This is a genomic window from Alteromonas sp. S015 (assembly GCF_036864485.1).
In the GTDB taxonomy this organism is placed as follows: Bacteria; Pseudomonadota; Gammaproteobacteria; order Enterobacterales; family Alteromonadaceae; genus Alteromonas.
In genome coordinates this window covers 1-57,671 of record NZ_JAZETO010000002.1, presented here as the reverse complement: position 1 = coordinate 57,671, position 57,671 = coordinate 1, and the positions used below count along the sequence as shown (strand labels likewise).

At 45.7% G+C, this 57,671-nt stretch carries 47 protein-coding genes (1 of these 47 running past the window's edge); 24 read left to right on the top strand and 23 right to left on the bottom strand.

Annotated elements, in window-relative coordinates; all coding sequences use genetic code 11:
* The 6 genes from rapA to V7R42_RS04325 all read left to right on the top strand — a co-directional run.
* A protein-coding gene (gene rapA, locus V7R42_RS04350; protein WP_334018989.1) for an RNA polymerase-associated protein RapA crosses the window boundary here: on the top strand, positions 1–1,260 show its 3' end. The gene continues 1,602 nt to the left of window position 1, outside the view; only the last 1,260 of its 2,862 coding nucleotides appear in the window; its start codon lies beyond the left edge, outside the window; its stop codon occupies positions 1,258–1,260.
* A 49-nt stretch (positions 1,261–1,309) separates the two neighbouring features.
* Positions 1,310–2,026 (top strand): bifunctional tRNA pseudouridine(32) synthase/23S rRNA pseudouridine(746) synthase RluA, encoded by a 717-nt coding sequence (rluA, locus tag V7R42_RS04345; RefSeq protein ID WP_334018988.1) that lies wholly within the window; start codon positions 1,310–1,312, stop codon positions 2,024–2,026.
* A 152-nt stretch (positions 2,027–2,178) separates the two neighbouring features.
* Positions 2,179–3,066 carry a DUF3530 domain-containing protein gene (locus tag V7R42_RS04340; RefSeq protein ID WP_334018987.1) on the top strand — a complete coding sequence of 296 codons (888 nt, stop codon included), beginning with the start codon at positions 2,179–2,181 and terminating at the stop codon, positions 3,064–3,066.
* 142 nt (positions 3,067–3,208) lie between these two features.
* Entirely contained in the window at positions 3,209–3,532 is a 324-nt protein-coding gene (locus V7R42_RS04335; RefSeq protein ID WP_334018986.1) for a hypothetical protein, read from the top strand.
* 85 nt (positions 3,533–3,617) lie between these two features.
* Complete coding sequence (locus V7R42_RS04330) at positions 3,618–4,922, top strand: AmpG family muropeptide MFS transporter (protein WP_334018985.1); 1,305 nt, start codon at positions 3,618–3,620, stop codon at positions 4,920–4,922.
* 85 nt (positions 4,923–5,007) lie between these two features.
* The gene (locus V7R42_RS04325) at positions 5,008–7,191 is read left to right on the top strand and encodes a response regulator (protein WP_334018984.1); all 2,184 of its coding nucleotides are present in this window, start codon (positions 5,008–5,010) and stop codon (positions 7,189–7,191) included.
* A gap of 4 nt (positions 7,192–7,195) precedes the next feature.
* On the opposite strand, the gene V7R42_RS04320 is transcribed toward V7R42_RS04325, so the two are convergent.
* From V7R42_RS04320 to rppH, 7 genes are all read right to left on the bottom strand, one after another.
* Positions 7,196–8,179 (bottom strand): sensor domain-containing diguanylate cyclase, encoded by a 984-nt coding sequence (locus V7R42_RS04320; protein WP_334018983.1) that lies wholly within the window; start codon positions 8,177–8,179, stop codon positions 7,196–7,198.
* On the bottom strand, positions 8,176–9,246 hold the full coding sequence (locus tag V7R42_RS04315) for a response regulator (RefSeq protein ID WP_334018982.1): 1,071 nt from the start codon (positions 9,244–9,246) through the stop codon (positions 8,176–8,178). The genes V7R42_RS04320 and V7R42_RS04315 overlap by 4 nt, the downstream gene beginning before the upstream one ends.
* Before the next feature lie 9 nt (positions 9,247–9,255).
* Positions 9,256–10,089 carry a thymidylate synthase gene (locus tag V7R42_RS04310; RefSeq protein ID WP_334018981.1) on the bottom strand — a complete coding sequence of 278 codons (834 nt, stop codon included), beginning with the start codon at positions 10,087–10,089 and terminating at the stop codon, positions 9,256–9,258.
* Between the two features lie 8 nt (positions 10,090–10,097).
* A complete protein-coding gene (lgt, locus tag V7R42_RS04305; protein ID WP_334018980.1) occupies positions 10,098–10,910 on the bottom strand; it encodes a prolipoprotein diacylglyceryl transferase in 813 nt (270 codons plus the stop codon).
* Between the two features lie 4 nt (positions 10,911–10,914).
* Positions 10,915–11,721 carry a sulfite exporter TauE/SafE family protein gene (locus tag V7R42_RS04300; protein WP_334018979.1) on the bottom strand — a complete coding sequence of 269 codons (807 nt, stop codon included), beginning with the start codon at positions 11,719–11,721 and terminating at the stop codon, positions 10,915–10,917.
* A gap of 3 nt (positions 11,722–11,724) precedes the next feature.
* Positions 11,725–14,016 (bottom strand): phosphoenolpyruvate--protein phosphotransferase, encoded by a 2,292-nt coding sequence (gene ptsP / locus V7R42_RS04295; RefSeq protein WP_334019364.1) that lies wholly within the window; start codon positions 14,014–14,016, stop codon positions 11,725–11,727.
* Positions 14,017–14,139: 123 nt separating this feature from the next.
* A complete protein-coding gene (gene rppH / locus V7R42_RS04290; RefSeq protein ID WP_334019363.1) occupies positions 14,140–14,682 on the bottom strand; it encodes an RNA pyrophosphohydrolase in 543 nt (180 codons plus the stop codon).
* A gap of 113 nt (positions 14,683–14,795) precedes the next feature.
* On the opposite strand from rppH, the gene mutH reads away from it, so the two are divergent.
* Complete coding sequence (gene mutH, locus V7R42_RS04285; RefSeq protein ID WP_334018978.1) at positions 14,796–15,473, top strand: DNA mismatch repair endonuclease MutH; 678 nt, start codon at positions 14,796–14,798, stop codon at positions 15,471–15,473.
* A gap of 28 nt (positions 15,474–15,501) precedes the next feature.
* Here mutH and V7R42_RS04280 read toward each other — a convergent pair whose 3' ends face one another.
* Both V7R42_RS04280 and V7R42_RS04275 read right to left on the bottom strand, forming a co-directional pair.
* Positions 15,502–16,584 carry a DNA mismatch repair protein gene (locus V7R42_RS04280; RefSeq protein ID WP_334018977.1) on the bottom strand — a complete coding sequence of 361 codons (1,083 nt, stop codon included), beginning with the start codon at positions 16,582–16,584 and terminating at the stop codon, positions 15,502–15,504.
* A gap of 76 nt (positions 16,585–16,660) precedes the next feature.
* Complete coding sequence (locus tag V7R42_RS04275) at positions 16,661–18,166, bottom strand: CYTH domain-containing protein (RefSeq protein ID WP_334018976.1); 1,506 nt, start codon at positions 18,164–18,166, stop codon at positions 16,661–16,663.
* A 216-nt stretch (positions 18,167–18,382) separates the two neighbouring features.
* Here V7R42_RS04275 and V7R42_RS04270 point away from each other — a divergent pair, with 216 nt between their 5' ends.
* Positions 18,383–18,985 carry a TIGR04211 family SH3 domain-containing protein gene (locus V7R42_RS04270; protein WP_334018975.1) on the top strand — a complete coding sequence of 201 codons (603 nt, stop codon included), beginning with the start codon at positions 18,383–18,385 and terminating at the stop codon, positions 18,983–18,985.
* A 128-nt stretch (positions 18,986–19,113) separates the two neighbouring features.
* On the opposite strand, the gene V7R42_RS04265 is transcribed toward V7R42_RS04270, so the two are convergent.
* The 6 genes from V7R42_RS04265 to putA form a co-directional block, all read right to left on the bottom strand.
* On the bottom strand, positions 19,114–20,463 hold the full coding sequence (locus V7R42_RS04265) for a sensor histidine kinase (RefSeq protein ID WP_334018974.1): 1,350 nt from the start codon (positions 20,461–20,463) through the stop codon (positions 19,114–19,116).
* Positions 20,457–21,197 (bottom strand): response regulator transcription factor, encoded by a 741-nt coding sequence (locus V7R42_RS04260; RefSeq protein WP_334018973.1) that lies wholly within the window; start codon positions 21,195–21,197, stop codon positions 20,457–20,459. The genes V7R42_RS04265 and V7R42_RS04260 overlap by 7 nt, the downstream gene beginning before the upstream one ends.
* The gene (locus V7R42_RS04255) at positions 21,169–24,396 is read right to left on the bottom strand and encodes an efflux RND transporter permease subunit (RefSeq protein WP_334018972.1); all 3,228 of its coding nucleotides are present in this window, start codon (positions 24,394–24,396) and stop codon (positions 21,169–21,171) included. Before V7R42_RS04255 ends, V7R42_RS04260 begins: the two co-directional genes overlap by 29 nt.
* Positions 24,386–25,870, bottom strand: a complete 1,485-nt coding sequence (locus tag V7R42_RS04250) for an efflux RND transporter periplasmic adaptor subunit (RefSeq protein ID WP_334018971.1) — start codon at positions 25,868–25,870, stop codon at positions 24,386–24,388. The genes V7R42_RS04255 and V7R42_RS04250 overlap by 11 nt, the downstream gene beginning before the upstream one ends.
* Complete coding sequence (locus V7R42_RS04245) at positions 25,867–27,321, bottom strand: TolC family protein (protein ID WP_334018970.1); 1,455 nt, start codon at positions 27,319–27,321, stop codon at positions 25,867–25,869. The genes V7R42_RS04250 and V7R42_RS04245 overlap by 4 nt, the downstream gene beginning before the upstream one ends.
* 285 nt (positions 27,322–27,606) lie before the next feature.
* Complete coding sequence (gene putA, locus V7R42_RS04240) at positions 27,607–31,404, bottom strand: bifunctional proline dehydrogenase/L-glutamate gamma-semialdehyde dehydrogenase PutA (RefSeq protein ID WP_334018969.1); 3,798 nt, start codon at positions 31,402–31,404, stop codon at positions 27,607–27,609.
* A 445-nt stretch (positions 31,405–31,849) separates the two neighbouring features.
* On the opposite strand from putA, the gene V7R42_RS04235 reads away from it, so the two are divergent.
* From V7R42_RS04235 to rpoS, 10 genes are all read left to right on the top strand, one after another.
* Complete coding sequence (locus V7R42_RS04235) at positions 31,850–33,472, top strand: methyl-accepting chemotaxis protein (protein WP_334018968.1); 1,623 nt, start codon at positions 31,850–31,852, stop codon at positions 33,470–33,472.
* A gap of 302 nt (positions 33,473–33,774) precedes the next feature.
* Positions 33,775–35,490: a TIGR03545 family protein gene (locus V7R42_RS04230; protein ID WP_334018967.1), complete on the top strand. Its 1,716-nt coding sequence runs from the start codon at positions 33,775–33,777 to the stop codon at positions 35,488–35,490.
* A gap of 98 nt (positions 35,491–35,588) precedes the next feature.
* On the top strand, positions 35,589–35,879 hold the full coding sequence (gene ftsB, locus V7R42_RS04225; RefSeq protein WP_014997231.1) for a cell division protein FtsB: 291 nt from the start codon (positions 35,589–35,591) through the stop codon (positions 35,877–35,879).
* Between the two features lie 5 nt (positions 35,880–35,884).
* Positions 35,885–36,616 carry a 2-C-methyl-D-erythritol 4-phosphate cytidylyltransferase gene (ispD, locus tag V7R42_RS04220; RefSeq protein ID WP_334019362.1) on the top strand — a complete coding sequence of 244 codons (732 nt, stop codon included), beginning with the start codon at positions 35,885–35,887 and terminating at the stop codon, positions 36,614–36,616.
* 14 nt (positions 36,617–36,630) lie between these two features.
* Entirely contained in the window at positions 36,631–37,104 is a 474-nt protein-coding gene (ispF, locus tag V7R42_RS04215) for a 2-C-methyl-D-erythritol 2,4-cyclodiphosphate synthase (RefSeq protein ID WP_334018966.1), read from the top strand.
* Complete coding sequence (gene truD / locus V7R42_RS04210; RefSeq protein WP_334018965.1) at positions 37,101–38,186, top strand: tRNA pseudouridine(13) synthase TruD; 1,086 nt, start codon at positions 37,101–37,103, stop codon at positions 38,184–38,186. Before ispF ends, truD begins: the two co-directional genes overlap by 4 nt.
* A gap of 81 nt (positions 38,187–38,267) precedes the next feature.
* Entirely contained in the window at positions 38,268–38,903 is a 636-nt protein-coding gene (locus tag V7R42_RS04205; RefSeq protein ID WP_334018964.1) for a protein-L-isoaspartate(D-aspartate) O-methyltransferase, read from the top strand.
* Positions 38,900–39,478, top strand: a complete 579-nt coding sequence (locus V7R42_RS04200) for a YqaA family protein (protein WP_334018963.1) — start codon at positions 38,900–38,902, stop codon at positions 39,476–39,478. Before V7R42_RS04205 ends, V7R42_RS04200 begins: the two co-directional genes overlap by 4 nt.
* A 1-nt stretch (position 39,479) precedes the next feature.
* Positions 39,480–40,349: a peptidoglycan DD-metalloendopeptidase family protein gene (locus tag V7R42_RS04195; protein ID WP_334018962.1), complete on the top strand. Its 870-nt coding sequence runs from the start codon at positions 39,480–39,482 to the stop codon at positions 40,347–40,349.
* A gap of 72 nt (positions 40,350–40,421) precedes the next feature.
* On the top strand, positions 40,422–41,414 hold the full coding sequence (gene rpoS / locus V7R42_RS04190) for an RNA polymerase sigma factor RpoS (RefSeq protein WP_334018961.1): 993 nt from the start codon (positions 40,422–40,424) through the stop codon (positions 41,412–41,414).
* Positions 41,415–41,545: 131 nt separating this feature from the next.
* On the opposite strand, the gene folA is transcribed toward rpoS, so the two are convergent.
* Positions 41,546–42,043 carry a type 3 dihydrofolate reductase gene (folA, locus tag V7R42_RS04185; RefSeq protein WP_334019361.1) on the bottom strand — a complete coding sequence of 166 codons (498 nt, stop codon included), beginning with the start codon at positions 42,041–42,043 and terminating at the stop codon, positions 41,546–41,548.
* Between the two features lie 182 nt (positions 42,044–42,225).
* Between folA and V7R42_RS04180 the strand changes: the two genes are divergently transcribed.
* The 3 genes from V7R42_RS04180 to V7R42_RS04170 all read left to right on the top strand — a co-directional run bounded on the left by V7R42_RS04180 (position 42,226) and on the right by V7R42_RS04170 (position 43,660).
* On the top strand, positions 42,226–42,591 hold the full coding sequence (locus V7R42_RS04180) for a hypothetical protein (protein WP_334018960.1): 366 nt from the start codon (positions 42,226–42,228) through the stop codon (positions 42,589–42,591).
* Positions 42,592–42,874: 283 nt separating this feature from the next.
* A complete protein-coding gene (gene sodN / locus V7R42_RS04175) occupies positions 42,875–43,372 on the top strand; it encodes a superoxide dismutase, Ni (RefSeq protein ID WP_334019359.1) in 498 nt (165 codons plus the stop codon).
* Positions 43,373–43,660: a S24/S26 family peptidase gene (locus V7R42_RS04170; protein WP_334018959.1), complete on the top strand. Its 288-nt coding sequence runs from the start codon at positions 43,373–43,375 to the stop codon at positions 43,658–43,660.
* Between the two features lie 263 nt (positions 43,661–43,923).
* Here V7R42_RS04170 and cgtA read toward each other — a convergent pair whose 3' ends face one another.
* From cgtA to rplU, 3 genes are all read right to left on the bottom strand, one after another.
* The gene (gene cgtA / locus V7R42_RS04165) at positions 43,924–45,102 is read right to left on the bottom strand and encodes an Obg family GTPase CgtA (protein WP_071816947.1); all 1,179 of its coding nucleotides are present in this window, start codon (positions 45,100–45,102) and stop codon (positions 43,924–43,926) included.
* A 259-nt stretch (positions 45,103–45,361) separates the two neighbouring features.
* The gene (rpmA, locus tag V7R42_RS04160; protein ID WP_012517170.1) at positions 45,362–45,619 is read right to left on the bottom strand and encodes a 50S ribosomal protein L27; all 258 of its coding nucleotides are present in this window, start codon (positions 45,617–45,619) and stop codon (positions 45,362–45,364) included.
* A gap of 15 nt (positions 45,620–45,634) precedes the next feature.
* Positions 45,635–45,946 (bottom strand): 50S ribosomal protein L21, encoded by a 312-nt coding sequence (rplU, locus tag V7R42_RS04155; protein ID WP_012517169.1) that lies wholly within the window; start codon positions 45,944–45,946, stop codon positions 45,635–45,637.
* A 908-nt stretch (positions 45,947–46,854) separates the two neighbouring features.
* On the opposite strand from rplU, the gene ispB reads away from it, so the two are divergent.
* The gene (ispB, locus tag V7R42_RS04150) at positions 46,855–47,829 is read left to right on the top strand and encodes an octaprenyl diphosphate synthase (RefSeq protein ID WP_334018958.1); all 975 of its coding nucleotides are present in this window, start codon (positions 46,855–46,857) and stop codon (positions 47,827–47,829) included.
* 222 nt (positions 47,830–48,051) lie between these two features.
* On the opposite strand, the gene V7R42_RS04145 is transcribed toward ispB, so the two are convergent.
* From V7R42_RS04145 to V7R42_RS04135, 3 genes are all read right to left on the bottom strand, one after another.
* A complete protein-coding gene (locus V7R42_RS04145) occupies positions 48,052–48,768 on the bottom strand; it encodes a ZIP family metal transporter (RefSeq protein WP_334018957.1) in 717 nt (238 codons plus the stop codon).
* Positions 48,769–48,965: 197 nt separating this feature from the next.
* Positions 48,966–50,297 (bottom strand): Xaa-Pro dipeptidase, encoded by a 1,332-nt coding sequence (pepQ, locus tag V7R42_RS04140; protein WP_334018956.1) that lies wholly within the window; start codon positions 50,295–50,297, stop codon positions 48,966–48,968.
* A 167-nt stretch (positions 50,298–50,464) separates the two neighbouring features.
* Positions 50,465–52,528 carry a transglycosylase SLT domain-containing protein gene (locus V7R42_RS04135; protein WP_334018955.1) on the bottom strand — a complete coding sequence of 688 codons (2,064 nt, stop codon included), beginning with the start codon at positions 52,526–52,528 and terminating at the stop codon, positions 50,465–50,467.
* Between the two features lie 495 nt (positions 52,529–53,023).
* On the opposite strand from V7R42_RS04135, the gene fadB reads away from it, so the two are divergent.
* Together fadB and fadA are read left to right on the top strand one after the other, a co-directional pair.
* Complete coding sequence (gene fadB / locus V7R42_RS04130) at positions 53,024–55,174, top strand: fatty acid oxidation complex subunit alpha FadB (RefSeq protein ID WP_334018954.1); 2,151 nt, start codon at positions 53,024–53,026, stop codon at positions 55,172–55,174.
* Positions 55,175–55,192: 18 nt separating this feature from the next.
* Positions 55,193–56,356, top strand: a complete 1,164-nt coding sequence (gene fadA / locus V7R42_RS04125) for an acetyl-CoA C-acyltransferase FadA (protein ID WP_334018953.1) — start codon at positions 55,193–55,195, stop codon at positions 56,354–56,356.
* A 78-nt stretch (positions 56,357–56,434) separates the two neighbouring features.
* Here the strand turns inward: fadA and V7R42_RS04120 are convergent, their stop codons facing one another.
* Positions 56,435–57,403: an integron integrase gene (locus tag V7R42_RS04120; protein ID WP_334018952.1), complete on the bottom strand. Its 969-nt coding sequence runs from the start codon at positions 57,401–57,403 to the stop codon at positions 56,435–56,437.
* Between the last annotated feature and the right edge of the window lie 268 nt (positions 57,404–57,671).

Sequence of the window (57,671 nt, the reverse complement as noted above, 5' to 3'; positions counted from 1 at the left end):
GAGCGCGACAAGGCGGCCCATTATTTTGCCGATGAGGAAGACGGCGCACAAATTCTACTGTGTAGTGAAATTGGTAGCGAAGGCCGTAACTTCCAGTTCGCTCACCATTTGGTGCTGTTCGATTTGCCTATTACGCCAGATCTGCTTGAACAACGTATTGGTCGTCTTGACCGTATTGGTCAAACCCAAACCGTACAAATTCACGTGCCGTATTTGGCGAAAACCGCGCAGCACGTATTACTAGATTGGTATCACGAAGGGCTGAATGCCTTCGAAAAGACCTGTCCCACGGGCTCTGGCGTATTCGATGACGTTAAGCCTTTGCTTATTGGTGCCTGCTTACACCCTAACGATATGAGCGCGCGTGACGAGCTAGTTAACATGAGTGTTACGCTTAATAGCCAGCTAGTGGCGCAGCTTGAAGCCGGTCGCGATCGTCTTCTAGAGCTTAATGCCTCGGGTGAAGGCCGCGTAGAACAACTGCTTGAAGACATTATTACCCTTGATAGCGAACAAGATTTGTCGCGCTTTATGGGTCGTGTATTCGATGCTATTGGTGTTCAGCAGGATGAAAAAGGCAATGACTGCTTTATTCTCATGCCAACCGAGTCGATGGTGAGCCAGCTTCCAGGTCTTGACCCAGAAGGCATGACAGTCACTTACAAGCGCCGTGTTGCCACCACGCTAGAAAACGTGCAGTTTTTAAGTTGGGATCATCCACTTGTGCATACCGCTATTGACGTAGTACTTACTGACGTACACGGGAAAAGCAGCATGGGCTTTATTGCCGAGCCTTCTTTGCCAAAAGGCGCTTATTGGATAGAAACGCTGTTTGTGCTGCAGGCGCAAGCGCCTAAAGCGCTTCAGTTAGGTCGCTTCTTACCGCAAACGCCTGTGCGAGTTTGTTTAGACGCACAAGGGAATCCGTCTGAGTTAAGCTTCGACGTTAAGCGTAAGATTGGACGAAAGATCTCGGCTCAGTTGTTAAAAGCCTTACAGCAACCGCTTGAGCTTGCTATTGAAAAAGCGCGTAAGCTTGCCCACCAGGAAGCTAACCAAAAACAGCACGATGCACTTAGCAGCATGCATAGCACGCTCAATGAAGAAATACAGCGTTTACGAGACCTTCAAAAGCGTAATCCAGCTGTTCGCGACAGCGAAATTGAGTTTATCGAAACACAAATGAATGCACTAGATAAAGTCATTCAAGAAGCTGACGTTCAGCTAGACGCCATTCGCATTGTGGTAAATAACCCGTAACCTTAAAAGGTTAAACATTCAAAAGCGTCTGTGAAGTAACGAGTACATAATGGCGAACCCAAGTTTTGTCTATAACCCACCGATGACACCTTATCTTGATATTTTGTATCAAGATGAGGATATGGTGGTTGCGCATAAACCTAGCGGGCTATTGAGCGTTCCGGGGAAAGCACTAGCGCACCGCGATTCGCTGATTAGCCGAGTGAATCGCGTCTATCCCACCGCCACGGTAGTGCATCGCTTAGACATGGCGACATCGGGTATTTTAGTGCTGGCACTTAATAAAGATAGCCACCGTCATATATCAAAACAATTTGAGCTCCGTCAAACTAAAAAGCGCTACTTCGCCCGTGTACATGGGCATGTAGAACAAGACAGCGGAGAGGTTAACCTTCCACTCATTTGCGACTGGCCAAACAGGCCAAAGCAAATGGTAGACTTCGAGCGCGGTAAAAAAGCAGTGACGCACTTCGATGTTGTCGAACGCACGCAAGATGACAAAGGGCTGCCCTACTCTTTAGTTGCCCTTTATCCCATCACCGGGCGCTCTCACCAACTGCGTGTTCATATGCTAGCCTTGGGTCATCCTATTTTGGGGGATAGACTCTATGCCCACGAAGAAGCGTTATCCATGGCATCTCGCTTACAGCTTCATGCGGAAAGCTTAAGTTTTTCACATCCAACACATGGGCACTGGCAGCACTTCCAAATTCCAATCCCTTTTAGCCAATATCGTCCCAACGCACTTGCTTTAAATGTTGAATAGCGTTTTAGCGCTAATCAACATTTTCATGAGACTTCATTTTAGTTTGGAAACAACCTGCCGATAACCTCTAGTGTAAGGCTTGATGTATGAATTGAATTGATGCGATCCAGAACGCACGATTCCAGATTTAGGTAAAGGCAAACCACTTTTTTATGAAAAGGCACGCTCTCCCTTTAATATTTTCAGTTATTGCTTCGCTGCTGCCTATCACAGCGCACTGTGACTTTTTCACAGATGTTAGTCACGCCTATCTACCTGGAGAAGTTAAACCCTTGATGGTTGGGGAAGTAGAAACCCCCATTATTGAAGTTGAAGCTCAAACACCGTTACCTTTGGGCGTTGCTATCATTCTCACTGAAGCATTTCCCTCTAGTCTGACTCTCGCACAGGGAGATAGTTTAGCCAGCATACTTGCCGAAAAGGGCTGGAATGTAGTGATAAGCCCATTCAATCTGCCCGTTAATGCGGTTAAACAACAAAGTCCACCTGAAGAATCGACAGACACCGTGTCTTCAGATCCTGAAACTGCGTCAATGTCAGCTTTCAATATTCACCCCAGAAGCAATCAACTTACGCAGTATCTTAGTTTTGAATCGGCAACGTCGGCGATGAACTTACAGCTCAACGCATTGGATAATTATCTACAAAATAGTTCAGGCTACCGTATGGTTATCGCACAAGGCATGCTTGCCACAACTTACTTGTCTGTGGTTGAGCAACAGCCTCAACTTCACCCAGACACATTCGTCGCAATTTCACCTTTTTGGCCTGAAGCATCAACAAATACATTAGTTATAGATAATATAGCGCGCTCCACTTTTCCGATTTTAGATTTGTCCCTAAGTGGATTTAACGATTGGGCGAATAGCACTACACAAAAACGGAAAGTGAGCGCAAAAAACGCGCTAAAAATTCACTATCGGCAAATAATTATCCCAAAAAACTTATTAGCCTTTAGTATAAAGGAGTTTCAAAATTCCCCTTATATTCAAATGGTTGCAAATAGCACTATCGGTTGGACGCGTCACCTAGGCTGGTAATTCTCTCGTTAACCCATTACGCTTAAATAATATCCAAATCCATTACCTACATTTAATAATGTAAATAGCAAGCCTCTGCCTTAAGCAGTTGAATGGTTATGAACTATAATACTTTCAGTAAACATAAACGGTTGAGTTATTTGTGAGTGTTCAAGATTTCGTAGATAACAAAGCAAAGCAGCTATGTTTCTATTTGAGAGCTTTTTGGCAAGGTGAACTTCCTATCGAGGAAATCGAGCTGTTTTTTTGGGATAGTATGGAAGAATGGGGTCAAATTAATTGCACCTTAACCCAGCCCTATACACAAAAAGAACGGGTTTTTTGGCACCTACTTCACCAAGTTCACTACTGGAATGAAGACAAGCTGATTAACGATCAGTTCCTTGTAGATGAACTAAACAACTGCGTACAATTCCTTGAAGGTTTGGGTCACTGTCCACTTGACTGCGTCGGTATTCGTCCGTAGTAACACTTTCACTTTAACGCGTTATTGCTTATCACTGTGGTTCGTGGCTCAATAAGCTTTTGTATTCTAGCCTAAGGCCGCAGTTTTGCTTAACGCATTAAAAACGTTCAACGACAAACGATATCTCAGCATTTTTCTCTTCGGCATTTCCAGTGGCTTTCCTTGGATCATGATTGGTTCAGTGTTATCCGCTTGGCTTAAAGATGAAGGCTTGTCTCGCTCGGCCATTGGCTTATTCGGCATTATTTTCGCAACTTATTCATTTAATTTTCTCTGGTCTCCCCTTGTTGACAAAATCAAGCCTCCTTTATTAGGGCAACGGCGCGGTTGGATTTTCGCTATGCAAGGCTGTGTAGTTTTACTGTGTTTTGTTATGTCTCAACTCACCGCAGACCAAGATTTGTTTTATGTCGCTTTAATTGGGCTGCTCATAGCCGTTGCGTCAGCCACACAAGATATTGCCATTGATGGTTTTCGCATTGACTGTATTGCCCAAAACGATAAAGACGGTATGTCTGCGGCTTCTTCAGTAGCCACCGCTGGATGGTGGACAGGCTATGGCGGGCTTGGTGCTATTCCATTCTTTCTGGCTGACCTTACTTCTTGGACCTGGCCTAACATTTATCTATTACTCAGTGTTATTATGGCTCTGTTGATGTGCGCTACTTGTTTGGCAAAAGAGCCACACATAGATAGAGACGCACTACTCAAAAAGATAACTGCTGTCGAGGCGGGAACATCACCTGTTCTTCACTGGTTACAAACTACCTTGGTCACGCCATTTGCCGAATTTTTCAATAGAAATGGCGTTAAATTAGCAGCATCATTTTTATTGTTTATTTTTCTTTTTAAAATCGGTGAAGCCTTTCTAGGTAGAATGAGTATCGTTTTCTACAAAGAAATTGGCTTTTCCAATAGTGATATAGCCACTTACTCAAAGCTACTTAACTGGTGGGTAACGATTGTATTTTCACTGTTAGGTGGATTGGTTAATATTCGCTACGGTATTTACCGTGGGTTAATGACTGCGGGTGTCGCCATGGCTGCGTCAAACCTGTTGTTTGCACTAATTGCGCAAACAGGCCCTTCCACGTCGCTTTTAGCCGTGACAGTTATTGTCGATGGCTTTACAGGTGCTTGGAGCACGGTTGCGATGGTCGCTTTCATTTCACTTTTATGCAATCGAGCGTTCAGTGCAACCCAATACGCTCTCATGGCTTCTTTGAGTGTAGCAGGCAGAACGTTGGTTGCCTCTAGCAGCGGCTTTGTAGTAGATAGCCTTGAAGGGAATTGGAGCTTGTTCTTTATTCTCACTGCCGTTATGGTAATTCCAAGCCTTTACTTCTTATATTCTATCAGACACCACATAAAGCGCGTTGAATCTGCGTAATTTTCTCTACTTCCTTGCAAGTTAACGTGAGTTGCCTACATTTAAGGTAAGTGACTCTACCGCAATATACTTGCAAGGATGAACGTTGAGCTCAAACCCGGCTGGCCAGTCGCAGCGCAAATCATCAATCTCGCGTACATTCGCATCTTCGAAAGTGAATGTTACAGCGCTGCTTATCGCGATCACAGTCATCGTGGTTTTAATCGCGCTAATGAGCAAGCAACAGGCACTGATTGAAACCTTGAAGCATCAAAGTTATCTAGAGGATAATATTCTCGCTACGGAGTCCCGTATCAATCAGTTTAAAATTCAAATTGAGAACAGCCCGTTCCCTGAGGCTATTCCTTATACTGGGCTAAAGCTAGAGCTACAGGTTACTTTTCAAGGTATATCCGAATATGTGCGCAACCATGAAAACCTTGATGTCGTGCCCACTGCTTTGTCGCAAGAAGACTTTTTGAGAGCACAGGAAAGTCTCAATAGTGCATCCGCGAAACGTATCACTACAACAACGCTAGACCTACTCTACACGCTTATTGAAGTACCGGTAGCCGACGCCACCCAATATATTCAACTGCACTTCAGTCTTTTCCCTATGTTTAAAGCGATACAGGCAAAAGAAAATGCAATGCTCCTTAGCATACAGAGTTTGCGTCATAAAATGTTGCTCACTACCGTCTCGGGCGCAATTTTTGTTGTAATTTGGTATTTCATTGTATGGCTTTTCAACAAGAGTAATACACAGAAAATATCTAAAAAGTTTGCAAGATCTAAGCTGAGGCTCTCCGTCGTAGATGACGAACGGGATTTGCAAAACAAAAGGTTTCTACAACTTATTAGTCATGAATTCAGAGCCCCAATAAGCGCAATTATTAGTGCCCTAGAACTTATTCCTAACATGGAAGATCAACGTGGCAGGCTAATTCAACAGGCCGAGCAATCAAGCTACCGACTCCTCAATCTAACCAACAACCTTACCGAGGTGTTGTCCAATAACATCGAAGACGACTTACACCTTTCAGATGTTGATTTAATCAGCCTGCTTGACGAATGTATCTCGCCGTTTTCTGTAAGAGTAAAAGATAAGAAGATTGAGTTTAATATGCACTGTAGTCACAGTGTGCCGCAATACGCAGAAACTGACGCTATGGCTCTTTCGAAAGTGGTGACGAACATACTTGACAATGCTGTTAAATTTACGGCCAACGGTCTGATCGATGTCACTGTCACTACGCTGGTAAAAAACCAAGGTATTTTTCTTGTCATCATTATCAGTGATACAGGAATAGGTATTGATGAAGCGACGCAAAAACGGATGTTTGAACGCTTCTATCGCGGTGAGCATTCAACTGGACAGCGGTACCCTGGAGCAGGCATTGGCTTATCTGTCGCTAAACGCAGTATCGATAAGCTGGGCGGTTCACTGCAGGTTTCAAGTACCGTGGGCGTTGGCTCAGAATTTAAAGTTTCAGTGCCTCTAAAACCCGTTGAAGACCTTACTGCTACGAATTCAGCACCGTCTAATGCCACTTTCGCTGTGGTAGACGATTTGGAGATATCACGGCTGCACTTACAGTCAATTATTACAAAAGAAGGCTTTGGTGCGCGCACATTTTCATCTGGCGCAAACTTGCTTAACCTGCATGAAGAAACACTCCAGTTTTCAGGTATCATTGCCGATTTATATATGCCGGGCATGAATGGTCTTGAACTGGTGAGGACGCTCAAAGCGATTTTTGGGCAACGGGTACCGCCAGTAATTGTACTATCAGCGACGCCAGATATTGCCAATATTATTGCCAATAGTGAATTACCCATCTATCAGAGCTTTGTTAAACCTATCGATAGAAACAGGTTTGTAGATGCGCTACATCACCTCACCGCAAGTAACGCAAAAGTTATCGAAGCCGAGAAAAAAGCCAACGTATTACTGGTGGAAGATGAGCCCATTAATGCCGAAATGGTTGGGTATATGCTTCAATGTATGGGCCACCAAGTCACCGTGAGTTATACTGGAGACGATGCGATAATTAGAGTAAGTGAGAGTGCGTTTGACTGTGTGTTACTAGATATCAACTTGCCGGACATTAACGGTTTGGAAGTCGCTAAAATAATGAAAGAAGGGCGCCCTGATCTCCCTATCATCGCGCTTACCGCCAATGCTCACAGGAATGATAAAGAAGCGTCTTTGCAGGCAGGCATTCGTTACCATTTGGTAAAGCCCGTTACTTTTCAAGAGCTAAAAAACACCTTACGTCTGGCTCTTTAGCCTACTAGCTGTTGGGAGCCCAAATACAATATTGATTTCGGCCATTTTCTTTTGCTTTATAAAGCGCCTGATCGGCGCATTCAAGCCATGCCATCGCTCCTTTAAAGCCAGGAGAAAACTGTGCTAGCCCTAAACTAACTGTAAAGCTTATCGACTCACCCTCGTGTTCAACAACTAAGCGTTCTGCGAATTGACGGATGCGCTCAGCAACGATCTTTGCATCTTCGACCAAAGAGTCATTAAGAATAATGGCAAACTCCTCGCCGCCATAACGCCCAGCAAGGTCGGTTTCCCTTACACAGCGCTTAATCAGCGCTGCTAACTTCTTAATCACCTTGTCCCCTGCTTGATGGCCGTATGTATCGTTAATTCGCTTAAAATGGTCGATATCAAGCATAAGCGCAGTACTTGGCTTTTCTCTGCGTACGCAAAGTTTGTGCATCTCATCAAAGCGTTCCTGCCAATAACGACGATTAAATAGTCCTGTAAGGCCATCCATACGACTTGCTGTCTTCAGCTCTTCGTTTAATTGCTCCATTCCAAGTTTACCAAGTGCCTGCTCGGTAACGTCGTAAACAAGCATGCAAAACCGCTCTGCATTACCGCGCTTGTCGACAATAGGGAACATAGTTACATTCTGGTACATAAACTCTGCAGCGCCGGTGACAGGACGATTACAGCCAAACTTAAACAAATAAGGACGCTGTTCCCAAATAATAAATACAGGACTATTTAAGTTAAATACGGGATCAACTTTGGTTCTTAGCCATTTTTCTTCTATTTCCGGGAAATGGGAAAAGAGAGTGTCTCCAATGATTGCTTCCGCTTTTTTTGCACCATAGTTTTCAAGAAACTTGTTCCACACTTGAACATTGAAGTTGCGATCTAGCACCGCAATGCCCACCTCAATTGAGTCGAGAAGCTCTGCGGGTACTTGTGATGAATTAACTAAAGCGTCTGTGGAGAGGTCTTCTGTTTGCGTATTCATAGACTATCCTTGTCTTGTGTCGCAGCGTCATCGTCGAGCAACCTAGCGTAAATGTGATTCACGGCGTCACCAGGGAATAGCAGCAATAGGTCGAATGAAATATCTCTGGCTTTAATTGCATAACCTATTTCGATAGCCATTAGTTTACCCCAGCGCTGCACATTATCACTTAAAAGCGTAGATAAACCTTGATGCTGTCCCAGTAGCACGGGATGTGTATGGCTAAAGGCCACATTTAATTGTTCAGATAAACCATTTAAACAGGCACCGATAAGAATATTTGAAACATCCATTAGCGCTTCTAGCGCTAATTTATCAGACGAGGCCGACGGTGGATATTTTAACAATTCAACAATGTTTTGGGAGTTTGTATCGTTAAAGATTACCAGCGCTTCGCCACATATCCCTTCACTAATAAAGCCCTTTGATACTGCTGAGACACTGTCGTTACGATTAATTTCTGCAATCGCCATAGACAGTTCGTTACTTTCGATTAAGTTAACGTTGGGTATGGGTAAATCAATAAATTCACCTAAGAGTTGAGCTAGGTCTTCACCCGCTCTTCCCATGGCAACATTAACCATTTCACGACATGCGTCTAATTGATCTTCTTTGCTCATTTGGCGCTTGACTAAAACTGCATTCGCGCCGCTGTCGTCTTGTGCTTTTTGTAAGCTCGCACCTGAAGAATGACTCTCGCCACTGTAAATCCCGTACGAGGCTAAGATGTGGCTGAGCTTCTCATTATCAATTGGCTTTCGTATGAAGTCCAAAGCGCCAAGAGCAAGCATTCTCTCCCGCGCTTGCGCCTGCACATCACCGGAAACCACTAGCACCAAACAAGGAAGATCCTGTTGGCGAATAGCTTGCATGGTTTGATATCCATCCATCACCGGCATGTTCAAGTCGAGGAACACCACATCACCTTTACCTTCGCGAACGAGCTTCAGAGCTTGCTCACCGTTCTCGGCAAAAGAAATATTTACGTCCCAACCATCAGGTAAACTGCGCGCCATCTGACGCCTAGCGAAACCTGAATCGTCGCATATTAATATCGGAGTACTCATGGTAACGCCCTATATGGCAACAGGGGCTTTAATGTGTGGGTGAGACTGGTAGTTTTTAAGCGTAAAGTCGTCGAAAGAGAACCCAAAAATATCCTTAATCTCTGGATTAAGTTTCATAGTTGGACGCTCAAACGGTTCGCGACTAAGCTGCAACTCTACCTGTTCAAGATGATTTGAGTACAGGTGCGCGTCACCTAAAGTATGGATGAAATCCCCAGGCTCCAGGTCACACACTTGGGCCATCATCATTGTTAGCAGGGCGTAGCTTGCAATGTTGAATGGCACGCCCAAGAAAATGTCGCCGCTACGCTGATAAAGTTGGCAGCTAAGCTTACCGTCAAGTACGTAAAACTGGAAAAGCGTATGACAAGGAGGTAGTGCTTGCTTGCCCATCGCTGCATTTTCTTTAGGAGAATAATTGGTATCAGGGAGTACCGCAGGGTTCCAGCCGCTAACGATAAGTCGGCGAGAGTCTGGATTGTTTTTAATTTGCTCTACTACCTCGGCAATTTGGTCTACCGAGGTGCCATCACCGCGATCCCAGCTACGCCACTGATGTCCATAAACCGGACCAAGCTCGCCTTCTTCGGTAGCCCACTCGTCCCAAATACTCACACCGTGCTCTTTCAAATAAGCGATGTTTGTTTCGCCTTTAAGAAACCAAAGTAATTCGTGAATAATGGATTTAAGGTGACACTTCTTTGTTGTCACCAAGGGGAAACCTTCCTGTAAATTAAAACGCATCTGATAGCCGAATACACTTAACGTACCTGTACCAGTTCGATCTTCCTTTTTCACACCCGTATCACGTACATGGCGCATTAATGCGAGATATTCTTTCATCGTTATTCTTATATTTTTTGCTGTTCAACATGGTCTTTTCCGCGCATGTAAGCACGGACTATTAATCCTATTCCTAAAGCTATCATAGGTAAACAAAGAAGTTGCCCTTGGCTTAGTCCCATTTGATATAAGCCAATATGTGCATCGGGTTCTCTGAAGTACTCTACGACAAATCGGAAGGTTCCGTAACCAAGTAAGAACAAGCCGCTGACTGCCCCTACCGGACGCTTTTTGGCAGAATAAAGCCATAGGATAATAAAGAGTAGTACGCCCTCAAGCGCAAATTCGTATAATTGGGACGGGTGCCGAGGAATATTACCCGCGTTAGGGAAAATGACCGCCCAAGGTACATCAGTGCTGCGCCCCCAAAGTTCAGCGTTTAAGAAGTTACCAATTCTACCAGCACCTAAGCCAATAGGGACTAGCGGGGCAACGAAATCACCTAAACGAAGGAAGGTGGTATTCATACACTTGGCGCGCCAGAATAAGGCTGTTAGCACCCCTAAAAGCCCACCGTGGAAAGACATGCCGCCAGCCCAAATTTTGAATAGATACAAAGGATCGTCGAGGAACATGCCAAACTGATAAAAAAGTACATAGCCTATGCGGCCACCCAGGATTACGCCCACAAAACTCCAAAAAAGCAGGTCGCTTAACTGCTCACGGCTCCAAGTGGTTTGTGAAAGGCGCTTTTGTGCCAACAAATAAGCGGCGATAAAGCCCACCAAATACATAAGGCCGTACCAGCGTACACTTAATGGTCCGACACTGAAGATAACGGGGTCGATACTGGGAAATACCAGATAACTGCTCTGTTCCATTACTTTATTCAATTCCTAAAATCATTCTAATGCTTACCAAAACCAGTAAACACGCCAACATCGCTTTTAACACGCGAACATTTACCCGCTGCCCAAGCTTTGCCCCTATGTTTGCCGTAAACATAGAGGTGGCAACAATACCAGCTGTTGCGGGCAAATACACATAACCTAAACTATGTTCTGGTACATCTGTCGCATTGTAACCAGCAACGACAAAACTCGTGGTACCAAAAACGGCAATAATAAGTCCGCAAAAAGCGGCACAGCCAATTGCCGCGCGTACATTAACACGAAACCATACCAGCGCAGGGACCAACAAGGCGCCGCCTCCAATCCCCATAAGTGCACTAAGTAAACCAGCGCCACCACCAACGGCCGCAAGCGTACTTTTCGATGCTTCATTTTCTGAAGCTTTCTGCTTACCAAATATCATCTGTATCGCTATAAGAATAACCAGCACGGCAAACACATCTTTAAGTAATTCACCCGAAATATGGCTAGCTACCTGCGCACCGGCAAATGCACCAAACGCAATGCCTAAGCCAGTATAAAGCACAATGTGTCTTTGAATATTACCCAGCTTGTAATGGGCGAAGGCTGACGACATTCCCGTAAAGATTATGGTAGACAAAGAGGTGGCGATAGCCACAGGCATTACGGTTTCAGTAGTCATACCCAAAAAATGAATAAGCAGGTATGACAGCACGGGCACGATAATTAATCCGCCACCGATCCCTAACATTCCGGCCAGAATTCCAACCACAGAGCCTAAAATCAGACAACTGACAATAATCACAACGAAAGCATCCATTTTTTAAGCACCTGCTCGGATAAGGCCTCCCAGGCCCTTAGTTTCAAGATATTGATTCAAGTGCACAAACACTTCTTCTTGGCTTACAGAGGTGAGTGCCAATGATAATAACTGTTTACATTCACCCAGCGTGACTTTTCGGATTAGCCAGTTTATTTTTCTTAAGTTAAAGCCGTTCATGCTCAAACGGCGATACCCCATTCCCATGAGCAGCAATGCGCCAGCAGGCTCACCTGCAATTTCACCACAGATAGTCACAGGCACTTGGCTCTGATTGGCTTTTTGAACCACATCGTAAAGTGCGCCTAACACCGCAGGGTGATAGCTGTTATAGAGCCCTGCCACTCGCGTATTATTTCTATCCACGGCTAGCAGGTACTGGGTCAAATCGTTACTGCCTACCGAAAAGAAATCCACATGCTTTGCTAATTGAGGTAGCTGATACAGTACCGACGGTACTTCTAACATAATTCCTAACTTAGGCTTGATTAGCGTTTGTCCTGATTCCGAAATTTCATCACAAATTTCATAAAAAGCCTGATTAATTAGTCGCTTAGATTCCTGCACTTCAGATACAGTTGAGATCATAGGCAGCATGATTTGCAAATTGCTTAAGCCAACACTGGCACGCAACATTGCGCGAACCTGAACCAAGAAAATTTCTGGATGGTCAAGGGTTAGGCGTATACCTCGCCAACCCAAAAAGGGATTTTCTTCATTAATTGGGAAGTACGGTAGTGGCTTATCGCCGCCTACGTCGAGAGTACGCATAGTGATAGGCAAAGAAGGCGCGGCCTCAAGTACTTGGCGGTACAGCTTTACTTGCTCTTGTTCTGAAGGAAAACGCTCGCGCAGCATGAAGGGGATCTCGGTGCGATAAAGCCCTACACCCGCGCCAATTTGTTCAGCGTTTAGCTCGACTTCAGCTGAGAGGCCTGCGTTGATATACAGTGACATTCTGCAGCCATCGACACTTTCACAAGGTTTATCAGCCTCAGCGTCAATTTTCTCTGCGATGGCCGACTCTTCTTCAATAAGCTGTATAAATTCAGACTTGATGTTACGTTCAGGCGATACAATGACCTCACCTGAATACCCATCGAGCAAAATCTCTTTGTCTTCGAGTAGCGCTGGCGTAACGTTTTGACAGCCCATAACTGCAGGCACGCCCATGGCTCTGGCCAAAATTGCCGCGTGAGAGTTATTTGAACCGCGAATAGAAATAATGCCCTTTAGCTTCCCTCGCGGGAATTCAGCAAGCATAGGCGCTGAGACTTCATCGGCAACAAGAATACTGGCTTCTGTGATGGTTTTTTCGTTAGCTTTTTTGCCGTTCGCTTCGTATAAAATGTTAGCAAGAATACGGTCAGACAAGTCGACAATATCAATGGCACGTTCTTGCATGTATGGGTCGTCCATGGCCTGAAAACGCGCAGCATAACCTTCTACAACCATTTTCAATGACGACGCGGCATCCCAACCTTGGCGAATTTTTTCTTCTACTTCCCGCCCTAAACTGTTGGCATCCAGCAGGTGATGATATAGCTGAAAAATGGATTTAACGTCATCGGGAATGCCATCATCTAACCGCTTCGATAGCGCATCGACATGCCCTCGCGTGACTTCAACGCCTTTTCGATACAGTCGAATTTGATCTTGAGGGGATTGCGTGCGCTTTACGATCCAGTTTTTTAGATTAATAGATTTATCAGGTGACACTCCCTTGCCAATAGCAAGGCCCGGAGAACCGGCAATACCACGCACATTTTTTTGCCGCGCAGTATTATCATTCGAATTTGACAGCGTCAAAGCCCCACGAATATCAGCATTGGTTATTTCTAACGCAAGCTGCGCAGCAAGGGTGACTAAGAATGCTTCTTCGTCTTCACTGAAGCGTCGCATTTGCGATTGCTGAAGGGTAATAACACCAAGCACACGCCGCTGGTTGATAATGGGCGTACCTAAAAAGGCGTTATAGTTTTCTTCCTGAACTTCGGGATAATGTTTGAATCGAGGATGGCTATGAGCATTAACAATATTAAGGGGCTCTTCCCGCTGACCTACTAATCCGATAAGCCCTTCTGAGAAGCCAATACGTACCTGCTCGACTGCATCGGGATGTAGTCCATCAGTGGCTTTAAGGATAAATTCTTGGGTATCGTAATCGGCAAGATAAATGGAACATGAGTCGACATCTAAGGTCTGCTTAACTCGAGAAGCCAGTCTAAACAACGCCGTATCGAGAGCAGGAATTTGATTCATTTCCTGCACGATACGTTTTAACGTGGTTAACATTGTTCCTTGCTGGCTCTGAGGGCTCACCGGCTTTTCCTTTTTTACTCGCAGTTTACTCGCTGCTTACTTCGCACACCGCAATATTGCACACCTCTGTTTTGCGTACCTGAACTTCGCATACGCTTATCCTCGCCTGCGTTTTTTACCACGTTTATGTGGCGCTGCATTTTGGCGCTGTTGAGGTCGATGCTGCGCAGACATAACTACAGGCGAGAACTCTTTCATTACTCGTCTGTATACATCACGCTTAAACGATACAACGTTTCTTATGGGATACCAGTAGCTTACCCACCTCCAGTCATCGAATTCAGGATGACCTGTTTTTAATACGTTAACGTCCCTCTCATTGCAATCGAGCTGCAACAAGAACCATTTTTGTTTTTGCCCTATACAAACAGGGTTGCTGCCTTGTCGAATTAATCGCTTCGGCAGCTTATATCTAAGCCAGTTACGGGTCACACTTAAAATAGTGACATCTTTCGGTGTCAGCCCTACTTCTTCGTGAAGCTCGCGGTACATAGCTTGTTCAGCAGATTCCCCTTCATCAATTCCGCCTTGAGGGAACTGCCATGAATGTTGACCATAACGTCTTGCCCAAAATATTTGACCCATTTTGTTGCAAATCACTATGCCCACATTCGCACGGAATCCATCGGCATCTATCACATAGACTCCCGGGCACACTATACTGTTATATGTTTTCATTCTTCCACAAACTATGCTCCAATCATAGTCTTAATATTTACACTTGCTTTTCGAACAGGAAATTTGCCGTATTTATGCAGCCACCAACGTCTCCCCCTTCATCTCCAGATAGCCTTTTAGCTCGGTGTCATGCGATAGCAGGCTTGACGCTAGGCGAACTTGCTGACATGGCGAATGTTGCCATACCGGCTAATTTGCAACGTCACAAGGGATGGCCGGGGATGTTGATTGAAAAATGGTTAGGCGCAAGCGCGGGTTCAAAGCCTCAACAGGACTTTCCTGAACTTGGTATTGAACTTAAAACGATCCCTATAGACGCCCATTTTTCACCTTTAGAGACCACTTACGTATGTTTTGCCCCACTCTTAATAACGCCCGGTATTACGTGGGAAACATCAAATGTGCGAAATAAGCTTCAACAGGTATTGTGGCTACCCATTGAAGGCGACAGGGCAATTCCGCTAGCTCATAGACGCGTAGCAACAGGGTTTTATTGGCAACCTAATGAAAGCGAAGATGCGTTACTAAGACACGACTGGGAAGAGCTGATTGAGCAAATTGTAACTGGGCAGATTGAATCCATTACATCTCGCCAAGGAGAAGCCTTGCATATACGCCCCAAGGCGGCAAACGGAAAAGTACTCACCGATGCGTTAGGTCCTGAGGGTCAACGCATTAAAACTCGCCCTCGTGGCTTCTATTTGCGCAAAACCTTTACTCACCAAATATTGATAAATGCATTTGGCGGCTAACGCTTACTTGACGCTTTGCACATCATCTCTATTTTCTTAACGAAGTAGCGTCTACGTGCTTTACAAAATACTCACTTAAGAACTTTTCTGAATTTATTCCCATGCGTTTAGCCACCGCTTCAAGTCTAGCGTCGCTGCGAAGCAGCACGTTATTAGCGTATTCTAAGCGGTAGTGGAAAATGAAACGCCTAAAGTTCTTCTTTTCAGTAAGTTGCAACGCTAACGCGAGCGAAGTGGGGTCAATATCCGCGCCTTTGCAAAACTCAATTAGGGTAAGGAAGCAGACTTTGTACGCCTTTGACTCTATGGTGTAGCGTTCTGCTTTGGAAATAATACTACTAATTTCATAAGGCGTTGCTTTGCCATCATCTAAGCGTTCATAATCAAGCGGTGACGGAGATGTACGACGTACAAAAGTTAACGAAAATAATACGATTAAAATTGCCGTCCCAATCATCAGATGGTGAAGCTCCTCCCAAAAAGGAACGGAAAAAAAACCGAATGTCGCGGCCGTGACAAGCAGAATGCTCATAAATGCAACGCCTACCAAGCCCCCCATTACCGCAGCCAACCTTGGCATTTTCAGGTTTTTAATATCCACGGCCTGCTCTGGCAAGTGTCTATGGTACATTTGAATATGTTCGGTAATAAGAATACCTATAAGCAACACACTAAACCCTGTTAACAACGGCGCCATATAAGCGGGCCACAATAATAGAGGTTGCCCGTGAGGCGACGATAAAAGCCATTGCTGCTTGTCGTCTACAGGTAAAAAAAGAATGGTGCACTGAAAAGCGCCGGTCACCATTGCAGGCCACCACAACCGCTTTCTTGCTGTAGGATGAAGCAACAGCATAGGCTTTATTGCGCGATAACAACATGTAATAGCAATAACAGCAAAGACTTCTGATAATCCATAGATGCCTGCCAGCTCTGTGGCGTTTGCCATACGAAGCCACTCGTCCAGCATAAATACGGGCCAACACAAGAATGCTGCCGTTAGCCAGCGTCCACTGCTCAAGTTGACTTTTTGCGCAAACAAACGCACAAAGCCAATCGCGTAAAGGCCAAGCAGTGCGTAAAGAAAATAGTTATTTATGGCTGAGGTCATCAGCGTCCTCCATCCTTGAGATTCGAGTTGCCCTCACCGTGAATGTATACAGAAATCATGCGTACATAAAAGCCAACTACCAGTAGATATCACGCTGCATAGCTACCTTGCGTGTTCGTTCCATTATGCGAATCAATGTACTGAGCTTTTCTGATGTCCATTTGCGCACCTCGTCATGAGCATCTACTTCCGCATCATCTATAGACTGTCTTAACATAAGAAGCGCGTTCAGCTCATCTATACCGGTGAGTAAGTCTAACCATGGCGCGCGAAAATTACCTCTCTCTTCAACAAACAAATCGCCTAGCAAAAAACCACTCCAAAGTGTTTGTCTAAGCATAACTTCTACTGCGCTGTAATTCGCAGGCCCCATAGTTTTACTCAACGGCATGCTTTGCTGAACCGTTTGCCAACCTTGCGACAGCCAGCCTTTTGCATGATCAAGCACCGGGTGATCAAACCCCGTTGCGACCTTTTGCCAGGGCTTATTTTGAATAAGGCTTATCGCGTGCAGTTTAATATCTGTCGCGTCGTTATCGAAGAACAGCTTTTCAGGCTCATGGGCCTGCATTAGGCCCGTTTGTCGTCCCTGCAGGTAGCTTACTACCGCAGGGTGTTTGCTGAGTGTTTTATTAAACATGCTCTTTTTAGAGAGCAAGTAACGCAAACTCTGTAAGTCGTCTTGCCAGCCCCACTTTTGCGCATGGGTGACCAGTTTTTTATGTAGAGCCAGTAGCTCAGGGCACTGCAGAACAGGCAAGTAGAGCGACACACTCTGAAGTAACAGGCGTACGCTTTTGGCGACTTCAGCGAGCATTTTTATCGAGCCGCTTTCGCAAAACACATGCTCATGATGCTGCCAATGCGCCAGCGCAGTTTGGACCGCGAGACTGAATGCTTCTTCCGTGGTAGCCGTGTCCTCCAAGGCGAGGAAGTCTGGCAGATGGTGAACTTTCGCGTTAAAGCCGTGCAGTAATTGATATCCCTGCGCCGCCTTTGATACGTCACTAAGGCGTACAGGCATGTTGTTGTTTATTAATACTGCCAAAGAAAACAAACTATTGATATCACCTGACATCAATTCAAGCTCTATTTCGTTTATTGGGGCGTTGGCTTTTTCGGTACTTGCCTCACCACAATCCAATACAATTTCAACCACACTTTCATCTACACTAACCACATAAGCATTTCGAGTAAAGTGAGTACTAAACTGTTTAGATAGACGAGCATTTTTGGCTGCTATATCCCAATCTTGGGGCCAGGCGCTGGCTTCAAATAACGTAAGATCGGGCCTTGAATTATCAAGGCTCACATTGAATTCCATACGTTTGTGCAGGCCACCGTTGACCACGCCGTTTGTTTTAAGCGTTTGTTCGTATTCACCATTGTTACCACGAACACGGAAACCCATTTTATTGGTTTGAAAATCGAGCTTATCCGTATCGTAATAGTCGTTCTCAAGGCGCATTTCACGATGAGAACTAACTTGAATACTGTTTTTTTCGAAAAGTGGAAGTACACGTTGCGTAAACGCTTGATGAGCGTTGTCACCCGTTACAAATTTTAATTCTATTTCTGACATGGTTGCGCTAAGCACAGCTTATGATGCTGACACCTTACCTTTGTCGCTCACTTTTCGCAATGCTGGCGCTGTTAAACGAGCCGCTTAAATAAGGGCCTGCTGGTCTTTTCTGTACATCAAAGGTCAACAGACCCTAAACTAAAGTGGAACAAACTTGCCTTTATCGCGGTCAACCAATACCATCTTCACGTTTTAAATTCTAAAATTGGACTTCATATGATTCGAAAGTGGTTAGCAGCAGCCCTTATTGCATGCTCTTTTCAAGCATTTTCGCTACAAGATACCGCTGATTTAGAAGCATCTTCTTCGCATTACATAAGAGATGACTTGTTTATCTTTCTACATACTGGACCTGGTCGTAACTACCGTATACTAGGCTCAATTGAAGCAGGCACGCCTATTACAGTGCTTGCCCGCGATAACGAAGCTGAATTTACGCAAATTACCGACAACGATGGTCGCGAAGGCTGGGTTGAAAGCCGCTTTGTGTCAAATACCATGTCGCAAGCAGAGCAATTACCTATCATAAGCGAGAAGCTAGCTGAGAGCCAAAACGCTCTTCAAGCAGCGCAATCTGAAAACGCAAAACTTCGCCAGCAGCTAAACGATTCGCGTCAGCAGGTATCGAAGCTCACAACGACCAGCGAGGAACAAGCCTCTGAGATAACCCGTCTCACCGCCAAAGTAGATAGCGCGAATAAAGATGAGCTGGTTACTTGGTTTACACGCGGTGGTATGGTGGCCGGTGTGGGTATCTTACTGGGCGTAATGTTGACCTACCTTCCCAAGCGAAAACGCAGAAGCAGCGAGTGGATGTAGTGTTTATAACTGGACGCTATAAAACGAAAAAACGCCGATGCTAACATCGGCGTTTTTTATTGGACTCGTTTCGGTAAATGGATTAGAAGTGACAAAGTGCAAACACTTTGATGAGGCATATGCGCCTATTATCGTACCGTAAGCACCACTCTATACCCTCTTGTCATAAGAGAAACATCACCTTGTTCATCATGTGAACCTCGGGCTGTTATCCTCTCATGTGCATAACCCCATCTAAGCTTCGAACAAAGCTTATCAATGAGTTTTAACCCGATTCCAAATCCGCCATCTAATTCACTGATAGTCGGCGCAGATAAAGTCGCTTGACCTTTTTCGTTAAGCGCCTCTTCTTCAAGGCCGTCCTCTTCGTTGAGCACGGTGAGCGTTGCATCTGAAAGACTAATTGTGACTTTCCCTTGCTGTGTGTGCTGATAAGCGTTTCGTATCACATTTCCTATCACAATTTCGCTCGCCGTTTTCGCCAGCGTTAACTCACAATCGCTCAATTGCAGCTGCACACTCACGTCTTTTCCCGACAGCAAATACATTAAATCTTGGCTTAGAGACTCAACCATTGCTTTAAGGTTAACCTTTTCTTTGGGTAAAGCAGCTTCTTCATTTCTTCCTAACCAAAGTAAAGTTTCGGTCAAATCTGCCATAGTTTTTGAGGCATGATCCACCCGCGCAAGCGCGTTATTGCCTTTAGTATTTTCACTATCGATCACTCTGTGCAGTAATGCCGCGCTACTTCTAATGACGGCAATCGGCGTTCTAAGCTCGTGACTCGCGTGGTTAACAAATTCCCGTTCTCGATTTAGGGTGTTGCGCACGTTTTGCAAACTGCCATGTATCATCCCTGCTAGCGCGTTAAGTTCCTTATAACGAAACTCCGGGATAGGCTTATCGAGCTCTTGTTCATCCAAAGACGCCGCCCACCTCTGCAATGACTCTATGGGGCGAGACACGCTGCGCATAAGAAAAAGCAAGGCGACAAAAAACGAAACCAGTGCAACTACGCCCACAATGGCGCTGTAAATAACATGGTTAATTCTAAAGTGTTTTTTGCCGTCAGAAGGTGGCGCGACAAACACTTGGGTAACGTATCGCGATTCTCCATTTTCTAACGGAACTAACACGGCAAAGTGAGCCGAAATAGGACGGGAAAACCAATCAGGTTTGTTGATATCTTTCATAAGTGAAAACGGTATAAAGCTCTCTTTGGAAAAGCTCTGCTTCACTTCGTCAGGCAAACTCTCGTAGTTCGCAAAAACATCTAAATCGAGAATTTGAGCATGCTTGTTGTCTTCAAGCTCTGCGCTTTCTGCCGCCCGTATCATGGTATTTCTCAGCATGCCGTCCATACCATCGAAAAAGCTATCGCTGCTTTGTATTGAAAAGAGCACGATAACTACGGCAGCCAAACTTAATAGCGACCATAGGACGTAGCGTCTTAAGCTGATGCGAAGGCCATTTACCACTGATCGTTTCCTTTATTTGTACTTTTTGGTTCCGCGCTTGTACTTTGCACTGAACTGGACTGTTCTGGTTTTAACGTCACACAAAAGCCTGTGCCGGCTACTGCTTTTACCTCAATGCTGGCATTCGCTTGCACCAGTGATTTACGCAAATTATGAAGATGCACTTTAAGCGCATTGCTCTCTGGCGCATCTTCTCCCCAAACCGCATCGAGAAGACGCTCCCGTGGCAGAACTTTTCCTTGTTGCTGTAACAATGCCTTTAGCAGCGTAAATGCTGTGGGGCTTAACTTAATAGGCACGTTCTCAACACTTACTACGTCGCTTCCCATTGCTAAACTTACGTTGCCAAAGCGCAGCTTTTTCACTTGTGATGAACGCCTGTACGCCAGTGCAAAAACCCGGGCAACCAGTTCGGGCATGTCAAACGGCTTCACTAAATAATCATCGGCGCCTTTTTGAAACCCTTCTAGCTTGTTTTCCAACTGGTCACGGGCGGTTAGCATAATAATAGGCGTATCGTTGCCATCTTCCCGCACCCTCTCACATACGCTTAAGCCATCAAGTCGCGGTAAATTAATGTCCAACACCACAACATCAAACGGATGCTTTTGGATAAGAGACAGCGCGGCTACACCGTTTGCAGCGTGGTCACAAACCATGTCTTCAAGCTCTAAATAGTCGATAATATTGCCCGCTAGGCCCATATCATCTTCCACTAGTAACACGCGGATCATTAGCCGTACTCTCCGTTAAAGGTTTAACCAAATGCTTTGCCATTAAACGGCTTACATCGTCATAAATTAACAGTAATGCGGGTATTAATAAAAGTGTGATGACGGTGGCAAACAATATACCGTAACCCAGCGAAGCAGCTGCCGGAATTAAGAACTGCGCTTGTACCGAAGTTTCGCCCAATATGGGATATAAGCCTACAAAGGTGGTAATTGAGGTCAACAACACAGCCCGCAAGCGACTGGTACAAGCTTCGATGACTGCCGTTTCCACCGGCACACCTTCTTCTCGCAAAGCGTTGAATCGTGAAACCAACAACAAGCTGTCGTTAACCACTACACCGCTAAGCGCCAATATGCCGTTCAGCGAGAGCAGACTTATCATTAATCCATTCGACCAGTGGCCGATAATGGCTCCGACTATACCAAAGGGGATGGCGGTCATAATAATAAGCGGCTGTACGTAGGATTTAAGCGGAATCGCCAACAACGCAAAAATAGACAACAAGGCTAATATAAACACGCTCTGAATGGAGCTTTGCGTTTCAGCTTGCTGCTCAGCCTCACCGGCAAAATAAAGCGATAAGTCCTGATACTGACGCGATAGCTGAGGAACAAACTCGTTGTTTAAGTAATTCACCAGTTCGGTAGAGGTAATAACATCGCTATCCACCGACGCGCTAACCGTTAGGGCGCGTAGGCCGTCTATACGTACCACCTGTTTTTCTTGTACATCATGAATAACGTTAGCCACTACAGAAAGCGGTACTACGGTGCCATCGTCCAAACGCACTTGCGTGTTCATTACATCAGACGGATTCATTCTGTCTTGTTCAGGATAACGCACCCGCACTTTTACTTCGTTTTTATCGCGCAAATAGCGCTGAACAATTTCGCCACCAAATGCTTTTAACAGTTGCTGCGATAGGCTTTGCGTATTCAACCCCAACGCTCGTCCTTCGGGGGTAAGTTCAAAGCGCATCATGGCTTCGCCGGGTGTCAGCGAACTCTCAACTGCATATACACCATCGATATTGTTAAGTACTTCAATAAAGGCATCGTTAGCCGCCGTCAGGGTATCGTCGTTAATGCTTTTAATTTCAACGTTAAACCCGTCGACCATCTCTCGGCGTGAGCGTATTTTTAGACTTTTTACGCCTTCTAAATTGCCAGTTAACGCATTCCAGCGTGCCGACAATTCATCAAGAGAATAAGAGGAGTCTTTATCAAGTGAAATGGTGATTGTGCCGCTTTGATCGCCACTCGCCGTTACTTGCAAACTGCTAATGCCACTTTTATCTGCGCCATTTTCTTGGGTTAATTGGCGGTCTGCCTCTAGCGCATTTTTCTCTAGCAGCATTAAGTTGCGTTCGTTCTGTCCATAGCTGGCATCGCTGTAAAGCGACATATTGGCCGAAACCGTGTCGCCCTGCATGCTGGGGAAGAAGCTTACTCTTACCGCACCTGTAAGCGGTAGGCTAACCACCATGACAAATAAGGCGATAAACAACAATACAGCGGCATAACGGTAGGCTACAGTGACTTTCAGCAGGCGCTGATACACGCGGTAGTTAAACCACTGAAGTCCACCATCCGCTTTTTGCTGCACTTTGTTCCATACGCCACCTAAGCCCCTCCGCGCCTTTTGCTTGGTTGGCAGATGGGCTAAATGAGAAGGTAAGATTAGCTTCGATTCCACCACCGACAGCAACAAACACAAGGTAACGATAGTGCCAAACTGAGAATAAAGGGTACCTAAGCCACCCGATACGTTCGATAATGCGAAAAAAGTGGTCACTGTGGTTAGCACACCAAACAGTGTGGGAACCGCCACTTTATGGGTACCTAAAATAGTGTTTTGAAGCGTGTCGCCATGCTGTTTACGCGTGGCGTACACGCTTTCCCCCACCACCACGGCATCGTCCACCACAATGCCAAGGGCCATGATAAAACCGAATGTGGTCATCTCGTTTAACGTCATCCCCGTATAGCTGTCGGTCATGAAGTACAAGGTGCCGAAGAAGATAAAGGGCAACCCAGCCGCCACCCAAAATGCCACGCGTAGATTTAGAAACACGGCAAGAGTAACAAATACCAACACAATGCCCATAAGCGCATTACTGGTAAGTAACGTCAATCGCTCGGTAATAAGCGTGCTTTTGTCATACCAGGTTTCAAGCTCTACGCCTTCAGGTAGCAAGCCTTTTTCGTGCCATGCGTCCACTACTTCGTGAGCTTGCTGTACCATTTTTGTTACGTCACCATATTCATCCATAAGCACCTGGATACCATACCCATTGGTACCGTTGTAACGTGACAAGTGATAGCTGTCGTCGGCAAACATATCGCGCACTGTAGCAACATCGCCAACGGTGAGTATGATGCCATTGGTATCGGTGATGAGGGGAATGTTGGCAAAATCTTTCGCCCAGTAAGACTGTTCAGACGCTTTTAAACGAATCACTTTTTCTTTGTTGCGCAAGCTGGTTGTAAGCGCGGTATTCGACTCCTGGTTAACGGCATCAGCCACGTCTGACAGGCTTAATCCGTAGGCTTGAAGCTTACCTTCGTCTATTTCAATAGACATCATAGGGTCGACAAAGCTGCCTGCACTGACTTCGCGAATGTCGTCTGTTGCCAGTAAATCTCGCTCTAATTGCTCACCCAAGTACTGAAGCGAAGCGTGGTCGACGTCACCATAGAGTTGCACCCAAATAGCGTGTTCTTGTCGGCGTGCTTTGCTTATAACAGGATTTTCAGCATCAGATGGGAAGTTAGAAATACTATCTACTTCGGTTTTGATGTCGTTGAAAAGCGTGTCTAAATCGTATTCGGTTTCTTTTTCTACCTGCACACTTGCGCCGCTGGCGTTCGAGGTAGACGTAATTCGCTTAATCCCCGGGATTGCTTCCAGAGCGGTTTCAATTTTGATAGCTATCCCTTCTTCTGCTTGTTTAGGATCACCGCTATCGTATGTCATTGAAATGGTAACAAAGCGTGGCTCCATACTTGGAAATGCCTCTTTGCGGATATCGTTCATGGAAACCAAGCCAAGCACGATAAGGCTGACCATGAGCAAATTGGCCGCTACTGAGTTCTGCGCAAACCAAGCGATAATTCCCCGGGAGTTATTCCCACCATTCCTATTGCCTTTCGGACTCTCGCCCCCGTCAAACGGCGCGCCGTTTCGATTATTTGTCATCAGCTTGCCCTCCTGTTTGTCCTTCCACTACAGGCAATACTTTGGTATTCACCAGATAGCTGTTTAAAGGGCGCGCAACCACCAGCGCTTGGCGTATTTCGCCAACCTGTTCTGACATGCTGTTGCCGCTAGCGTTACCCGAGGTTTTACCCGCAACATTACTCACAATATCGCCCGTAACTTCACTGGTTTTTGGTGGGGTGATGTAGGCATAACCTTCGCTTTCAAACAAAACCGAAGGCGTGAACTTTGCCAACTGCCCGGTAGATGGCATTACTAACCATACTTCTTGCTTTTGCGAGATAGCAGAAGCCGGCAGTTTCCAGACATTGTCGAGAGCTTTTCCTTCAATGTCTGCCTGCACAAAGCTGCCGAATAAAAGAGGCGTTGCGTATGCTAACGGCTTTTCAATAACCGTAATGGCGTTACGCTGTCGCGTTGTATCGCTTTGATGCCATTCAGCGCGAACGATATTGGCAACCCAGGTATTTCCCGTAGTGGTATCGGTAAGCGTTACCGGCCAGTTAAGGGAGGCATCACCAGACAATTGCCTTTCATCACCAGAAGGTAGTTGAGCCCATTGGCTAGGTGAAAGACCAATAGCCACTTCGGCAATATCTGCAGAATAAAGTGTGGCGACCGCACTGCCAGCTTGAACATAGCTCCCTAGCGCAATGTCACGGCTGACCACCAATGCATTAAAAGGTGCACGTAACGAGGTAAACGCCAAATCTCGCTTGGCTGAATTTACACTTTGCTCAGCTTCATCCAAAGTGGCCTGAGCCGCCTTTAGCTGTGGCTCACGCAGTACTAATGCCGATAAAGGTTCACCATCAAGCCCTGAACGTGTCCATTCATCTTTCGCTTGAATACCCTGTAATCGCTCTTCTTCTAGACTTACCACAGCCGCTTGATAGGTAGCATTTGCACTTGCTAACGCCTGTTGATAGTTGGTGTCATCAATACGTGCCAATACCGTGTTATTTGCCACTAGGGCACCAGTTTTAAAAGACGAAGATATTTCAGTAACTTGACCACTAACCTGTGCGACTAAGCTCAAGCTATCTTGCGGAACAACCTGACCATACCCCCTCACCTTAGCGCGATAGCTGTCGGCGGTTACATCAATAACGCCTACTTGAGCCAGCTGAGCATTGCCGCTTTGTTCTCCCTTTGGACTGCGATTAGTGGCATTCACTGATGACCTGTCGCTTGCCTTGTTAAGCCTGTTCACACCGCTATCGGCAGTAGGTAATGCTGCTGGCCTTTCACCACCTGCAGGTTTCTTTGCCTGAGCGCCATTTTGTGGTTGCTCAGCATCCTCGGAAATTGCTGGAGACGTAGGCTTTGATTCGGTCTGCGGTTTTGCGCCAGGATCAGGATGTTGGGCGCCCATATTCATCATGGTATACATAACCGCTAGCGCAATACTTGCAGCGGCGAGTAAGGTTACAATAATTCGTTTGTTTCTCATTGTGACACTCCAAGGCCAAGGGCTAGGCCTAAGTCAATTCGGTTTTGTAATTTCTGGGCGTGCAGCTCAACTGCCTGAGCTTGTAGGTTAAAGCGCGTGTCATATACGGAAAGTAAATCCAAGATGTCAGCAAGGCCCTGTCGATATTGACCTTCAATGGTAGAGACGCTGCGCTCTGCATTTGCTAACGCCACGTTGGTGTGGCTAATTCGAGCACTCAACGCAGTTTCGCTATCCAGCGCATTTTGGGTTTCCTGTACCGCCGTTAATAACGTTTCGCGATACTGCCACCAGGCATTGGCTGAGGTTAGCTTTGCATCTTCAACTTGCGCCCTTAAAGCGCCCCCCTGAAACAGTGGCGCGGTCATCTGTCCAAGCAAACTCCATAAAGGGTTAGTAAACAAAGCTTGTGAAGGTGTAGAGGCACTATCAGAAAGTGATGCAGACAAGCTAATGCTTGGCAACAGGGCTTTGTACGCCACATCGACTTCAAACTCTGTTGCTTTTAACGCATAAAAGGCCGCCTGAAGATCGGGTCTACGTGCCAGATCCTGTTTCGGCAAAGTTGTTAGCGGCAATAACACGTCGGGAAAACTAACTTGAGTGTTGAGCTCGTTTAGCGATTGGTTTTGTCTGCCTAAGAGTACGGCCAAGGTGCGCTTTGCTGTTAAAAGTGCATTTTCATATTGGGCAATAGTAGCGCGAGTATTTGCACTGCTTGTACGCGCAGTATCTAAATCGTCTAGGCTTCCCAGCCCGGTGCTATAGCGCTTTAAAATAACGGCTTCGTTATTTTCTATTACCGTTAACCGAGACTGCTCAATATTCAGTAATTGCTGCTGAGTGAGTACGTCGATATAGCTTCTTACTACGTTAGCGACCAGAGAATCTCTGGCAGATTGATAGCTGGCTCTGGCACTTGCTGCATCTAAGTTTGCTGCACTAATTCCATCGCTGATTTTTTGCCATAGGTCCAGCTCCCAACTGACGTTCATGCTCGCGCTATAGCTCGGACTGCTCGAATTAGAGCTCGTACTGGAGTTGGTATTTGAGCTGGTAGATGCACTGCTATTGGTGGTTTCACTTTTTGACGCAGAGAAGCTCGCGTCAACATTAAGGTTCCTATCCGCTTTTGCACTATCAATGGCTACTTGTGCTTTTCTAAGCGTTATTAACGACTGCTGCAGACTAGCATTAGAAGACAGGGCTTCATCAATGTAACTGGCTAAGTGGGGTAACTCTTTGATATCAATGACATCGGTTAACGTCGTGTCCGAATTCAGCAGCAAGGTTTGTGTTGATTCTTGTTGCCGTGCTTGAGACTGCCACACAACGTTGTTACCCGTTGACGACGATGCCGATTCGCTCAACGCTCTGTCATCAGTACTTGTGCATGCAGACAGCAAAATGCAAAGGGTAATGCTATTTACCGTCAGTTTTATCTTGCCCATGACTTGTGCCTATTATTTGGCGCACAGCTTACTTTCGAAGGTCTATGCGCAGCATTTTTTAAATTAATTGACACGAGTATTTCAAACGCAGGGTTAAGGTCCGGTTAAGGAAAGGGAAAAAAGAAGAAGGAAGGAAAGAGAAGAGAATAAGAAATAAATGGAAAAGTAACGGGCTGAAATTAGAAAGGCCAGCGTAACGCTGGCCTTTAACTGGAATCTTGTAACACTCGCTACTTTAGCAAGTAGCTATTTTGTCTAGGAACTACTTGCAACAAGTATTACCGCTTATTCATCATCTTCAACTAGGGTCATCAACGATGTGTTACCACCTGACGCCGTAGTATCGATACTGATGGTTTTTTCCGTCATTAAGCGCTGAATAAGATTATCGTTATACTCAGCCGTGATCACTGGCAGGATAGCCCCTTCACGTGACGACAGCATTGCCGTAATACGCGCTGTGCGCTCAGTACCAGAGTCAACCACCACGCCAGATAAATCTTCGTCCATCAACAACGTGTCTAAGTGCGCAAGACGCGCAACTTGGAATAATCCCTTTGGTGCGCCAGTCGACTCAAACTTGTTCTGAATTTCTACCGCTTCTTCATAGAAGATTTCAGACACAACTGAAACGACTGGGTTACCCGTTGACAGTGCCGTTACAACAGACAACAACCAGTACTCGAACGTGACTTCTTTATCAGCAAAACACACCAAGATACCGCGAGGCTCTAAGTAGAGCTTGTTCGACTCTCCTGTTGGGCCTGGCAAGGTTTGTGGCTTGGCAAGCTTGCGCTCAACGCTGGTTAGCTGCTGACGCGCCGTCGCAAGCGTGCGGTTCAAGTCATCAGCTAGCTCGTCAACAATGTCTACTTTCGCAATTTTGGCCAGAAGTTGACGCACCATAGAAATACGGTCGTTCAATGGCGTGTGACGCCACTGCACCTCTACCGCTTTCGCTTTATCCATCATAACATGCGCACGCTCAGCAATCTTTTCATCGCCTACAAGCGCTGCATCTGTGCCGTCTACATCATCAATGTGCGAAGGTTTAGGTGTGGCACGTTCCATCATTAAACGAGGCAAATAATTAGGACCTCCCGCTTTTGGACCTGTGCCAGACAATCCACGACCACCAAACGGCTGAACACCTACAATGGCACCAATCATGTTGCGGTTGATATAAACGTTACCCGCGCGGCTTTTCGCTGCGAGTTCGTTAGCACGCTCTTCAATGCGCGAGTGAATGCCCATCGTTAGGCCGTAACCTGTGCCATTGATTTGCTCTAGCACACTATCAAGGTCTTTCGACTTAAAGCGAACAATATGCACCACTGGACCAAACACTTCTTTTTCAAGCACGTCGATATTCTTGATTTCATACAAGGTCGGCGCAAAGAAAGTACCGTTCTCAAAGCCTGCAGGCATCTCATTGCGATAAAGCAGCTTAGCTTTATCTTCCATGTATTTTTGATGATCGGTTAGGCTCTTTAGCGCCTTCTCGTCAATCACCGGGCCTACATCGGTAGCAAGCTGTGTTGGGTCACCAACGGTAAGCTCTTTCATTGCGCCCGTTAGCATTTCAATAAGGTCGTCAGCTATTTCTTCTTGCACAAACAGTACGCGAAGCGCGGAACAGCGCTGACCTGCACTTTGAAAACCAGAGTGGATGACGTCATCAACTACTTGCTCTGGCAGTGCAGTTGAATCAACAATCATACAGTTTTGACCACCCGTCTCTGCAATCAATGGCACCTGTTCGCCACCACGTTCTGCGAGCACTTGAGAGATCAACGTTCCGGTTTGCGTTGAACCTGTGAACATCACCGCTTTAATACGCTCGTCTGGTAGAAGGGTTTCGCCCACTTCTTTACCTGGCGACACGATAAGCTTCAATGCATCTTCTGGTAAACCTACCGAGTGCATAATATCCACTGCACGCTGTGCAATAATACTGGTTTGCTCAGCAGGCTTAGCAACAACAGTGTTACCTGTCACTAATGCCGCAGCCACTTGACCTAAGAAGATGGCTAGTGGAAAGTTCCACGGGCTGATACACAAGACAACACCGCGAGGAAGTAAACGCTGATCTTCAGCAAGCTCTTCTGCGCGCGCAGCGTAGTAACGACAGAAATCAACGGCTTCACGTACTTCATCAATACTGTCTTGAGCCACTTTACCGGCTTCACGCATACAGATAGCGATAAGCTCAGCCATATGGCGCTCAAGCGCATCTGCCGTGCGGTTAAGTATTTCGGCGCGCTCGCTAACATCGCGTTTAGACCAAGCCTCAAATCCAGCGTCAGCCTCATCCAACGCTTTACGCATATCATCTGGCGTAGCGTAATGATGATAACCCACCACATCGCTGTGATTAGTTGGGCTAAGTACCGCTGTCGCACCTTCTGGCACTTCGCCGGTTACTTTGTAGTAATCCTGCCAGCGTTCAAGTTCGTGTTTGAGTGCTGTTACCGCATTGGTGTCGGTAAGGTCTAACCCGCGCGAATTGTCGCGCTCTGGCGCATACAGTCCACGTGGGGTTTTAATTAACTTGTTATAACGCACTTTTAGGCGTTGCGTTTTTTCTACCGGATCTTCAAGCAAAGACTCAACCGGTTTTTCGTCGTCAACAATGGCGTTTACAAACGACGAGTTCGCGCCGTTTTCAAGAAGACGACGCACCAGATAGGCCAATAAGTCTTCGTGTTCACCTACAGGTGCATAAACACGGCACTGAATCTTATCCTGTGTTACCACCTGATCGTAAAGGGTATCCCCCATACCGTGTAGACATTGGAATTCAAAGCCTTCTTTGTCGTCACCAGCAAGTTCAACAATAACAGATGCCGTGTAGGCATTGTGGGTAGCAAACTGCGGATAAATGGTGTCGCGATACTCAAGTAAGCGGTTCGCACACGCGTGGTATGACACGTCTGTTGATGACTTACGGGTAAATACAGGGAACTCTTCAAGACCTGCTTGTTGGGTAAGCTTAATTTCAGTGTCCCAATATGCGCCCTTAACTAAACGCACCATCAGCGGGCGACCAACCTCTAAGGTAAGTTCACGCAAATGTTCTATAACGTGGATTGCGCGTTTTTGGTAGGCCTGAACAGCCAAGCCAAAGCCTGTCCAGCCGTTTAGGTCTTCATCGCGAAATACGGCCTCGATAATATCTAAAGAAAGCTCCAGGCGGTCAGCTTCTTCGGCATCTACCGTTAAACCGATATCGTATTCTTTCGCCATCATACACAGCGCTTTTAAGCGCGGCGGTATGTCTGCCATGGCACGTTCGCGGTGAGAGAATTCAAAGCGCGGATGAATTGCAGAAAGCTTTACCGAGATCCCCGGTGAACGCTTAGGCCCACGTCCGTTAGCCGCTTTACCAATTACCTTTATCGCTTTCACGTACGCATCGTAGTAACGCTCAGCGTCGCGCATAGTACGTGCGCCTTCACCTAACATGTCGTAAGAATAGACATACCCTTTGGTTTCTTTCTCTTTGGCGCGATCTACCGCATCTTCAATGGTTTCGCCCATAACGAACTGACGACCCATAACGCGCATCGCAATGTTCATAGCACGGCGGATAACAGGTTCACCTAAGCGGCCAAGGGTTTGTTTTAACAAACCAAACTGTTCTTTCTTGCGCTTATCGGCATAGTTCACCATGTTACCCGTGAACAACAAGCCCCACGCCGACGCGTTAACAAATAACGACTCTGAGTTCCCCAAGTGGGGTGTCCACTGTCCTTGAGACAGTTTGTCGCGAATAAGCTCATCTTGAGTAGCTTTGTCTGGAACACGCAGCAAGGCTTCAGCTAGGCACATCAATACCACACCTTCTGCTGTAGATAGCGAGTATTCGTTTAACAGTGCGTCAACACCACCGTGCCCTTCTTGTTCGCGGCGAATTTGAAGTACCATCTTACGAGCGCGTTCCCATGCACGACTTCGCGCACGCGGGTTTACCTCGGCGATAGGAAGGATTTGATCCACAGCCACCGACTCACTAATGCGATAGTAGTCTCTTATACGCTGGCGTAGGGGCGAAGTTGTATGAAGTGTGTCGTTAATGAGCATTGCAACCCTTTCATAGAAATAGCTGTAACAAAAAGCGTTCCCGCCGTGTCATACTGCCCACGGTTACATGGAAGCGGCTAAATAACAAGCAAAGTCGAAACCCTGCATTGACCTGTCGTTCTTCTTTTAACTTTATACTTTTGTATGAAGATCACGACAGCGACAAATTTGCGCGGATGGTAGCACACAAAAATGCCCTGCCAAGCCCTCATCCACAAAGTTTTTTAATTTCTCTGTCAAGCTACGGATTCAGTGCGTTAGATGACATTTTCCAGCCCTTTGATACCGCATTATTTTTTATTACAAGGACGGTGAATCTATTGCTTCTAAAGTCGTAGAAAAACACGTGCACAAATAGTGTATTTTAAGTCGTAATAAAAAGCGGTTGATGAAAAACCGTCTACACTTAAAAAAAACAAAAATACAAATAGATAGGTATTTGCCGATGTGGTTAAGAAAATTCAGTTTGATTCAACGCTTGGGCATAATAGTTGCTCTTATTACGCTGTTATTTGTACTTCTTACTGCCGTTGTTCTCGATAGGCACTACGCAGCACTGAAGCAAAAGTCTTATGACGAAAACCAGCACTTGGTTGAAGTTGTTCATACCATGCTCAGCAGCTTCGCAGCGCGCACTGATATAGATGAAGCAACAGCCAAGCAACAAGCGTTAAATGCAGTTAAAGCACTGCGTTATGACGGCAATAATTATTTTTGGATACAAGACCAAACGCCGTCTATGATCATGCACCCTATTAAACCTGCACTTGATGGCCAGGACCTGAGAACGTTTAAAGACGGAAATGGCAAAACTTTCTTTATTGAGATGGCGCAAAAAGTAAAGTCCAAAGGCGATGGGTTTGTCGACTATGTGTGGCCGCTGCCCGGAGAAGAGACTCCTACCGACAAAATTTCCTATGTTAAAGAATTCAAGCCGTGGAGCTGGACCGTGGGTTCTGGTATCTATCTCACCAATTTAGAAGAAGAATTTGCTCATCTGCGAAACTTGATCGTCGTGTTCTGTGTGATAAGTGTCATCTTAGTAATACTGCTTATTTACGTGATTGGAGGAAGCATCGTCAAACCAGTGCAGGAAGTCAGTGAAAGAATGAAGGACATCTCACAAGGTGAAGGTGACCTTACTCGCTCTTTACCTGAAACAGGTCAAGACGAGGTTACGCGGCTGGCTCGCTACTTCAATGAGTACACTGAAAAAATGCGACAATCGCTTTTGGGTATTCGCGAGAATATAAATTCGCTGACTCAACAAGCTGAACTTGTGGAAACGTCGAGTAAAAATAGTAACGCCCAAGCTCAGACCCAAAATGAAAATATGCTTCAGGTTGCCGCAGCAATGGAAGAAATGACCACGCAGATAAATGAGGTTAGCAACAACGCGGATTCCGCGGAAAAAAGCACTAGCAGCGCAAGAAGCAACGTACAGAATGGCGCCTCGGTAGTTGACAGTACGGTGAAAGATATCCGCTCACTCACCTCCGATATTGAGAGTGTAAGTAGCGCTGTTACTGAACTTGCTGCGCAAACCGATAGCATTGGTGCAGTGCTCGATGTTATTCGCGGTATTGCCGAACAAACCAACTTACTGGCGCTTAATGCTGCTATAGAAGCCGCGCGAGCGGGTGAGCAAGGAAGAGGGTTCGCTGTGGTAGCCGATGAAGTACGCACACTAGCAAGCAGAACCGGACAAAGTACTGATGAAATTCAGGCGATGATTGAAAAGCTGCAAAGTAATGCCAAAAGCGCAGTAGATGCGGTAAAAGTAAGCCAATCAGCGTCTACCAAAACGGTGGATACCGCTATACAGGCAAACCAAAATCTACAAGAAGCAGACCGCTTGATGACCGATATTGCAGGTATGAGTAGCGAAATTGCGCGGGCTACCGAGCAGCAAGCGGAAGCCGCTACAGAAGCGAACATGCGTATAAATGCATTGTCTGGTGCTGCTGATAGTAGCTTGCGAACGGCAGATGAGTTAGCGGCTGCAAGCCAAGCGTTACGTGCAAGCTGTATAGCGATAATGGACATTGCCAACCGCTTCAAACTATAGCAATGAATAGGGCCTGCTGCGCTTTGCAAAGCAGGCTCTCTTTTTTGTAAAGCCTAACCCGTCGCCCCTGTGATTTTCCACTAGAAAAATAAAACTTTGCCACGGTTGCTTCTTTTACCATCGAGGTAGGTAAACGTGTTCCATATATAAACAAGACACTGCCCCTCTATGTATGGAAGAAAAAGCCTGAGTGCATTACACTCAGAATCATTGAAAGTGGCTGTTAATTTATTACCGTTCTGTAAAAGATATAGCAACCACAAAAGGCAGTAACTTATACGCAAAAAATCAAGGAGTTGAATATGAGCAGTGGTTCAAAGGGGAAGCCTATTTTATTATGGGTTGTCGGTTTTTTCGTGTTGCTATTTTTGGTGTATTTCCTGTTCGCCAATACCATCATTAAATCTATTCTTGAGTCCAAACTGGGTGAAAGCTATGGCTCTGAAGTGAATATCGACGAGTTCGACCACTCTCTGTTCCCAACAACGGTAACGCTTAAAGGTATTGCACTCACCAACCCCACAAAGCCTACTCACAACCAAGTTTTTGTAGGCGAAGCTCACGCAGGCGTTGAGCTAAAACCCCTGTTAGATGATCAAGTTATCGTTAACAATCTTGATTTACTGAAAGTACAGTTCGATACACAGCGTGAGTCTGAAGGTGAAGTATATCGCGTTCCAGAACGTTCGTTGTCGTTCGACGAAATTAAAGCAAAAGCCAAAGATGCCGTGCCTACAGTTGATGAACTTCTTGCCCGCAATCCACTAAAAACCACTGCTGCCATCGAAAATGCAAAGTCTGCCTACGAAACCTATGGAAAAGGTTTGAAAGACGACTTTGAATCTTTACCTGATAAGTCGCGCATTGAGTACTACAAAGCGCAGGTAGCCAAGCTAAAAGAAACGAACTACAAAGACCCGCAAGCGCTGGTACAGGCAAAGTCTTCATTTGATAGATTAAAAGAAGAAATGCAGGCAGACCGTGCGCTTATTAGCAGTTTCACCGAAAAGGCAAGCGATGCCAAACAAGCCCTAAGCGAAAGTATTGAAGCACTCAAAAAAGCGCCACAAGAAGATTACACGTTGCTTAAGGGAGTGATCGCAGGTGACCAAGCCGCCCTTTCCCAAGTAACTTACTTTGTATTTGGTGACAAAGCGGCAGAATACACTGAATATCTTATGGCAGCGATGCAAATTGTTATGCCCCTCATTCAAGGTGAAGAAAAAAGTGAAGCGCCTACTGAAGTGCCGTCTATTTTGGTGAAAGAAGCCAATGTATCAGTGCTTTGGCAAAATGAATCTATCACTAGTAAATGGAACAATATTACAAACGTTCACGAAGTATTCGGTAACCCCACAACCTTTACTATTGAAGCCGCGGGCGAGTTATTAAAGTCGTTTTCTTCCAGCGGTGAATTCTGGATTGACGGCGACGGTGTTGATGCCAGCCAAGTATGGCAGCTAGCCGGTGTAAATATGTCTAACATTTCGTTTAGCGGCAATGAAACGCTAAATGCGGTGCTTAAGTCAGCACTGATGAAGACCAATGGGTCGATGAAAGTCACCGATAACATTCTAAGTGGTACTGGCGAAGTTGACCTTCAGAAGCTTGTGATGGAAGCCACTGGTACCAGCGATATTACCAGTGCTATTGCGCAGGTATTACAAACGCTAACCAGCTTGAATATGACCATGCTGCTAGACGGAACGCTTTCTGATCCTGGCTTTAACATTGAGTCTGACCTTGATAACAAGTTAGCCAGTGCGGCGCTTTCACAGCTTACCGAGAGCCAAAAAGACAAGCTGGATGAATTAAACAATAAACTCAACAGTATGATTAGCAACGAGCAATCTCTTCTATCAGGTGAGCTCGTTAACGTAAATAGTATGCTTAGCGCAGCCCAAGGAGATAGCGCAGCCCTTCAGGAACTGCTTCAAGCTCAGCTTAACAATGTGATTGAGCAGCAAAAAAGTAAGCTATTTGATAAATTAAAGGAAAAATTGGGACAGGGTGAATAATGCACCTTTGACTCGACGCTGCTTCGCGGCATAATAAGATACAGCAAAGGCGCAGTGCCTTTGCTTTTTTCCGCTTAACCACATTGTCAGGTGAATCTGTGTTGCAAGGTAAATGGCTTCCCATTGTGTTAATAGTACTGCTAGGTCTATTGCAATACAGGCTATGGTTTGGAAAAAATAGTATTCCCGATTATTTCAACCGAAAACAAGAAGTTCACTCTCAAGCTCTCCAAAACGCCAATTTAGCTCAACGCAATGCACTACTTAAAGCAGATATTAACGATTTGAAAATTGGTCTAGAAGCCATTGAAGAGAGAGCGCGAAACGAACTCGGTCTGATCAAAAAGGGAGAAACCTTTTACCGTATTTTACCCGCAGATTCTAAGTGAAGAAAATAATATCCCCCCGCGTTGTTGCGGTTATTCCCGCAGCCGGAGTTGGCAGCCGAATGCAGGCTGACCGCCCAAAGCAATATCTCACCTTAAATGGAAAAACCATTCTTGAACACACGATTGACGCGCTGCTGCATCATCCGTCAATCGACGAGGTGATTGTCGCAATAAGCCCAGACGACGGGTATTTTGATCAATTTGGGTTGCGTGATAAACCCATTCAAGTGGTTAACGGTGGCAAAGAGAGAGCAGATAGCGTTTTAAACGGTATTGTCAATCTTGGTGACAATGATTGGGCACTGGTTCACGATGCGGCAAGGCCTTGTGTTGAGGAGGGCGACATTTCAACACTACTCAGAGTGATGAGCAATGATGACGTTGCTGGCGGCATTCTAGCTACGCCTGTTCGTGACACCATGAAACGAGTAAAACCTTCGACAAATGTTATTTCTCATACCGAAGACCGAAACGGTCTTTGGCACGCTTTAACGCCTCAACTTTTTCCAGCAGTATTATTAAAAAGGGCGCTTCAAAATGGTTTATCGCAAGGTGCCAACATTACAGACGAAGCGTCTGCCATGGAGCTTGAAGGCTACAAGGTGGCCATGGTGAGCGGAAGTCCGGCAAATATAAAAATAACCCATCCGGCCGATCTTCCTTTAGCAGAATTTTATCTTAAGCAAAAATTTAACGCGCGAGGCTATGACGCAAAAAGCCTTAGCCCCAAAAATTAAAAGGCACAATTATAATGCGAATTGGACACGGATTTGATGTACACAAGTTTGGCGGTGAAGGCCCTATCACAATAGGTGGCGTCAGTATCGACTATGAAAAAGGACTTTTAGCTCATTCAGATGGCGATGTGTTGCTCCACGCATTGTGCGATGCAATGCTAGGTGCGGCAGCGTTAGGAGACATTGGGAAACACTTTCCAGATACAGACGACGCATACGCGGGTGCAGATAGTCGCGTGCTACTTCGTCACGTAGTCAATGTAGTAAAAGAAAAGGGGTACGGCCTGAGCAATGCAGACATGACCATTGTGGCGCAAGCCCCAAAAATGGCGCCACATATTTCAGCTATGCGCGACATTATTGCTAAAGACTGCGACGTATCCTTGGACGACATCAACGTAAAAGCAACGACCACTGAAAAGCTAGGTTATACTGGCCGCAAAGAAGGCATTGCCTGTCATGCCGTTGTACTACTGGAAAAGTTATGAAGCCTTTACACACTGATCACTGGCAGTACTATTTCGCAAAGCCTGTCTCGACCGGTATTTTTAAATTCCAAGCCGACGATTTTAAAGTGGTTGAAGATTTGGGTTATATACCTTGTGGAGAAGGTGAGCACCAATTTGTATTTATTGAAAAAACTAACACAAATACCGCCTTTGTCGCTGAACAGTTGGCCCGTTTCGTTAATCTTCCCCTGCGCCAGATTACCTATGCAGGTCGCAAAGACAAGTATGCGGTAACTCAGCAGTGGTTTGGTATTCACGCGCCCGGTAAACCTGACCTCGACTTCAGCAATTTCGAACTTGAAGGCGTTAAAGTGCTTAAGCAAATGCGTCACAATAAAAAACTGCGTACAGGGCAGCTTAAAGGCAACCACTTTACTATTACCTTGCGCCAAGTACTGCACCCAGAGGCTATTGAAGAGCGTCTGAAAGAAATTGAAAAGCACGGCGTGCCAAACTATTACGGCGAACAACGCTTTGGCGTTATGCGTTTAAATGACATGGGAGAAGTGCAGCGTGGCGGAAATCTGGTCATGGCCGAGCGCATGGTCAATGGTGAAACCATTAGACATCGCAACAAACGCTCGATGGCTCTTTCAGCGCTACGCAGTTGGCTATTCAACGAAATGCTTTCAGCACGATTAGAAAAAGGGGTGTTCGACAAAGTCACTCATGGCGACGCGCTGGTGCTCACAGGTTCTAATAGTTTTTTCATTAACGAAGGTACTGGCGGCTCGGAACAGCAGCAAGACGCGCAGCGTCGTTTCGATGCAAAAGACGTATGCCCTTCTGCTCCACTTTGGGGGAAAGGAACGCTTGTTACGCAAGCTGATGCACTCGCCCTAGAGCAATCTGTTGCAGAAAAAAATAGCGAAATCGTCGGCTTTTTAAGCCAGTGCGGGTTCGAACAAGAACGTCGCGCGATAAAAATTTGGCCTTCACAGCTTGAATGGCAGAGTAAGGGTGATACATTTACTATCTCGTTTGCGCTTCCAAGTGGCTGCTTTGCTACCTCAGTCCTTAGAGAGTGCGTGGAAACCTTGTCCCCAATTAACAGGGTGTAAAAGAGTATTGAGAAAGCGTGGCGCGCAACAGACTATACCTCGCGTGGCTGTGGATAAGAATAAAGGAAAGTACGCAACATCATGAGAGCTTCTAGAAAAGGAGACGCGTTAGCACAACTGCTCTATAACGAAGGAATACTTTCGCAAGCAGTATTGAACGCCATTGCTGGTACGCCGCGGGAAAGCTTTTTACCCGATGCGCTGAAACATAAGGCCTATCAAAATACGGCATTGCCGATAGGTCAGGGCCAAACCATTTCGCAGCCCTATATTGTAGCGAAAATGACAGAGTTGTTGCTGGATAGCCCTAATAAACCCGAAAAAGTACTAGAAATAGGCACGGGCTCTGGTTATCAGACCGCTATTCTTGCGCAGCTTTTTGCCAAAGTATTCAGTGTTGAACGTATCAAATCATTGCAGTTCCAAGCGAAACGTCGGATGAATCAGCTCGACCTTCACAATATTGCAATGAAACACGGTGATGGTTGGAAAGGTTGGGCGTCCAAAGGACCTTATGATGCTATTATCGTCACTGCTGCTGCCGCTAGCCTTCCACAGGATTTGTGCGATCAACTTAAAGAAGGCGGGCGGTTGATTATTCCCGTAGGTAACGAGCAACAATCGTTACTGTGTATTGATAGGATTGAGGGTGAGCTAAAAACATCGACTATTGAATCGGTCCGATTTGTTCCCCTTGTAGCAGGAGAGCTAATGTGAAGCTTTTTGAGCCGTGTTATGACATGGCGTTGCGCTGGGCGAGACACCGCCACGCAACAAAATACTTGGGCGGGCTAAGCTTCTCAGAGTCAGTGTTCTTCCCTATACCTCCTGATGTTATGCTGGCACCAATGGCACTGTCGCAGCCTGCTAAGGCATGGCAATTTGCCTTCATTACTACCATCGCGTCGATTTTGGGCGGCATCGCAGGTTATTGGCTTGGTTATTTTGCTTTCGATGCTTGGCTGGCTCCGCTTGTCGAGAGTTGGGGTTATACCCACAAAATAGAAACGGCAATGCAGTGGTTTAAAGACTACGGCGTATGGGTAGTTTTTCTTGCTGGTTTCTCTCCTATTCCTTATAAAATTTTCACCGTGAGTGCAGGCTTCTTGCAAATGGCCTTCTTGCCGTTTGTACTGGCATCCGCCGTTGGTCGAGGCGCGCGCTTCTTTTTGGTCGCGGCACTCATGCGCTGGGGTGGCGCTGCCATGGAGAAAAAGCTAAGACAGTATGTAGAAGTACTTGGATGGGGAGTAGTTACCCTCGCAATATTCGTTTATTTATTATTGCGATGACATGCGTAACCCCCTGCTTCAAATAGGATTTTTGTTATTTATTTTTATACTCATCGGGGGATGCGCAGGAAGAAGCGCTCCCGCTCCCGTTGTTTTATTGAATAGCCAAGTTTCAGATGGAAGTGAAGAATACACAAAAAAAACCTATAAAGTACAGCGGGGAGATACCCTTTATGCCGTTGCATGGTACACCGGAAATGACTATCGCGATTTAGTAAAATACAACAATTTATCAGCCCCTTACACCATTTTCCCAGGCCAAATTTTAAACGTTGCGCCCCCATCAAACGTGGCTACATCTCCTATTAGACCTAAGGTTAAGACTAAACAGTCAACAGCTCCGACCACCTCAAATGTAGACAAAAGTTTGGTTGACCGCCCACAACCACAGGCGTATCGTGAAAGTGAAAAAGTTGTTAAGCCACAAATTGTTACAACGGTCAAGAAGTCGTCGCAACGCGTCACAAAGCAGACGCCGACAAGCTTTCCTGACAGAGTACAAGAGTGGGTATGGCCTGCAGAAGGTATAATAGTCGACACCTTTAGTAAGTCAGAGTCAGGCAATAAAGGTATTGATATTGCTGGTGCTAGAGGCAGTAAAGTTGTAGCGGCAGCAGATGGTAAAGTGGTTTATTCAGGAAGCGCTTTAAGAGGTTACGGTAATCTGGTCATTATCAAACATACAGATACCTTCCTAAGTGCATATGCCTATAACGACACCATTTTGGTCAAAGAACGAGAATGGGTATCGGCAGGGCAGCAAGTCGCGACCATGGGTGACAGTGGAACGAATTCGGTAAAACTTCACTTTGAAGTTAGGTATAGAGGGAAATCATTAGACCCTATGAAATACCTGCCACCATTAAAATAATAAAAATAAATAACAATAAAAAAAGACAAAGGAGAAACGTCATAAGGTAAACCTTGTAGCAGGAGATTCACGATGGGTAAGTCAAATAAAGCCTTAGAATCAAGACCGCAAGATGACTTAGAAGTCATCGATATGCCAGCTGATATGAAAGCTGACGAAACCTTAGTTAACGACGCTGACCTAGAAAATGATGATGCCATTTTCAGTCAGGATGACCAACCTAAAAACCTAGATGCCACACAGCTCTATCTAGGCGAGATTGGTTTTTCACCATTGCTAACCGCAGAAGAAGAAGTTTATTTTGCGCGCCGCTCACTGAAAGGCTGCGAAGCCTCTCGCAAACGTATGATTGTAAGCAACCTTCGCCTTGTTGTTAAGATTGCTCGCCGCTACAACAACCGTGGATTAGCTCTTCTAGATTTAATTGAAGAAGGTAATTTAGGACTCATCCGCGCCGTTGAAAAGTTTGATCCTGAACGCGGATTCCGCTTCTCAACCTACGCTACGTGGTGGATTCGCCAGACCATAGAGCGCGCTATTATGAATCAAACGCGCACCATTCGTTTGCCTATTCATGTGGTGAAAGAGCTAAACGTTTATTTACGTGCTTCTCGTGAGCTTTCGCAAAAGCTTGATCATGAGCCAACTGCAGAAGAAATTGCGCTAGCGCTTGATAAGCCCGTGGAAGATGTCACTAAGATGTTGCGTTTAAACGAGCGCATCACCTCTGTTGATACGCCAATTGGTGGAGAAAACGATAAAGCACTCCTCGACATTATTGCTGACGAGAAAGAGTTTAGCCCTGAAGAGAGCTTACAAGACTCAGATATCAAAAGTAATATTGTAACCTGGCTTGAGGAACTAAACCCTAAGCAGCGCGAAGTACTTGCTCGCCGATTCGGTCTTATGGGGTATGAGCCTTCAACACTTGAGGATGTGGGTGCAGAAATTGGCTTAACACGCGAGCGTGTTCGTCAAATTCAAGTAGAAGCACTTCGCCGTCTGCGCGATATGTTGGGTCATCAGGGTCTTTCACTAGAAAACCTGTTCGACCAAATGAAGTAGTATCTGCGCATAGCGCAAAAAACAAAAATGCCAGTGTTGCTAAGCTTTCAAATTTTAAGCTTCGTAACACTGGCATTTTTTTATTTTAAGTTGAAAGCTCGCCGTAGCGATCGTAACTTCCAAGCCCTTGGTTAGTTTCTAACGAGGGTAACAAATGTGTAAGGGTGAGGGTTTTTCTCATCGGCGTCATGTTCGTCACGCGATACTTCCGTCCAACTTGCTGTTGCCTCATAGTCTGGGAACTGTGTATCTCCGTCAACAGCCAAGTCAATATGTGTGAGATACAAGGTGTCAGCGCTATCCAAGAACGTCTGATAAATAGTACCGCCACCTATAATCATTATCTCGTCGTCATCGCTATACTCTGTGCTTAACGCTTTTGCTACTTCAAACGCTGACTCTGGTGAATCTACCACCGTCGCGTCAGATAAGCTGTAGTCAGCATTACTCGTTATAACAATGTTTGGCCTGCCTGGTAATGCCCTTCCGATTGACTCATAGGTTTTGCGGCCCATTATGACGGCTTTGCCTAAGGTGATCGCTTTAAAGTGTTTTAAATCAGCGGGCAAATGCCATGGCATATCATTGTCTGCACCTATAATTCTATTTTTCGCCATAGCAGCAATCATTGCTATTTTCATTTCATTACCTTTAAAGCCATTTTTATTGTCGAACCGCGGCAGTATAGCAATATCAGCGACTAAATGTGTATTGCCTCTAATAGCATGGTTTTAACACCCATCAAATAGTAACAGTTATCATTTGCATTATTGTTTTACCTGTTCTAGTGTGTATACAGGAGGTCGCTACAATGCAAATAAACTATCTATGCCCTAAACACGCAGACTGGGTTTACAACAACCCAGAACAGGCTCTACACGTAATGGCGCGCGATGAAATGCAAGGCACTATGCTTATGCAAAGCGGTCAGTTCAGTGAAGCAATTCCATACCTTGGCTGTGCGTTTGATATCGCCGTTATTCTGCTTGAGGTAGATGGTGGAGAAAACAGCGCAATGACAGCTAAGATTATGGGCTTAACAAGCTTGCTTGAAGAGATCTACTTCCACTTAAGACTGCCGCACCACCGAAACGCCATTGTCGACAGAGCTCATGCTGTCATCAGCGCCTCGAACAACATCGTAAACAGTAATGTACCACTGCGCTTCGCCGTGTAGGTGCACTGATACTTATGCGCCTAACTACTTCACCCTACTCTGACTAAAGCCTTAGGAGAATTCATGAAAGTTAACCTTAAACGCTCAGCTCTAATGCTTTGCGCCGCTGTATTTAGTTCAAGCGCATTCGCTCATGCAGGACACGACCATGAACACTGGACCAGCGGTGTCATGCATGCTCTGTTTTACGCATCTCTTGTGGGTTGTACAGCTGCCTGTGGGTTTGCAGCTTACAAATACTTCAGCGCTAAAAAACGCTCAGCAAAGTAAAGGGTTGCGAATTATGATCCATCAGTTACTCTCAAAGGTTAATGCAATTAATCCCTTTCCTACGGCTAGCGCACATTGCGATATTCCTTGCAAAATTTACGATCCATTTTCGGCACAGCTGGCTGCGTTAAGCGTTATTCGCTTCGTAGACCTACTCAATGAACTTGCCGAAAAAGAGACACTTACATTCGCAGATCAAGTGCAAATGAGCCGCTTAGTCACAGAAAAAGAAACCCATGCAGAGAAAGTAAAGCAAGAAGTTAGGGTAATATGGGGCGATTACTTTAAATCCCCTCAGTTCAAAAAATTTCCAGACACTAACGAACTCGTGCATAAAATTATGCTGGCCGGCTCTGGATGTAAGCAACACGTAAGCAGAGAAAAAGCTGAACAGCTACTTTCGTTAGTGAATGAATTTGCGGAGCGTTTCTGGGCAACCAAGGATGTGGCAACCAAAAAAGCAACGTGCCCGTATCCACCTTCTGAAGAAGTGGTTTATCCCGACCTGTAAATGGTTAAAATTCTGCGGGTTACAGGGCACAGCATGTTGCCTACGCTAAACGACGGTGACTTCGTTTGTGTAGTAAGATGGCCGTTCAGATGGTTGCGTTGCGGCCAAATTGTGGTTGTAGAGAGCAATACCTACGGCATAATTGTCAAAAGAGTAGCCGATGTTCATCAAGACGGTACATTTACATTAATAGGCGATAACAAGGCACACCCTGTAAGCCAAGAGGCCATGGGCAAATTTACTCGCGCTCAATTACATGGAAAGGTTGTCTGTCATAGCAGCGAGTAGACCACTAGGATTAATTTACCGCGATATTGACAAAAAAGCTCGCACGTTGTCTATGCAACTATGCGAGCATTCTGTTGTTCTAAGAATAATTTATTGGTGATAAGTTACATTTACGTCTAAATGTATTGCGCAGCACTATGCGACACTTCACCTATTGACAACCGATTTTTTAAGCTGCTTTATAGCACTGGTTATCAGTAATTGTTTCGCGACAACTGTTTTTAGGCAACGGCCTCTCCGCGATTGTTTCTCAACACTGTATCTCAGCGCCGATACTCAACTTCCACGTCGTAATCGTCTTCGTCCCAGTCGTCGTCATCGAGATCGTCACCTAAGCCGTCTTCGAACTCATCATGCGCTTCAAGCGTATTTTTATGGTATGTATCCCATTTAAATTCCACTTCTTTCTTCTCTTCTTCCTCTTCCAATTCTGCTGGAAGAGTTTCAATGAAGTCCATGATGTCGTTACACAACGGATCTAGGTTCATCTTTTGGAACGCAGAAATTTGGTAAACCGGGCCTTCCCACTCTAATGCGTCAATAACATGCTGGCAGCGCTCTTCGGCTTCTTCTTCAAGCAGTAAATCGACTTTATTAAATACTAACCAACGGGGCTTTTCTGCCAATTTAGGGCTGTATTTTTCAAGCTCTTCAATGATCGCTTTAGCATGTTCGGCAGGATCTGTTTCATCAACAGGGAAAATATCTACCACGTGAAGCAAGATACGGCAGCGCTCTAAGTGCTTTAAGAAGCGAATACCTAAGCCAGCGCCATCGGCAGCGCCTTCAATTAGCCCTGGTATATCTGCAACAACGAAGCTGCGCTGTGAGTCTTGACGAACCACACCTAAGTTAGGCACCAAAGTGGTAAATGGATAATCAGCCACTTTAGGCTTAGCCGCCGATACAGAGCGGATAAAGGTTGATTTACCTGCGTTAGGCATGCCCAGTAAACCCACATCGGCTAGAAGCATAAGCTCTAGCTTAAGGTTGCGAATTTCACCTGGCGTACCATTGGTCTTTTGACGTGGCGCACGGTTTGTACTGCTTTTAAAACGGGCATTACCTAAACCGTGGAAACCACCTTGTGCGACTTTAAGCTTTTGACCATGACGGGTTAAGTCACCTAACACTTCGCCAGTGTCGCTGTCAGTAGCACGTGTTCCCACTGGTACCATTACGGTAAGGTCTTTACCTTTTTTACCTATACAGTTGCCGCCTTGACCATTTTGGCCTCGCTCTGCACGGTGAAAGCGCTCGAAGCGATAATCGATCAATGTATTTAGGTTTTCATCGGCTTGTAGAAATACACTGCCGCCGTCACCACCGTCGCCACCGTCTGGGCCACCTTTAGGTACGTATTTTTCCCTTCTAAAGCCAATGGTACCGTTGCCGCCGTCACCGGCTTCAACGCGAATTTCAGCTTCATCTACAAATTTCATTTATCACTCCGGGCTGTAATGCCGTGGGTTATTAACTTATTAATGCGAATACTAAGTTTACACCAAATTGCGCGTCGGCGCTTTTGAGTCTACTCAGCATTCTAAAAAATTGAGAAGTAAAACCTTGCTCAGCGCTAATTCATTTTCAGAATGTAAACGCTAATAATTAAGAACAGAAAAAGAAAGAAAGGTTTCACAAAACAAAAAACCCCGCAAGCGCGGGGTTTTTCTAAGCCTGTTCGGCGAGAAGCTTTCGCGCTTACTCAGCTACGATGCTTACAAATTTACGGTTCTTCGGTCCTTTAACGTCGAACTGAACTTTACCGTCTTTTAGTGCAAACAACGTGTGGTCTTTACCGATACCCATGTTGTCACCAGCGTGGAAACGAGTACCACGTTGACGAACAATGATGTTACCAGCAAGAACAGATTCACCACCAAAGCGCTTAACACCTAGGCGTTTACTTTCTGAATCACGACCGTTTTTGGTACTACCACCAGCTTTTTTGTGTGCCATGTGTTCGTGCTCCTATTATGCGTTGATACCAGTGATTTTCACTTCTGTGAACCACTGACGGTGACCCGCTTGCTTACGAGAATGCTTACGACGACGGAACTTAACGATTTTTACTTTATCGCCACGACCGTGTGTAACAACCTCAGCAGTCACCTTACCACCAGCAACGATTGGTGTGCCGATTTTTACATCGTCACCGTTGCTTACCATTAAAACTTTGTCAAATTCAACCGTTTCGCCTGGGGCTACTTCGATTTTTTCAAGACGAACGGTTTGGCCTTCGGCCACACGGTGTTGTTTACCGCCACTTTGGAAAACCGCGTACATAGTTAACTCCGCTCTGCGTCCACTGACGCTTCAATTCAAAAAACAGGGCGCGAATTGTACGTGAAACATCCGTAAATCACAACCCCGATTCGTAGAAAAATAGATTATTTTTCCAACATGGGGCGAATTATGCCCCAATTGCCTATTTGATGCAGCTTCAAATACCTGAAAACGGGAAAAAAACACAATTTTTTTCGAAAAAACATCAAATTTACCATGACTGCTACCAACAAAAATGGGGGGACTTTCGTGTTCAATTTGTAACGATTGCGAAAAAAAACACCACGGTTCGTGCTTACTGATCTCATTGGGATCGCATAAACACACGATCGTGATCTGCGTTCGATCCGGCTCACAACTCGCTTGGCTTTGATCAATATGTTTAATTTGACGGGCTCAGATCTGAGCCATTCGTTATTTACTTTGCAGCCTCACCGTAATCCTTGCCGTGTGACGTTCATTGATAGTGAGCTCATTTTAAAATGCTGAACCGGCAGTTTTACTTCGTTTTTATAAACGGCTCAACACAATTGAATTAGTGACAACTAGTAACTGGAAAAAAGGAAGTTACCAAAAAACTCGCCAGCAAAACGCAATTTTGAAAGGTATAACTTTAAAAAATAACGTCTTTGCAGGAAAAGTTAGTAAGAGTGCCTATAATTACATGTAATAACATGACACGGGTCGAGTGCTCGGCATGCATGGAAGACAGGCCAAAACGAACTGGATTTCACGGAAGAACGTTACCCTTCTAATCTTTCATCTGGGTTAAGCGTATTTCAGGAAATACACGTAAATGCGTTAAGCCGTCATTTTTTAAGACAATTTGGTGGATAGTACAAGTGATTAAGGTACAATCGCCACCAATAATTGCCCAGACGTAAGAGTAAGTATTTATTGCCATGCCTATGGATATAGATCAAATCCGCGCCCTGTCTAATGATGATATGCAGGCGGTCAACCAGCTGATTCAACAACAAGTCGACTCTGATGTTGCCCTAATTAATCAGCTTGGTTTTTACATTGTAAACAGTGGCGGCAAGCGATTGCGCCCACTTCTTACCGTGTTAAGTGCGCGGGCCATGGGGATAGATAACAACGATCACCATACCCTTGCGGCGATTGTTGAATTTATTCATACCGCGACACTGTTGCACGACGATGTGGTTGACGAATCGACCATGCGCAGAGGTCGAGAGACTGCTAATGCTATCTTTGGTAACCAGGCGTCGGTATTAGTAGGTGACTTTCTTTACACCCGCTCTTTTCAAATGATGGTGAGTCTAAAACGCATGCGCGTTATGGAAATACTGTCAGAAGCCACAAACCAAATTGCTGAAGGCGAAGTGCTGCAGCTGATGAACTGTAACGACCCCAGCACTACAGAAGCTCGTTACTTTGATGTTATCTACGGTAAAACGGCTCGCTTGTTTGAAGCTGCTACACAGTTAGCGGCTGTGCTAACAGACCAAAGTGAACACATTGAACACGCTATGCAAGAATACGGCAAGCATCTAGGCACTGCTTTTCAGCTTGCTGACGATATACTTGATTACATGGCTGACAGCGAAGAAATGGGCAAGAATGCAGGTGACGATTTAGCTGAAGGTAAACCTACCCTGCCATTACTTTACGCTATGTGGCACGCTAAAAATGACGACGACAAAGCGCTTATTCAAGAGGCAATTGAACAAAGCAATGGCCTACCACACTTAACGCGAATCCAAAGCATTATGGACGAAACCGGTGCTTTGGATTACACGCGTGAATGTGCGCAAAAAGAAGTACAAATGGCCATTGATAGCTTAAACGCTATTGAAGATTCTGAGTACAAAGAGGCGTTAATTGCGCTTGCATATATTTCAATTGAACGTACGAGCTAACTAGCGATAAATAACTAATTGTCGATAAGTGATATGAAAAGGCGTGTCGTAAGCAACACGCCTTTTTTGTTAGTACAGCCAGAATATTATACGCCTCGTAGGCTTTTGAACTTGTTGATGGGCTGAGCACTTCCCCAACTCTTGCAGACAGGTAAAGAAATATACGTTTTCTGCATTAACCAAGCATTTGTGCTGCGTTTGGGCCTAGCGCATTTTTACAAGCTAGCCTTCTAGCATAAAACCTATCAAGCCGACTAAAAAACCAAGTATGCCTCCAAGGGGTGGCAACCAATGGTTTTCCATACGAATTTGCGGTGCGATATCCTGGAATACCGAATAGAGAATACCACCGGCAGCGAACAACATGATACCGCTCATTACAACGGGAAACTGCGCTAGATAATAAAAGCCTAACAAACTAAACAAAGGGCCAAGTAACGCCATTAGTACAAAGATAACAATGAGTTTGGTGCTGCGCTGTTTGTTCTTGGGCAACATTTCTCTGTAGGCATTAAACCCTTCTGGTAAGTTTTGAACCGCAATCAATAGGCCTAATAGCATGGTACCTCCGCCTAATGCAGCCGTCGAACCAAGGGCAATAGACTCCGGCACAAAATCACTTAGCATTGCGGCTAACTGGCTGCCTGCGGTTTTCTTTTTCGCTAAGTAAATATCAAGAGCCATAAAAGCAAAGGCACCACCGACAAAACACATTACGGCGGCGACTACCGATACGTCTTTTATGCCCTCGGGAACAAGTACAAGACCTACCGCTGAAATTAGTGCACCAGCCCCTAACGCTAAAATGCCATGGCGTAATTCCTTCCCTAACCATTTAGGCTGAATGCCTTTGTAAGTTGCCAAGATAGCCCCTGTGGGCATGGCAAGGCCAGCCACTGTTGCCATTATCAATAAACCTACAATATCACTTTGTGGCATAACGACTCCTTTCTAGCAAGTGCTTGTGCACGTTTCTTATTCAGTACTAAGTACTGCACACAGCGCTATTGGTTTACAAGCAAATAGTACATTCATTCATTTTTACTCAACGCGCAATAAAAAAGAGCAGCCTAACGCTGCTCTTTGCTCTAATGGAAATGGGTTGTGCTAGCGACTAGCGATCCCAAACAGCCTGATTAAGTTAAATCTAAATCTCGGGTCATATTCTCGTTTTTGTCACGATGCACAATAATGTTGTCTTCAATGCGAATGCCGCCAAACGGTTTGTATGCATCAATGGTATCCCAGTTGATGTACTTAGACGCTGGTGTCGCTTTGAGGTCGCGCAGCAGACTATCGATGAAGTACAAGCCAGGCTCAATAGTGAACACCTGACGTGCCTCTACCATGCGCGTGCAGCGCAAGAACGGATGATCATCAGGAGCAGGCTTGGGCGTGCCTCTGTCATCATTGACCAATCCGCCCACATCGTGAACTTGAAGACCCAAGAAGTGACCAATACCATGAGGAAAGAAAGTACGGGTAATACCCATTTCTACGATTTCAGGTGGTGTTAAATTCACCATGCCGGTGTCGTGAAGAATTTGTGCAATGCCGTCGTGGGCTAACAAATGTATGTCGGTATAAGCTACGCCAGGCTTCAACGAATCGACCAACGTCAGCGTAACCTTGTCTACCGCCTGAATGAGGTCGCGGAACATTGCTGAATTCTGAACACCGTCTTGAGCGTAAGTACGCGTAATATCTGCCGCATAGCCATGATAATTCGCACCCGCATCAATCAGAAACGAACGTGATTCTTTTGGCGCTACGGTATCGCACTGCATGTAATGCAAAATTGAAGCATGCTCGTTAAGCGCCACAATACTGGTATAAGGTACATCGTTATCGCCCTGTCGACTTGCGGCGGCATAGGCGAGATTGATATCAAATTCGCTTTTACCTTCACGGAATGCCTGCTCAGCCGCCTTGTGGCCTGCTACCGCCAGCTTGTTAGCTTCACGCATGCAGTCAAGTTCGTAGTCTGTTTTGTAGGCACGTTGATAATGCAAATAATGTAACACGCGGTCAGGGTTAACATTTTCAAAACCCAGTGCTTTTGCTACTTCAATATATTCGCCTACATAGGCAAAACGGCTTTTATCGTAAGGCAGGGATTTCTCTACCGCATCGGCCTGTTGAAGTAGTTTAATGTCGAAGCTATCAGTCCAAAAGTCATTTGGCTCTGGCGGCACTTTGTGCCAGAAATCTTCAGGGCGATAGAAAATAATCGTAGGCTTGTCTACACCGTTTACCACCAGCCAACAGTTAGGGTTATCAATCACAGGCACCCATGCTTTGAACTGCGGGTTTACCTTGAATGGGTAGTGATTATCGTCCAAGAATAGGCGTTTGCCCTGCCCTGAGTGAATAACTAGTCCGTCTAGCCCTTCTCGCTGTAGCGCTTCGCGAGTTCTAGCTTGAAGCTCTTCGATATGCTGCTGGTAGGTTGCTTGATGTTGCGACATAGCCCCTCTTATCTTTTTAGTCATTAGTTAGCTACTAGTGTATCACGAGGCCAGCATGACATGCATGCTGGCTCAGACCGTTGCGCTGTTATTTACGTTACGTTTCCGATACTGGAAAAAAAACAATTTAGTTAAAGGCGCCCCCGTACGCGCCTAACCTTAGATAGCTATCGCGGCGCTAGTTGCAGTGTACCTGTTACCGGATGTGTACTCACTGCATCTGCGGATGGGATCATATCGCGGGTAAGCTGGGGGAAGATATTTTCGTTCCCACCTAGCTGCTGGTCATAAATATGCTGATATGCCATCACCGCTTTCACATAGGCCCGAGTTTCCTTGTAGGGAATATTTTCAATCCAGATATCTACAGGCAGCGCTTCATTTGCAGGCAACCATTCCAACACTTTACGCCACCCTGCATTATAAGATGCGGACACTAGCACCGGGTTATTGTTTAACTTGTCCATTAAATAACGAAGGTACTGGACGCCGTATTCAACGTTATTGTCTACCTGAAAAAGTGTGTTTCGACTTACTTTTTCCTTCGCTACATAACGCGCCGTTCCCGGCATAAGCTGCATTAATCCTGCCGCTCCCACGGAAGATATAGCATCGCTTCTAAACGAGCTTTCGCGACGTGCTATAGCCATAGCCAAAGACTTTGAAATACTGTAAGCCTGCGATTTTTCGCTAAACACATCATTAAAGGCCAGCGGGAAGCGGCGCTCAACGTCATCCCAATAGCCACTTCGCGCAAAGCTGGTAATTGCCTGGTCGTACAGCCCCCACTCATAAGCGAGTATACCTGCATCAGTAACTTTCGACTCGGGCAAATGGGAAAGCAAGTAGTACCACTCTCTGCGCGCTTCTGTGGTTCGGTCTAGCCTGAAAAACTCAACGGCGCGCATGGTGGCAGGCGTTTTTGCCACACTGGCAATAGCTGCCATTTCTCTAGGTGCTGGCGTGTGAGCAAGCGACGGAATTTCACCTATATGCGCGCTTGCCATAAAGCCATAATAATGGCGTTCTTGCGCAAGCTCTTTATAAAGCACAGTAGCCTGCATAGTTTGACCAAGTGCTTCTAAAGCACGGGCTTTCCAGTAGCGATAGTTTTCCTCTTTTTGCAAGTTAGCAGAAGCGCTATCAATAACATTAACGACTTCCTGCCACTTTTTCGTGCGTAGCAAATGAGAAATGTGCCAAAGCTTTACGTCTTCATTGGCGCCCTGTACATCGGCAAGTTCAAGCCAATGGTGCGCTTGAGGAAGGCGGTCTAGCGTGTAGCTTAGCGCGATTGATCTTCGCATAACGTGCTGCTGTGCTTTAGAGAACACTTTCTTGTCGTTGTAGCGCTTAAAGACTGTACCCGCTAGATCAGGATTTCGCCACGCAAGTTTTTCTACCGCCCACACAATCACTTCAGCTTCATGCGATATATTTTTAAGTGGAAAGAGCGCTGTTCTATTCACTCGGCTTGTGTCTCGCGTTACCGATAGCCACGCGTCAGCAAGGTATTGCTTATCACTAGGTAGTTGGCGCTTAAGATAAGAAATAATACTTCGGTTATTTTCTCTCGCGGCAATTTCAATGCGCTTTATCACCATTTCGGGTGTCATCATGCCCGCTTTTTTCCACTTAGCAAAAAGCGGATCGCATTCATCCGGTTGCGACTGCCCGTGAAGCCAAAGGGCATCAACCTCAGACAAAATAGCGTGTTCGCTTTCACCTTCTTTTAAGCGGTAATTAAGCGCAATACAGGTTAGCTTTGCGCCCATGCCGGGGCGATAATTGTCTAAAAAAGTGCTGCGATAATCGTTCTTAGCAAGGTAGTTAAGCCACTTATAACGCACTCCGTAGCTTACCGGTTGACCATTAAAATCTTCCAGAAACTGCTTAACCTCGCGCTTTGTTCTTATTGACATAGTGCGCTCTAGCTTGAGTCTAAGTAGATAAGAATAAAGTGGATAATGCGCTAGCTCATAAATGTCGTTATCAAGGCGCTGAACGCTTCGCTTCGAGTACGTTAACAGCTTTTTTTCAACTTCCAGATAACGAGCGCGATCCTTTTCGAAAATATCTTCGGGTAGTGTTAAAGGCTGTGTAGCCCATGCGCCGATAGAGAAAAATGAAGAGAGCGAGAAAACAAATGCCCCCACAACGGTGGTGAACAATTTATTGTTGTTTGCCAGCAAGCGCTGACCCAACCACGAACTAAAATAAAAACCAGACACAATAGAACTCCTACCCTGCTCTACACTCGAACGCTTATTAGCGCTGGCAACTTTGCCGAATCGAGCTGATTGTAAAATGTTGCTGAAAAAGCAGCATTGCGACTGTTCCACTGCGTTTGTTTGAACAACGAAGGGAAAATTTCAGCCTGGCTCCTTGCCAAAGAAGATGTTGTGCCAGCTGTCGTTAGCTATGCTTTACACACATAGTTGACATGATTGTAGATTATTCTTTTGCTGGATTGGCGCTTTGCGCCAATAACGCTCATTATACAACCACCAATGCCGAAATGAAGCTTGAATTCGATATTTACACTTGAATTTAAGTCATCGGACCACTACCTTAGACAAATTGAAACGCTTGTTTGATTTTTTGTTGAAATTTTGTGTGGCTATGTAAAGAATCTAGCCACCCTAACGCGTTAGTGAATGCATACGACCCTACAAATTAGTTGGATTACTTCACTAACATCCTGGCCAATGCCGAAGGAGATGATAATGATATACACAGGCAAAAGTCTTTCCGTCAGCCTGTTAGATGACGGCTTTGCTGAGCTGGTATTCGACGCCGAAGGTTCAGTTAACAAGTTTGACCGCCAAACGGTGAGTGAACTTGACGAAGCAACTCAAGCTCTACTTGCTAAAGGCGATGTTAAAGGCTTAGTAGTACGCAGTGCAAAACCTGCATTTATTGTAGGTGCAGATATTACCGAGTTCACTGGCCTATTCGCCATGGACGATGCAGAAGTATTACAGTGGGTTGCCAATACGTCGCAAGTATTCGACCGCTTCGAAGACCTACCTTTCCCTACCATCGCTGCAGTCAACGGCTTTGCACTAGGCGGCGGCTGTGAAATGGCATTGGCGTGTGACATGCGTATTGCAGACACTACCGCTTCAATTGGTTTGCCAGAAGTTAAGCTAGGTCTTATGCCTGGTTTTGGTGGTACAGTTCGCCTACCTCGCCTCATTGGTGCAGACAATGCCCTTGAGTGGATGACCACTGGTCGCGACAGAAAAGGTGCGAAAGCCCTTGCTGAAGGCGCAGTTGATGCAGTTGTAGCACCAGAGGCGCTAGTTGAAGGTGCGCTTTCAATGGTGAAAGACGCTGCACAAGGCAAATTTGATTGGCAAGCGCGTCGTGCGGTTAAAAAAGCCCCGCTACAGCTAAACAAAAACGAAGCCATGATGAGCTTCTCTACAGCCCAAGCCATGGTATTTGCACAAGCTGGCAAACACTACCCAGCTCCTCACAAAATGGTTGAAACAGTGCAAAAAGCTTCTGTACTAGACCGTGAAGGTGCACTTAAGCTTGAAAACGAAGGCTTTGTAGCCCTTGCGAAAACCGACGCCGCGAAAGCGCAAATTGGTATTTTCCTTGCCGACCAGCTTGTAAAAAGCAAAGGTAAGAAGCAAGCAAAAGCCGCCACTAAGCAGTCTAAGCTTAACGCTGTACTAGGTGCTGGCATCATGGGCGGCGGTATTGCATACCAGAGCGCTGTGAAAGGCACGCCGGTAATCATGAAAGACATTAACCAAGGTGCACTAGATCTTGGCCTTTCTGAAGCAGCGAAGATCCTTGGTAAAGGCATGCAGCGCGGTAAAGTTGATGCGACTAAAATGGCGCAAACACTTAACGCAATCACGCCTACCCTTGAGTACAGCACGCTTAAAGATGCAGACCTTGTTATTGAAGCGGTTGTAGAAAACCCGAAAGTAAAAGGTATTGTGCTTAAAGAAGTAGAAGACAATGTAGCTGACGACGCTATCATATGTTCAAACACTTCGACTATCTCTATCAACCAGCTAGCTGAAAGCCTAGATAAGCCTGAGCGCTTCTGTGGTATGCACTTCTTTAACCCAGTGCACCGCATGCCGCTTGTTGAAATTATTCGTGGCGAAAAAACCTCTGAAGAAACCATCAATGCAGTAGTAGCCGCTACCCTTAAAATGGGCAAAACCCCTATTGTGGTTAACGACTGCCCAGGGTTCTTGGTAAACCGCGTATTGTTCCCATACTTTGCGGGCTTCAGTAAGCTACTTATCGACGGCGCTGACTTTGTAGCGGTTGATAAGGTAATGGAAAAAATCTTCGGCTGGCCAATGGGCCCTGCTTACCTAATGGACGTTGTAGGCATCGACACTGGCGATCACGCAGCAGACGTAATGGCTGCAGGTATTCCAGAGCGTATGGCTCGCCTAGACAACGACCCAGTAACTCTTTTCTACAAAGAAGAGCGTTTAGGTCAGAAGAACGGTAAAGGTTTCTACAACTACGGTGTTGATAAGCGCGGTAAGCCGTCTAAAACACCAGCTGAAGAAGCCTATGCACTAATGGCACCACACGTAGCTGACAAGAAAGACTTTGAAGCTGACGACATTATTGCACGCCTTATGATCCCTATGGCAAACGAAGCAATTCGCTGCCTGGAAGAAGGCATTGTAGATAGCGCAGCTGAAGCAGATATGGCGCTACTTTACGGCTTAGGTTTCCCTCCATTCCGCGGTGGTATTTTCCGTTGGATTGAAACCATTGGCTTGGCGAACTTTGTTGCTATGGCAGACAAGTACGCTGAACTTGGTCCTATTTATCAGATCTCAGACGGCGTTCGTGAAATGGCCGCTGCTGGTAAATCCTATTTCGCATAAGACCCGGAGGAAAAACTAATGAAAGAAGTGGTCGTAATCGATTGCGTACGTACCCCTATGGGTCGTTCAAAAAACGGTGTTTTCAGAAATGTGCGTGCAGAAGACTTATCTGCTGCACTAATGACCGCGCTACTAGAGCGTAACCCTGGCGTAAACCCAGCGGAAATTGAAGACATCATTTGGGGCTGTGTTCAGCAAACTAAAGAACAAGGCTTCAACGTTGCACGTAACGCGCAGCTACTCACACAAATTCCACGCACAACAGGCGCGGTAACGGTAAACCGTTTATGTGGTTCATCAATGCAAGCCCTTCACGATGCAACAAGCGGCATCATGAGCGGACGCGGTGACATTTACATGATTGGTGGTGTTGAGCACATGGGTCACGTACCGATGAACTACAACATCGACTTCCACCCTGGACTTGCTAAGTACACGGCGAAAGCGTCGGGCATGATGGGTATGACTGCCGAGCTACTTGGCCGTCAAAACGGTATTACTCGTGAGCAACAAGATGCATTTGGCGCGCGTTCGCACCAGCTAGCGCACAAAGCACACCTTGAAGGCCGCTGGGCTAACGAGATTGTGCCTGTTGAAGGTCACGATGCTGACGGCGTATTAAAGCTAATTGACTACGATGAAGTTGTACGCCCAGAAAGCACTGCTGAGAGCATGGCGGCACTTCGCCCAGTGTTTGACCCAGTAAACGGTACGGTTACTGCGGGTACCTCTTCTGCGCTGTCTGACGGTGCATCGGGCATGCTGCTTATGTCAGCAGACCGTGCGAAAGAGCTTGGCCTAACGCCACGTGCGAAAATTCGCTCAATGGCTGTGGCTGGTTGTGATGCAGCAATTATGGGTTATGGCCCAGTGCCAGCAACACAAAAAGCCCTTAAGCGCGCTGGCCTTACTATGGACGATATTGAACTTGCAGAGTTTAACGAAGCGTTCGCGGCACAGGCACTGTCGTGTATTAAGCAACTAGGTTGGATGGACCACCTAGATACTAAGATTAACCTAAACGGTGGTGCGATTGCACTTGGTCACCCACTAGGTTGTTCTGGTTCACGTATCTCAGGTACGCTTATCAACCTAATGGAATCACAAGACGTAAGCCTAGGCTTAGCGACTATGTGTATTGGTTTAGGTCAAGGTATTGCTACCGTATTTGAGCGTGTATAAGCGTTTACATAAGAGCTTAGATCTCTAAAGTTTTGAAAGGGCCTACGGGCCCTTTTTTGTTGCAGCGCATATTTGAAATCAAAAAGCTAAATTAGAAAGCGGGCTGACTACACCGTTAGCCCCTTGTTGAAGAATGTGTGTATATATTTGAGTAGTTCTAATATCTGCATGACCTAGTTGGTCTTGCACAGTTCTGATGTCTGCTCCTGATTGCAGCAAATGAGTAGCAAAAGAATGTCGAAGCGTATGAGGCGTAACATGCTTAATTATTCCCGCATCACTTGAGGCGCGACTTACCGCTCGCTGTATCTGTTTTTCATCTATATGATGTCGCCGTAGTAGCTTACTTTCTGGGTCAATACTTAACTTTGATGCGGGAAACAAATACTGCCATTCCAGCGTTTTATTACGCTGTTGATACTTTTTCCTCAACCCATGTGGAATCCAGGCACCAGCAAAGTCTGGTACCACCAAATCTCGTTGCAAAAGTTTTTCACTTTCACTGATATGATTTTTTAAAAGTGGAATCAACGATTCTGACAGCGTTACCACTCGATGCTTGCCCCCTTTCCCAAACCAAATCCTTACACATTTGTAGTCGAAGTCTATGTCGCCCGTTCTAAGGCGAACACACTCCATTAACCGAAGCCCACTTCCATAAAGAAGTGCTACCGCTAAGTAATGATGGGTAGGCACTCTACCAAGCAATGCTTTTACTTCTAGCTGGGTTAGCACAACCGGTAGCTTTCTTTCCCTACCGCTCCCCACAAAATTCATGTCGGAAGGTAACGGCTGTTCTAAGTATTTATTGTAAAGAAACACTAAAGCGTTAAGTGCAGTTGCTTGTGTAGACCGCGCATTTCTGCGTTTGGTAGATAAATGAGTAAGATATGCTTCGACGTGCAGAACATCGAGGTCTTTCGGGTGCTGAAATTTGTGAAAACGAATGTAGTCTGAAATCCAATTTATATAGGTTTGTATAGTGCGTTTTGCATAGCGCTTGAGCATCATGTGCTCGTATAGCGATTTAATAAACTGAGACTTCATATTCGACTCCAAAATAAAAGAAGCCTATTTAAAAAATCACAACGAGATAACTGACTTTAGTACCTGTTTCGTTGCAAGAGTATTCACGAAATACCCCAAATTCACCTGCAACCCGATTTGGTGTTTTAAACTTTGAGCAAAATACACCAAAAACGTATTTTACTAAGCCTATCGATAGGTTATGGTTTAACCATATTTAAAACCAAACGGACAAAAACCCCGTTCTGGTTCGTTAAATCGCCCCGTTTAGGGAACGATTAAATTGTTA

Coding starts and splice junctions, on each gene's coding strand:
- rluA (WP_334018988.1), top strand. CDS start 1,310: ATGGCGAACCCAAGTTTTGTCTATAACCCACCGATGACACCTTATCTT.
- V7R42_RS04340 (WP_334018987.1), top strand. CDS start 2,179: ATGAAAAGGCACGCTCTCCCTTTAATATTTTCAGTTATTGCTTCGCTG.
- V7R42_RS04320 (WP_334018983.1), bottom strand. CDS start 8,179: ATGAATACGCAAACAGAAGACCTCTCCACAGACGCTTTAGTTAATTCA.
- V7R42_RS04315 (WP_334018982.1), bottom strand. CDS start 9,246: ATGAGTACTCCGATATTAATATGCGACGATTCAGGTTTCGCTAGGCGT.
- V7R42_RS04310 (WP_334018981.1), bottom strand. CDS start 10,089: ATGAAAGAATATCTCGCATTAATGCGCCATGTACGTGATACGGGTGTG.
- lgt (WP_334018980.1), bottom strand. CDS start 10,910: ATGGAACAGAGCAGTTATCTGGTATTTCCCAGTATCGACCCCGTTATC.
- V7R42_RS04300 (WP_334018979.1), bottom strand. CDS start 11,721: ATGGATGCTTTCGTTGTGATTATTGTCAGTTGTCTGATTTTAGGCTCT.
- ptsP (WP_334019364.1), bottom strand. CDS start 14,016: ATGTTAACCACGTTAAAACGTATCGTGCAGGAAATGAATCAAATTCCT.
- mutH (WP_334018978.1), top strand. CDS start 14,796: ATGCAGCCACCAACGTCTCCCCCTTCATCTCCAGATAGCCTTTTAGCT.
- V7R42_RS04280 (WP_334018977.1), bottom strand. CDS start 16,584: ATGACCTCAGCCATAAATAACTATTTTCTTTACGCACTGCTTGGCCTT.
- V7R42_RS04275 (WP_334018976.1), bottom strand. CDS start 18,166: ATGTCAGAAATAGAATTAAAATTTGTAACGGGTGACAACGCTCATCAA.
- V7R42_RS04270 (WP_334018975.1), top strand. CDS start 18,383: ATGATTCGAAAGTGGTTAGCAGCAGCCCTTATTGCATGCTCTTTTCAA.
- V7R42_RS04260 (WP_334018973.1), bottom strand. CDS start 21,197: ATGATCCGCGTGTTACTAGTGGAAGATGATATGGGCCTAGCGGGCAAT.
- V7R42_RS04255 (WP_334018972.1), bottom strand. CDS start 24,396: ATGACAAATAATCGAAACGGCGCGCCGTTTGACGGGGGCGAGAGTCCG.
- V7R42_RS04250 (WP_334018971.1), bottom strand. CDS start 25,870: ATGAGAAACAAACGAATTATTGTAACCTTACTCGCCGCTGCAAGTATT.
- V7R42_RS04245 (WP_334018970.1), bottom strand. CDS start 27,321: ATGGGCAAGATAAAACTGACGGTAAATAGCATTACCCTTTGCATTTTG.
- putA (WP_334018969.1), bottom strand. CDS start 31,404: ATGCTCATTAACGACACACTTCATACAACTTCGCCCCTACGCCAGCGT.
- V7R42_RS04235 (WP_334018968.1), top strand. CDS start 31,850: ATGTGGTTAAGAAAATTCAGTTTGATTCAACGCTTGGGCATAATAGTT.
- V7R42_RS04230 (WP_334018967.1), top strand. CDS start 33,775: ATGAGCAGTGGTTCAAAGGGGAAGCCTATTTTATTATGGGTTGTCGGT.
- ispF (WP_334018966.1), top strand. CDS start 36,631: ATGCGAATTGGACACGGATTTGATGTACACAAGTTTGGCGGTGAAGGC.
- truD (WP_334018965.1), top strand. CDS start 37,101: ATGAAGCCTTTACACACTGATCACTGGCAGTACTATTTCGCAAAGCCT.
- V7R42_RS04205 (WP_334018964.1), top strand. CDS start 38,268: ATGAGAGCTTCTAGAAAAGGAGACGCGTTAGCACAACTGCTCTATAAC.
- V7R42_RS04195 (WP_334018962.1), top strand. CDS start 39,480: ATGCGTAACCCCCTGCTTCAAATAGGATTTTTGTTATTTATTTTTATA.
- rpoS (WP_334018961.1), top strand. CDS start 40,422: ATGGGTAAGTCAAATAAAGCCTTAGAATCAAGACCGCAAGATGACTTA.
- folA (WP_334019361.1), bottom strand. CDS start 42,043: ATGATTGCTGCTATGGCGAAAAATAGAATTATAGGTGCAGACAATGAT.
- V7R42_RS04180 (WP_334018960.1), top strand. CDS start 42,226: ATGCAAATAAACTATCTATGCCCTAAACACGCAGACTGGGTTTACAAC.
- sodN (WP_334019359.1), top strand. CDS start 42,875: ATGATCCATCAGTTACTCTCAAAGGTTAATGCAATTAATCCCTTTCCT.
- V7R42_RS04170 (WP_334018959.1), top strand. CDS start 43,373: ATGGTTAAAATTCTGCGGGTTACAGGGCACAGCATGTTGCCTACGCTA.
- cgtA (WP_071816947.1), bottom strand. CDS start 45,102: ATGAAATTTGTAGATGAAGCTGAAATTCGCGTTGAAGCCGGTGACGGC.
- rpmA (WP_012517170.1), bottom strand. CDS start 45,619: ATGGCACACAAAAAAGCTGGTGGTAGTACCAAAAACGGTCGTGATTCA.
- rplU (WP_012517169.1), bottom strand. CDS start 45,946: ATGTACGCGGTTTTCCAAAGTGGCGGTAAACAACACCGTGTGGCCGAA.
- ispB (WP_334018958.1), top strand. CDS start 46,855: ATGGATATAGATCAAATCCGCGCCCTGTCTAATGATGATATGCAGGCG.
- V7R42_RS04145 (WP_334018957.1), bottom strand. CDS start 48,768: ATGCCACAAAGTGATATTGTAGGTTTATTGATAATGGCAACAGTGGCT.
- pepQ (WP_334018956.1), bottom strand. CDS start 50,297: ATGTCGCAACATCAAGCAACCTACCAGCAGCATATCGAAGAGCTTCAA.
- fadB (WP_334018954.1), top strand. CDS start 53,024: ATGATATACACAGGCAAAAGTCTTTCCGTCAGCCTGTTAGATGACGGC.
- fadA (WP_334018953.1), top strand. CDS start 55,193: ATGAAAGAAGTGGTCGTAATCGATTGCGTACGTACCCCTATGGGTCGT.
- V7R42_RS04120 (WP_334018952.1), bottom strand. CDS start 57,403: ATGAAGTCTCAGTTTATTAAATCGCTATACGAGCACATGATGCTCAAG.